Annotated in this window: 57 protein-coding genes (1 of these 57 running past the window's edge); 39 read left to right on the plus strand and 18 right to left on the minus strand. The window is 42.0% G+C overall.

Annotated features, from left to right (window positions below; genetic code table 11):
- Positions 1-68: 68 nt before the first annotated feature.
- The 4 genes from DS2_RS12900 to DS2_RS12915 all read right to left on the minus strand — a co-directional run bounded on the left by DS2_RS12900 (position 69) and on the right by DS2_RS12915 (position 9,691).
- Positions 69-1,484 (minus strand): FAD-dependent oxidoreductase, encoded by a 1,416-nt coding sequence (locus DS2_RS12900; protein ID WP_035015240.1) that lies wholly within the window; start codon positions 1,482-1,484, stop codon positions 69-71.
- Between the two features lie 10 nt (positions 1,485-1,494).
- Entirely contained in the window at positions 1,495-5,961 is a 4,467-nt protein-coding gene (gene gltB / locus DS2_RS12905; RefSeq protein ID WP_035015241.1) for a glutamate synthase large subunit, read from the minus strand.
- 367 nt (positions 5,962-6,328) lie between these two features.
- Complete coding sequence (gene folE2, locus DS2_RS12910) at positions 6,329-7,258, minus strand: GTP cyclohydrolase FolE2 (RefSeq protein ID WP_035015242.1); 930 nt, start codon at positions 7,256-7,258, stop codon at positions 6,329-6,331.
- A 198-nt stretch (positions 7,259-7,456) separates the two neighbouring features.
- Positions 7,457-9,691, minus strand: coding sequence for a GspE/PulE family protein (locus DS2_RS12915; RefSeq protein ID WP_035015243.1), 2,235 nt, complete (start codon positions 9,689-9,691; stop codon positions 7,457-7,459).
- Between the two features lie 381 nt (positions 9,692-10,072).
- On the opposite strand from DS2_RS12915, the gene rpsJ reads away from it, so the two are divergent.
- From rpsJ to rplQ, 28 genes are all read left to right on the plus strand, one after another.
- Positions 10,073-10,384, plus strand: coding sequence for a 30S ribosomal protein S10 (gene rpsJ / locus DS2_RS12920; protein WP_035015244.1), 312 nt, complete (start codon positions 10,073-10,075; stop codon positions 10,382-10,384).
- 30 nt (positions 10,385-10,414) lie between these two features.
- Positions 10,415-11,053: a 50S ribosomal protein L3 gene (gene rplC, locus DS2_RS12925; protein WP_035015245.1), complete on the plus strand. Its 639-nt coding sequence runs from the start codon at positions 10,415-10,417 to the stop codon at positions 11,051-11,053.
- A gap of 17 nt (positions 11,054-11,070) precedes the next feature.
- The gene (gene rplD, locus DS2_RS12930) at positions 11,071-11,676 is read left to right on the plus strand and encodes a 50S ribosomal protein L4 (RefSeq protein ID WP_035015246.1); all 606 of its coding nucleotides are present in this window, start codon (positions 11,071-11,073) and stop codon (positions 11,674-11,676) included.
- Positions 11,673-11,978 (plus strand): 50S ribosomal protein L23, encoded by a 306-nt coding sequence (gene rplW, locus DS2_RS12935; protein ID WP_016955073.1) that lies wholly within the window; start codon positions 11,673-11,675, stop codon positions 11,976-11,978. The genes rplD and rplW overlap by 4 nt, the downstream gene beginning before the upstream one ends.
- Before the next feature lie 16 nt (positions 11,979-11,994).
- Positions 11,995-12,819, plus strand: coding sequence for a 50S ribosomal protein L2 (rplB, locus tag DS2_RS12940; RefSeq protein WP_035015247.1), 825 nt, complete (start codon positions 11,995-11,997; stop codon positions 12,817-12,819).
- A gap of 16 nt (positions 12,820-12,835) precedes the next feature.
- Positions 12,836-13,114 (plus strand): 30S ribosomal protein S19, encoded by a 279-nt coding sequence (gene rpsS / locus DS2_RS12945; protein ID WP_016955071.1) that lies wholly within the window; start codon positions 12,836-12,838, stop codon positions 13,112-13,114.
- A 10-nt stretch (positions 13,115-13,124) separates the two neighbouring features.
- Positions 13,125-13,466 carry a 50S ribosomal protein L22 gene (gene rplV / locus DS2_RS12950; RefSeq protein WP_035015248.1) on the plus strand — a complete coding sequence of 114 codons (342 nt, stop codon included), beginning with the start codon at positions 13,125-13,127 and terminating at the stop codon, positions 13,464-13,466.
- Between the two features lie 2 nt (positions 13,467-13,468).
- Complete coding sequence (gene rpsC, locus DS2_RS12955; RefSeq protein WP_035015249.1) at positions 13,469-14,188, plus strand: 30S ribosomal protein S3; 720 nt, start codon at positions 13,469-13,471, stop codon at positions 14,186-14,188.
- Positions 14,188-14,601 (plus strand): 50S ribosomal protein L16, encoded by a 414-nt coding sequence (gene rplP, locus DS2_RS12960; RefSeq protein ID WP_035015250.1) that lies wholly within the window; start codon positions 14,188-14,190, stop codon positions 14,599-14,601. The genes rpsC and rplP overlap by 1 nt, the downstream gene beginning before the upstream one ends.
- On the plus strand, positions 14,601-14,792 hold the full coding sequence (gene rpmC, locus DS2_RS12965; RefSeq protein WP_035015252.1) for a 50S ribosomal protein L29: 192 nt from the start codon (positions 14,601-14,603) through the stop codon (positions 14,790-14,792). Before rplP ends, rpmC begins: the two co-directional genes overlap by 1 nt.
- A complete protein-coding gene (gene rpsQ, locus DS2_RS12970) occupies positions 14,792-15,052 on the plus strand; it encodes a 30S ribosomal protein S17 (protein ID WP_035015253.1) in 261 nt (86 codons plus the stop codon). Before rpmC ends, rpsQ begins: the two co-directional genes overlap by 1 nt.
- 160 nt (positions 15,053-15,212) lie before the next feature.
- Positions 15,213-15,581, plus strand: coding sequence for a 50S ribosomal protein L14 (gene rplN, locus DS2_RS12975; protein ID WP_035015299.1), 369 nt, complete (start codon positions 15,213-15,215; stop codon positions 15,579-15,581).
- A gap of 9 nt (positions 15,582-15,590) precedes the next feature.
- Complete coding sequence (gene rplX / locus DS2_RS12980) at positions 15,591-15,905, plus strand: 50S ribosomal protein L24 (protein ID WP_035015254.1); 315 nt, start codon at positions 15,591-15,593, stop codon at positions 15,903-15,905.
- 19 nt (positions 15,906-15,924) lie between these two features.
- Positions 15,925-16,461: a 50S ribosomal protein L5 gene (gene rplE / locus DS2_RS12985; protein WP_035015255.1), complete on the plus strand. Its 537-nt coding sequence runs from the start codon at positions 15,925-15,927 to the stop codon at positions 16,459-16,461.
- Positions 16,462-16,471: 10 nt separating this feature from the next.
- Positions 16,472-16,777 (plus strand): 30S ribosomal protein S14, encoded by a 306-nt coding sequence (gene rpsN, locus DS2_RS12990; protein WP_035015256.1) that lies wholly within the window; start codon positions 16,472-16,474, stop codon positions 16,775-16,777.
- 26 nt (positions 16,778-16,803) lie between these two features.
- Positions 16,804-17,196, plus strand: a complete 393-nt coding sequence (gene rpsH / locus DS2_RS12995) for a 30S ribosomal protein S8 (protein WP_035015257.1) — start codon at positions 16,804-16,806, stop codon at positions 17,194-17,196.
- Between the two features lie 11 nt (positions 17,197-17,207).
- Entirely contained in the window at positions 17,208-17,741 is a 534-nt protein-coding gene (gene rplF, locus DS2_RS13000; protein ID WP_035015258.1) for a 50S ribosomal protein L6, read from the plus strand.
- 9 nt (positions 17,742-17,750) lie between these two features.
- On the plus strand, positions 17,751-18,104 hold the full coding sequence (rplR, locus tag DS2_RS13005) for a 50S ribosomal protein L18 (RefSeq protein ID WP_035015260.1): 354 nt from the start codon (positions 17,751-17,753) through the stop codon (positions 18,102-18,104).
- Between the two features lie 9 nt (positions 18,105-18,113).
- Positions 18,114-18,620 carry a 30S ribosomal protein S5 gene (gene rpsE / locus DS2_RS13010; RefSeq protein WP_035015261.1) on the plus strand — a complete coding sequence of 169 codons (507 nt, stop codon included), beginning with the start codon at positions 18,114-18,116 and terminating at the stop codon, positions 18,618-18,620.
- A gap of 5 nt (positions 18,621-18,625) precedes the next feature.
- Positions 18,626-18,808 carry a 50S ribosomal protein L30 gene (gene rpmD / locus DS2_RS13015; RefSeq protein WP_035015262.1) on the plus strand — a complete coding sequence of 61 codons (183 nt, stop codon included), beginning with the start codon at positions 18,626-18,628 and terminating at the stop codon, positions 18,806-18,808.
- 3 nt (positions 18,809-18,811) lie between these two features.
- Positions 18,812-19,246, plus strand: coding sequence for a 50S ribosomal protein L15 (gene rplO / locus DS2_RS13020; protein ID WP_035015263.1), 435 nt, complete (start codon positions 18,812-18,814; stop codon positions 19,244-19,246).
- Between the two features lie 7 nt (positions 19,247-19,253).
- Positions 19,254-20,582: a preprotein translocase subunit SecY gene (gene secY, locus DS2_RS13025; RefSeq protein WP_016955055.1), complete on the plus strand. Its 1,329-nt coding sequence runs from the start codon at positions 19,254-19,256 to the stop codon at positions 20,580-20,582.
- Between the two features lie 26 nt (positions 20,583-20,608).
- Positions 20,609-20,725 (plus strand): 50S ribosomal protein L36, encoded by a 117-nt coding sequence (gene rpmJ / locus DS2_RS20310; RefSeq protein ID WP_016955054.1) that lies wholly within the window; start codon positions 20,609-20,611, stop codon positions 20,723-20,725.
- A gap of 100 nt (positions 20,726-20,825) precedes the next feature.
- The gene (gene rpsM / locus DS2_RS13030) at positions 20,826-21,182 is read left to right on the plus strand and encodes a 30S ribosomal protein S13 (RefSeq protein WP_016955053.1); all 357 of its coding nucleotides are present in this window, start codon (positions 20,826-20,828) and stop codon (positions 21,180-21,182) included.
- 16 nt (positions 21,183-21,198) lie between these two features.
- Positions 21,199-21,591 carry a 30S ribosomal protein S11 gene (rpsK, locus tag DS2_RS13035; protein WP_016955052.1) on the plus strand — a complete coding sequence of 131 codons (393 nt, stop codon included), beginning with the start codon at positions 21,199-21,201 and terminating at the stop codon, positions 21,589-21,591.
- A 29-nt stretch (positions 21,592-21,620) separates the two neighbouring features.
- Positions 21,621-22,241 (plus strand): 30S ribosomal protein S4, encoded by a 621-nt coding sequence (rpsD, locus tag DS2_RS13040; protein ID WP_035015264.1) that lies wholly within the window; start codon positions 21,621-21,623, stop codon positions 22,239-22,241.
- A 24-nt stretch (positions 22,242-22,265) separates the two neighbouring features.
- Positions 22,266-23,255: a DNA-directed RNA polymerase subunit alpha gene (locus DS2_RS13045; RefSeq protein WP_035015265.1), complete on the plus strand. Its 990-nt coding sequence runs from the start codon at positions 22,266-22,268 to the stop codon at positions 23,253-23,255.
- A gap of 37 nt (positions 23,256-23,292) precedes the next feature.
- The gene (rplQ, locus tag DS2_RS13050; protein WP_035015266.1) at positions 23,293-23,691 is read left to right on the plus strand and encodes a 50S ribosomal protein L17; all 399 of its coding nucleotides are present in this window, start codon (positions 23,293-23,295) and stop codon (positions 23,689-23,691) included.
- 81 nt (positions 23,692-23,772) lie between these two features.
- Here rplQ and DS2_RS13055 read toward each other — a convergent pair whose 3' ends face one another.
- The 3 genes from DS2_RS13055 to DS2_RS13065 are packed head-to-tail and all read right to left on the minus strand — an operon-like array spanning position 23,773 to position 25,944.
- Positions 23,773-24,759 carry a glutathione S-transferase family protein gene (locus DS2_RS13055; protein ID WP_035015267.1) on the minus strand — a complete coding sequence of 329 codons (987 nt, stop codon included), beginning with the start codon at positions 24,757-24,759 and terminating at the stop codon, positions 23,773-23,775.
- A 17-nt stretch (positions 24,760-24,776) separates the two neighbouring features.
- Positions 24,777-25,472 (minus strand): pirin family protein, encoded by a 696-nt coding sequence (locus tag DS2_RS13060; protein WP_035015268.1) that lies wholly within the window; start codon positions 25,470-25,472, stop codon positions 24,777-24,779.
- A gap of 28 nt (positions 25,473-25,500) precedes the next feature.
- A complete protein-coding gene (locus tag DS2_RS13065; RefSeq protein WP_035015269.1) occupies positions 25,501-25,944 on the minus strand; it encodes a DoxX family protein in 444 nt (147 codons plus the stop codon).
- 130 nt (positions 25,945-26,074) lie between these two features.
- Here DS2_RS13065 and DS2_RS13070 point away from each other — a divergent pair, with 130 nt between their 5' ends.
- Positions 26,075-26,968, plus strand: coding sequence for a LysR substrate-binding domain-containing protein (locus DS2_RS13070; RefSeq protein WP_035015270.1), 894 nt, complete (start codon positions 26,075-26,077; stop codon positions 26,966-26,968).
- Between the two features lie 82 nt (positions 26,969-27,050).
- On the opposite strand, the gene DS2_RS13075 is transcribed toward DS2_RS13070, so the two are convergent.
- Positions 27,051-27,536, minus strand: coding sequence for a VOC family protein (locus DS2_RS13075; protein WP_035015271.1), 486 nt, complete (start codon positions 27,534-27,536; stop codon positions 27,051-27,053).
- 118 nt (positions 27,537-27,654) lie between these two features.
- On the opposite strand from DS2_RS13075, the gene DS2_RS13080 reads away from it, so the two are divergent.
- Complete coding sequence (locus DS2_RS13080) at positions 27,655-28,548, plus strand: LysR family transcriptional regulator (RefSeq protein ID WP_035015273.1); 894 nt, start codon at positions 27,655-27,657, stop codon at positions 28,546-28,548.
- A gap of 24 nt (positions 28,549-28,572) precedes the next feature.
- Here DS2_RS13080 and DS2_RS13085 read toward each other — a convergent pair whose 3' ends face one another.
- From DS2_RS13085 to DS2_RS13095, 3 genes are all read right to left on the minus strand, one after another.
- Positions 28,573-29,658, minus strand: coding sequence for an HDOD domain-containing protein (locus DS2_RS13085; RefSeq protein WP_035015274.1), 1,086 nt, complete (start codon positions 29,656-29,658; stop codon positions 28,573-28,575).
- A gap of 188 nt (positions 29,659-29,846) precedes the next feature.
- A complete protein-coding gene (locus DS2_RS13090; RefSeq protein WP_035015275.1) occupies positions 29,847-30,905 on the minus strand; it encodes an AraC family transcriptional regulator in 1,059 nt (352 codons plus the stop codon).
- A gap of 5 nt (positions 30,906-30,910) precedes the next feature.
- On the minus strand, positions 30,911-31,792 hold the full coding sequence (locus tag DS2_RS13095; protein ID WP_035015276.1) for a GGDEF domain-containing protein: 882 nt from the start codon (positions 31,790-31,792) through the stop codon (positions 30,911-30,913).
- 352 nt (positions 31,793-32,144) lie between these two features.
- Here DS2_RS13095 and DS2_RS13100 point away from each other — a divergent pair, with 352 nt between their 5' ends.
- The 4 genes from DS2_RS13100 to katG all read left to right on the plus strand — a co-directional run bounded on the left by DS2_RS13100 (position 32,145) and on the right by katG (position 40,290).
- Positions 32,145-34,838, plus strand: a complete 2,694-nt coding sequence (locus tag DS2_RS13100; protein ID WP_035015277.1) for a TonB-dependent receptor — start codon at positions 32,145-32,147, stop codon at positions 34,836-34,838.
- Complete coding sequence (locus DS2_RS13105) at positions 34,838-35,818, plus strand: purple acid phosphatase family protein (RefSeq protein ID WP_035015279.1); 981 nt, start codon at positions 34,838-34,840, stop codon at positions 35,816-35,818. Before DS2_RS13100 ends, DS2_RS13105 begins: the two co-directional genes overlap by 1 nt.
- 67 nt (positions 35,819-35,885) lie before the next feature.
- The gene (locus DS2_RS13110; protein WP_035015280.1) at positions 35,886-37,895 is read left to right on the plus strand and encodes a phytase; all 2,010 of its coding nucleotides are present in this window, start codon (positions 35,886-35,888) and stop codon (positions 37,893-37,895) included.
- 223 nt (positions 37,896-38,118) lie between these two features.
- A complete protein-coding gene (gene katG, locus DS2_RS13115) occupies positions 38,119-40,290 on the plus strand; it encodes a catalase/peroxidase HPI (RefSeq protein WP_035015281.1) in 2,172 nt (723 codons plus the stop codon).
- A 191-nt stretch (positions 40,291-40,481) separates the two neighbouring features.
- Here katG and DS2_RS13120 read toward each other — a convergent pair whose 3' ends face one another.
- Positions 40,482-41,123, minus strand: coding sequence for a response regulator (locus DS2_RS13120; RefSeq protein ID WP_051479861.1), 642 nt, complete (start codon positions 41,121-41,123; stop codon positions 40,482-40,484).
- 97 nt (positions 41,124-41,220) lie between these two features.
- Here DS2_RS13120 and DS2_RS13125 point away from each other — a divergent pair, with 97 nt between their 5' ends.
- Both DS2_RS13125 and DS2_RS13130 read left to right on the plus strand, forming a co-directional pair.
- On the plus strand, positions 41,221-43,389 hold the full coding sequence (locus DS2_RS13125; RefSeq protein WP_235188606.1) for a sensor histidine kinase: 2,169 nt from the start codon (positions 41,221-41,223) through the stop codon (positions 43,387-43,389).
- A gap of 19 nt (positions 43,390-43,408) precedes the next feature.
- Positions 43,409-43,831 carry an MAPEG family protein gene (locus DS2_RS13130; RefSeq protein WP_035015282.1) on the plus strand — a complete coding sequence of 141 codons (423 nt, stop codon included), beginning with the start codon at positions 43,409-43,411 and terminating at the stop codon, positions 43,829-43,831.
- A 30-nt stretch (positions 43,832-43,861) separates the two neighbouring features.
- On the opposite strand, the gene DS2_RS13135 is transcribed toward DS2_RS13130, so the two are convergent.
- From DS2_RS13135 to ilvC, 6 genes are all read right to left on the minus strand, one after another.
- Positions 43,862-46,960: an efflux RND transporter permease subunit gene (locus DS2_RS13135; protein WP_035015283.1), complete on the minus strand. Its 3,099-nt coding sequence runs from the start codon at positions 46,958-46,960 to the stop codon at positions 43,862-43,864.
- A complete protein-coding gene (locus tag DS2_RS19955) occupies positions 46,953-47,543 on the minus strand; it encodes an efflux RND transporter periplasmic adaptor subunit (RefSeq protein ID WP_081754269.1) in 591 nt (196 codons plus the stop codon). The genes DS2_RS13135 and DS2_RS19955 overlap by 8 nt, the downstream gene beginning before the upstream one ends.
- Entirely contained in the window at positions 47,461-48,036 is a 576-nt protein-coding gene (locus tag DS2_RS19960; RefSeq protein ID WP_051479863.1) for an efflux RND transporter periplasmic adaptor subunit, read from the minus strand. Before DS2_RS19960 ends, DS2_RS19955 begins: the two co-directional genes overlap by 83 nt.
- A 122-nt stretch (positions 48,037-48,158) precedes the next feature.
- Complete coding sequence (locus DS2_RS13145) at positions 48,159-49,154, minus strand: response regulator (RefSeq protein WP_035015285.1); 996 nt, start codon at positions 49,152-49,154, stop codon at positions 48,159-48,161.
- On the minus strand, positions 49,155-52,466 hold the full coding sequence (locus DS2_RS13150) for an MHYT domain-containing protein (protein ID WP_035015286.1): 3,312 nt from the start codon (positions 52,464-52,466) through the stop codon (positions 49,155-49,157).
- Between the two features lie 193 nt (positions 52,467-52,659).
- Entirely contained in the window at positions 52,660-54,150 is a 1,491-nt protein-coding gene (gene ilvC, locus DS2_RS13155) for a ketol-acid reductoisomerase (RefSeq protein ID WP_035015287.1), read from the minus strand.
- A gap of 158 nt (positions 54,151-54,308) precedes the next feature.
- On the opposite strand from ilvC, the gene ilvY reads away from it, so the two are divergent.
- The 3 genes from ilvY to DS2_RS13170 form a co-directional block, all read left to right on the plus strand.
- Entirely contained in the window at positions 54,309-55,202 is an 894-nt protein-coding gene (ilvY, locus tag DS2_RS13160) for an HTH-type transcriptional activator IlvY (RefSeq protein ID WP_035015288.1), read from the plus strand.
- A 48-nt stretch (positions 55,203-55,250) separates the two neighbouring features.
- Positions 55,251-55,541 carry a DUF3630 family protein gene (locus tag DS2_RS13165; RefSeq protein WP_035015289.1) on the plus strand — a complete coding sequence of 97 codons (291 nt, stop codon included), beginning with the start codon at positions 55,251-55,253 and terminating at the stop codon, positions 55,539-55,541.
- A gap of 172 nt (positions 55,542-55,713) precedes the next feature.
- Positions 55,714-57,671 carry the 5' portion of an EAL domain-containing protein gene (locus DS2_RS13170; protein WP_051479864.1) on the plus strand. It continues 964 nt past the right edge of the window, so only the first 1,958 of its 2,922 coding nucleotides appear in the window; the start codon lies at positions 55,714-55,716; the stop codon falls past the right edge of the window.

A 57,671-nucleotide genomic window follows, 5' to 3' on the forward strand; every position in this document is an offset into this window, starting at 1 on the left:
CTATTTATTGCTTAACTGATCGGCATTAAGCGCCAGCTGGGTTTTTTAATCGGTTTAAATTATTTAGTTTAAACTTCTAAATAATCCAAAATACCTTCTGCAGCTTTACGGCCTTCGTCAATTGCAGTTACTACTAAGTCTGCACCACGAACCATATCACCACCAGCGAAGATTTTTTCATTGCTGGTTTGATATTTAAATTGACCGTCAGCAGGTGCTTTTACGCGGTCCCACTGGTCAAGCTCTACACCATAGTCAGCTAACCAAGGTGCTGGGTTAGGTTGGAAACCGAATGCAACAACTACTGCATCACATTCCATTACAAACTCTGAACCTTCAACTTTTTCTGCGCGGCGACGGCCGTTTGCATCTGGTGCACCCATTTGTGTGCGTACAAACTCAACACCGGTCGCTTTACCGTTAGCGTCAACTTTAATCGCTAAAGGTTGGACGTTAAATTCAAACTCAACACCTTCTTCACGTGCGTTTTGAACTTCACGACGTGAACCTGGCATGTTTTGCTCGTCACGACGATATGCACAAGTTACTTTTTCAGCGTCTTGACGGATTGATGTACGTACACAGTCCATCGCGGTATCACCACCACCTAGAACAACCACTTTTTTGCCTTTCATATCAATGAAATCTTCAGGTGATTTTTCTAAGCCGATTAAACGGTTGGTGTTTGAAATCAAGAATGGTAATGCGTCAAATACACCATCAGCGTCTTCATTTTCAAAGCCACCTTTCATGTACTTGTAAGTACCCATACCTAAAAATACTGCGTCGTATTGGTCAATCAATTCTTGGAATTGTACGTCTTTACCAACTTCAGTGTTCAAAACAAACTCGATACCCATCTCTTCGAAAATTTGACGACGTAAAGTAATTACGTCTTTTTCTAATTTGAATGCTGGGATACCAAAAGTTAACAAACCACCAATTTCTTCGTATTTATCAAATACAACTGGTTTTACGCCGTTACGTACTAATACATCAGCTGCTGCTAAACCTGCAGGACCAGCACCAACAATGGCGACTTTCTTATCAGTTTTAACAACATTTGACATATCTGGACGCCAGCCTTGTTTGAAAGCTGTGTCGGTAATGTACTTTTCAATTGAACCTATAGTTACCGCACCGAATTCGTCGTTTAAGGTACAAGAACCTTCACATAAACGATCTTGTGGACATACACGGCCACAAACTTCTGGCAAGCTATTGGTTTTGTGCGAAAGCTCTGCAGCTTCCCAAATACGACCTTGATTCGCTAAATCTAACCACTGTGGAATATAGTTATGCACTGGACATTTCCACTCACAGTATGGATTACCACAGTCCAAGCAACGATCTGCTTGGCCTGCTGCTTGTGAATCACTTAAAGGTTCATAAATTTCTACAAACTCAATTTTACGCGTATCAATCGGCTTTTTGGGCGGATCAATACGTTCTACGTCCATAAATTGATATACGTTTTTGCTCATCACAATCTCCTTACTTGATCTCGACTCTTAGCTCATCAGAAGAACGACTGATGTGACCAAGTAAGTTATTAACATCATTTGCTTTAGGTTTAACCAACTTAAACTTAGGTAAGTAAGCGTTGAAGTTTTTCAGGGTATCACCTGCGCGCTCACTGCCTGTTTCTTCAAAGTGTTGGTTAATTAAACCACGTAAGTGTTCTACTAGAATGCTTTTATCTTCGAATGAAGTCGCTTCTACTAACTCTTTGTTTAATTTTTCTGCTAGGTTGTCGTTTTCGTCAAGAATGTAAGCGAAACCGCCTGTCATACCTGCACCAAAGTTAACGCCTACTGAGCCTAAGATAACCATGATACCGCCAGTCATGTACTCACAACCGTTATCACCTGTACCTTCGACCACTGCAGTTGCACCAGAGTTACGTACGCCGAAACGCTCACCCGCACGGCCAGCTGCAAATAATTTACCGCCAGTTGCACCGTATAAACAGGTGTTACCGATAATCGCACTTTCGTGAGATTTATAGCTTACGCCTTTTGGTGAACGTACTACTAGCTTACCGCCAGCCATACCTTTACCAACGTAGTCGTTTGCGTCGCCGGTTAAAATCATGTTTAAGCCGCCAGCATTCCATACACCAAAACTTTGACCGACAGTACCAGTTAAGTTAATTGTGATTGGTGCGCTTTGCATGCCAGTGTTGCCGTGGTGTTTAGCAATTTCACCACTAACCAATGCACCGACAGAGCGGTCAGTATTTTGTACTGAGAAGCGGAATACGCCACCTGATTTGTTTGCAACAGTATCTTTAACTTCAGCTAACATTTTTAAGTTTAACGCGCCTTCATCGTACGGAGGATTTTTCTTCTCTGTACAGTGACGTGCTGTTGCAGCTGTCGGTTCACAGTTGTACAACAAGCCAGATAAATCTAGTTTTTGTTGTTTAACTGTTTGACCTTCAATTACTTCTAACAAGTCTGTGCGACCAATTAAGTCGTTAAACTTACGGATACCTAATTGAGCCATGATTTCACGTACTTCTTGCGCAATAAAGCGGAAGTAGTTTTCACACATGTCTGGTAAACCGTGATAGTTATTTGCACGTAATTTTTCGTCTTGAGTTGCAACACCAGTTGCACAGTTGTTTAAGTGACAAATACGTAAGTATTTACAACCTAATACAACCATAGGGCCAGTGCCAAAACCAAAACTTTCAGCACCTAACAAGGCTGCTTTAACCACGTCTAAACCAGTTTTTAAACCACCATCGGTTTGTAAACGAACTTTATGACGTAAATTATTTTCAACAAGTGCTTGTTGAGTTTCAGCAACACCTAATTCCCAAGGCGAACCTGCATATTTAACGGAAGTTAATGGGCTTGCTGCTGTACCACCGTCGTAACCAGATACAGTGATTAAATCTGCATATGCTTTAGCTACACCAGTTGCGATAGTACCAACACCAGGCTCTGATACTAACTTAACAGAGATAAGTGCAGTTGGATTAACTTGTTTTAAATCGAAAATTAGCTGAGCCAAATCTTCAATTGAATAAATATCATGATGTGGTGGAGGCGAAATAAGGGTTACGCCCGGTACAGAGTAACGTAATGTTGCAATGTAAGGGTTAACTTTATCACCCGGTAACTGACCACCTTCACCAGGTTTAGCACCTTGAGCTACTTTAATTTGGATAATGCTAGCATTAACTAAGTAGTGTGGCGTCACACCGAAACGACCAGAAGCAACCTGTTTGATTTTTGAGTTGCGCTCTGTACCATAACGTTTTGGATCTTCACCACCTTCACCTGAGTTTGAGTTACCGCCTAAACGGTTCATTGCAATCGCTAATGACTCATGTGCTTCAGGGCTTAATGCACCAATTGACATAGCAGCGGTGTCAAAACGAGGGAATAAGTTTTCCGCCGGCTCTACTTCGCTTACATCAATTGCTTGACCTGCTTTAACTTTAAATAAGTCTCGAATCGTTGAAACAGGGCGCTCATTGACAATCTTTGCAAATTCTAAATAGTCTGAATATTCACCACTGCGAACCGCTGTGTGTAGGGTATTGACTACATCAGGGTTGTAAGTGTGGTATTCCTCACCGTGGACAAATTTTAATAAACCACCGTGCGTCATTTTTTTACGCGGTAACCATGCAATGCGTTCTAAGTTGATTAAATCCTGTTGGAAATCACCAAAGTCAGCACCTTGAATTCGACTTGTAATGCCGCGGAAACAGCTTTCCATAACGTCGTCATTGATGCCGATAGCTTCAAATAACTGAGAGCAACGATAACTCGCAATGGTTGAAATACCCATTTTCGACATAATTTTGAACAAGCCTTTACCAATACCTTTACGGTAGTTGGCAATAGCAGTGCGTGCATCTGTTGAGATTGCTTTTTTATCTGCTAGTTGTTCAATTGTTTCGTAAGCAAGGTAAGGATATACAGCAGTCGCACCTAAACCAATTAATACTGCAAAGTGGTGTGGGTCTCTAGCTGATGCGGTTTCAACAACAATGTTGCTGTCACAACGTAATTGATTGTCTAATAAACCCTGTTGCAATGCACCAACAGCCATAGCCGCAGGAACAGGCAATAAACCTTTTTCGATATCACGGTCTGACAAGATTAAGATAACGACGTTACGCTCTTTAACTGCAGTTACTGCTTCAGCAACAATGCGCTTAATGGCACTTTGTAGATCTTCTTTTTGCGGATCATAGTTTAAGCTGAAGGTTTCAGTTGCGTAATGTGTATTGTCAGTCGCTTTTAGTTGAACTAAGTCTGTATACATTAATACAGGCGATTCAAATAAAATACGATTTGCATGGCTTGTGGTTTCGCTAAATACGTTTTGCTCTACACCAATACAGGTTTGTAAACTCATTACATGGTTTTCACGTAATGGGTCGATTGGTGGGTTGGTAACCTGAGCAAACATTTGGCGGAAGTAGTCATACACTGTACGGTGTTTGCGAGACAATACAGCCATAGGGGTGTCATCACCCATAGAGCCAACCGCTTCTTGACCATTAATAGCTAATACTTTTACAACTTGATCGATTTCTTCGTAGCTGTAGTTGAATAACTTATGGTAAACCGCTAATTGTGCGTCATCATAATCACGCTTGCCAGAAAGTGATGGGTCACATTCTGAAGGTGGCGTTAGGTGACGGACGTTTTCTGCTAACCATTCACCGTATGGGTGACGATCTTTTAAATCTTGGTCGATTTCGTTACTACGCCATAACTGGCCTGTTTTGGTATCAACAGCCAACATCTCACCTGGACCAACACGGCCTTTCTCTACAACTTCATCAGGAGAGTATTCCCAAATACCAACTTCTGATGCTAGCGTGATAAAGCGGTTAGTCGTGATTACGTAACGTGCAGGACGCAAACCATTTCTATCTAGGTTACAAGCAACGTGGCGACCGTTAGTTAATACGATACCAGCTGGGCCGTCCCATGGTTCCATATGCATTGAGTTAAACTCGTAAAATGATTTTAACTCTTGGGACATATCTGGGTTATTTTGCCATGCTGGTGGCACAAGCAAACGCATTGCTCGGAATAAGTCTAAACCACCGGCTAATAATAGCTCTAACATGTTGTCTAACGACGATGAGTCAGAACCTTCTGTATTTACATAAGGTGCTGCATCTTTCATGTCAGGTAAAATAGGTGTCGCAAACTTGCTCGTACGCGCAAGCGCCCATTGACGGTTTGCTTTAATTGTGTTGATTTCACCATTGTGCGCTAAGAAACGGAAAGGCTGTGCCAGTTTCCAGCGAGGTAATGTATTTGTCGAAAAGCGTTGGTGGAATACACAAATAGCTGATTGCATACGAAGATCAGCCAAATCTTCATAAAATGCAGGCAAATCAGCAGGCATAACTAAGCCTTTGTAAACTGTTACTAAGCCTGAAAGAGTTGCAATGTAGAAGTCTGCATCGTCAGTGATACGTTTTTCGATACGACGACGTGCAATGTATAAACGACGCTCTAAATCAATGTCTTTCCAACCAGTAGGTGCATTACAGAAAATTTGCTCAAAACGCGGTAGTTGTGAGGCAGCAATTTCACCTAAAGTTTCGTTGTTAGTTGGCATAACACGCCAGCCGACAACAGTCAGAGTTTCGCGCTGAAGCTCCTCTTCAATTACTTTGCGCGCAAATGCAGCTTTTTCTGCATCTTGGCTTAGAAATACTGTACCTACGCCGTAATTAGCAGCGAGCTTCCAGTTATTCTCTTCAGCGATAGCTCTAAAGAAGGTATCTGGCTTTTGCATTAACAAACCACAGCCATCACCCGTTTTACCGTCGGCAGCAATACCACCACGGTGTTTCATTCGATCTAACGCACCAATCGCAGTGCGAACCAATTTATGGCTCGCTTCACCATCCATATGCGCGATTAGGCCAAATCCACAGTTATCTTTTGACTGGCTAGCGTCATATAGTTTCATTCAAAACCTCCGAGGCCCATGGGTTTCTGCGTACGGCTTGCAAAGTTAGTACGTAAAGTTAATTACGACGACATTACGTGCGCATCGCTACCATGTATTTTCATTCAGTTAAATTTTCGACAGAACCTAATACGATAATGTTTTCTCGCATTAAAATCAATCTATTCGATCTTGCAATACTTGTCTCTCAACACGCCATTGTGTCGATATATGTGATTATGTTGCCGAGTTTTTCGGCCAAAATGTAGTTAACTTCTATTAAAATGATGTTTGGCTTAAATGGCTCCACGCAATCATTTTTTTATAGTTGACTAATTTTAATTCAATTTTAATGAATAAACATTCATTAAAATTGAATATGTATATTCTAGTAGGCTCTATACCCGCCCGCTATTCCTTTGGTTGAAACACTCACTGCATCGTGCGCATGCAATGATTCGTAATGGTTAACTCTAATCCAGAAATCTAAATAACCAGGTATTTGGTTTAACGCGTGTTTTAAGCGTCTGCCAGCGTCTTCACAAAACATTAAGTTTTGTCCATTTAACCGTGCAAACTCTTGCTCGTCTTCACGTTTTACCGCTGCTTGTACCGGCGTTTTTAATGCTTGTTCAACAGTGTCGACGATATCGGTAATTGGAAAACCCGTTACTTCATCTGCTAGTTTAACTTTTACTTCGGCAATGCTGCGTTGGCTATGTGGGGTTGCCACAATGCCTTCGGTCGTACCTAACCATTGTCTAACTTCTTTCGCATCCAACGCATTTTCTTCTCCAAACTTTTCACTGAAAGCTTGTTGAATAAGTTGGCGTGCTAAAGCCGCCGAACATGGGCAAGTCGATGAGTATGGTACATCGACCTGCATTTCGGTCGTTATTTGGCCTTCAGCAAAATAGCCAATAATGGTAACAGGGTAGGCTTTCCAACCTTGTTTGCCACTAATGAGTGAACGACGACGCATATGATAGTCAAAAGTAAACTTTACGAAAGCTTTATCACTCAGCTCTTCGTGACTATCAATGAAGTCATTCAGTAGTTGAGTTAAACTTTCTTTGGTTAAACTACCTTCCGTTGAAAGCTGATCCAGCAATAAATACAAGCGAGACATGTGAATACCTTTAGCTTTCGCCTGAGTTAGATTCACAAAAGCTTCAACACGTGCACTGACTGCGCGTTCATGTTCGTCTTTTGCTGCAATCATTATCGGCACTTCAATTTCGCTCATGCCTACCCAATCTAATTCGCCCTCATGTTGGGCTGCGGATTGGTTGGCGATGTCAGGCATAGAAGTTGGCATTCATACTCCAAATTTAGCTGGTTAGATCATTACTCTGTTCAAAAAGGGCGCACTTTATACCATAAAAAGCGCAACTTGGCTGCGGATTTTTTTAATTTAGCAGGAAGTTTAGTTTAACAACGAATTAAATGCGCAAAAACCACTAAAGGTTAAGGTTTTTGCGCTTAACTTAATCGATTTTTTCTATTGGTTATGGCGCTAATCTTCAGCAGCGGTAATTTTTTGAAGCTGAGCAAAATCAGTATCGCCTTGTAATACTTTGATTATGCCATCTTGCACCAATGTGCGCATACCATCTTGAATGCATTGCACTTTCATTTCTGGTACAGATGCTTCTTTATATACAAGTTGTCGCAGCGCCGGCGTCATTCGCAGTAATTCATGTATACCCGTTCGGCCTTTATAACCAGAATGGGCGCAGTGATCGCAGCCTGCTGCTTTATATAACTTCAGTTCGGCAGTGTTTATGCCCAGTTCATCGAAATATTCTTCACCGTATTGGCGGCGCAAAAATTCTAATTCGACAGCGTCTGGTTGATATTGCTGTTTACACGCTTTGCATAGTGTTCGAATAAGGCGTTGAGCCAATATACCTAAACAAGCATCTGAAAAGTTAACTGGGTCTAAACCTAAGTCTAATAAACGAGTTATGGTTTCTGGTGCAGAATTTGTATGCAATGTCGATAACACTAGGTGACCAGTTAGTGATGCTTCAACACCTGCATGCGCGGTTTCTCGGTCACGCATTTCACCAATTAATATAATGTCTGGGTCGGCGCGTAAAAAAGCCCGAAGCGCGGTTTTGAAATCAAACCCTATTTTGTTATTCATTTGCACTTGTTGCAAACCGGGCTGAGTGATCTCTACTGGGTCTTCGGCTGTCCAAATTTTCTTATCTGGTGTATTCAATTTACCCAATACCGCGTGCAATGTAGTGGTTTTACCTGAACCCGTTGGACCGACAACTAATAGAATTCCATGCGGATGTTGAATTAACTGATCCAGCATTTGATAGTTGCGTTGCGATAAATTCAGTGCACTGAAAGGCATTGCACCGCCCGAGGCTAAAATACGCATTACCACACCTTCACCAAATACCGTGGGTATAGTTGCTACACGCACCTCAACCAAATTACCATTTATTTTAACCGCGAATTTGCCATCTTGTGGTAGACGTTTTTCTGCAATATCTAACCGAGCCAATATCTTAATTCTTGCTATGGTCGCTGCATGATGCGAATGTGGAATTTGGATAATTTCTTGGCAGACACCGTCAATACGCATTCTAACTTTAGTCGGTGATTTTCCTTTACCTGGGTCAATATGAATATCAGAAGCGTCTAACCGTTTGCCATCTTGTAATACGCGATTGACCAAACGCACGACTGCGGGCGCCTCTTCATTTGGACTGTCATCATCGGAAATGTCGCCATCGTCAGTGGCGTCTTCGATTTCATCTAAAATTTCACCCAGTTCAGCGGAGTTATCCTCTGTAGCACCAGAGCCACCAATCAACTTTAAGATATCGTCCGGTAGCGCTACACACAACTCATAATTGACCAAGCCAGTAGCACTTTCTACTTCTAACAGTAGCGTTGCATTCGTGGGTTGAGCCATAACTATTATTGGGTGCATTTCAGGGTTGGCTAAAATGACCACCAAATTCTTTCGTTTGTATTGAGTATTTAAGTGGTTATTCGCCGGGTGAGGCTGCAATGTCGTATTGGCATTGATGTATTTAACTTGATAATAAACTTCGAGTGATTTGCCTATATCCGCATTTTGTAGTTTGACATCTTCAAGCAAGCGACGAATTAAATCGGAATAGTCTTTTGCTTGTTCTTCGCAAGCGCTCAGTTGCTTTTGGCTAATAAGCTGTTCGTGAACCAAGTATTCAAATGGCGCTTTAGTACCGCCTAATTCGTATCTAAACTTTTGTCCTAAGAATGATGCGAGTTCATAAGCTTTTTCTTTGTCGGTATCGTCGAAACATGGTTTATTGGTAACATTAATTAGCTGCAATACCCCAAGCAATACATCATTGGCGATTATTGGCACCACCAACATATTGCGCGATTTAAAATTAGTTTGTTTATCAAACCGAGATGCAAATTTAAGCTTAGGGTGAATCATTTGTAGTTCTGCCGAATCGTAGGGATCTTGAATAATCAATGGCTCTTTACTAAATGCGACATACCCAGCAATAGATTGTGGACCAATTGGAACGCGTATTTCCTTTAACTCATTGCCTGATTTGTATCGAGAGACTATGTCGTAACTGTTTTTGTTGCGTTGATAGACTGTCATGCGTTCACAGTTAAACAGCACCAATATTTCCGCTTCAAGTTTGGGTAAAATATCCGCAAAATGGGTGCTTTGGTGGATTTCTCGTAATAAACGGGTGAGGTTTTGGTAAAATTTATTGTCTGTCATATGCTGTACAGGTCCCTAACGCCTTGTTATTTTTGAGTATACCCAAGCCATAAGAAATTGCGAGGATCTCGCTTAGCGCGGTTCAACAAAAATAACTAGCTAGAAATTTAAGATAAAACAATCAACTTTACGTTGCATTCAGGCAGAAAGTTTGTATAATTCGCCACCACCGTTTGTAGTGACTTATTTCTCTACATTTATTGACGGACATTTGCGTACTTTCTGTAGTGGCTGTTTATAGCAGTTAACCAGATAGGCACAGATGTAGAAACAACGAATCCGATATGGATTCAATATTATGCCGAACACTCCCTCACAAATATTGAATGTGTGCTGGGCGGTGTTTATTTTATTTCGTTCTTTATTATTGGAGCTTGGTCAATGCCAAATCAAAGAATTCGCATTCGATTAAAAGCATTTGATCATCGTCTGATTGACCAATCAACGATGGAAATTGTTGAAACAGCTAAACGTACCGGCGCACAAGTGCGTGGTCCGATTCCTTTGCCAACTCGCAAAGAGAAATACACTGTTTTAATCTCACCTCACGTTAACAAAGATGCTCGCGACCAGTACGAATTACGTACTCATAAGCGCATGCTAGACATTGTTGAGCCAACTGATAAAACAGTTGACGCATTGATGAGATTAGATTTGGCTGCTGGTGTTGATGTTCAAATCAGCCTTGGCTAACAGCAATTTGAAAGTTAAGAGGTTTTAAACATGGCTATTGGTTTAGTCGGACGTAAAGTAGGTATGACTCGCATCTTCACTGAAGATGGAGCGTCTGTACCTGTTACGGTCATCGAAGTTGAAGCCAACCGTGTCACTCAGGTTAAAACTGTCGATTCAGACGGTTACCGTGCACTTCAGGTTACCACTGGCGCGAAGAAAGCAAGTCGCGTTAATAAAGCACAAGCAGGTCACTTTGCTAAAGCAAATGTTGAAGCTGGTCGTGGTTTATGGGAATTCCGTCTAGAAGACGGCGAAGGCGAGGGCATCGAAGTTGGTTCAGAGATTAAAGTAGAACTTTTCTCTGAAATTAAAAAAGTAGACGTTACTGGTACTTCTAAAGGTAAAGGTTTCGCGGGTGCAATCAAGCGTTGGAATTTCCACCGTCAAGATATGACTCACGGTAACTCACTTTCTCACCGTGCACCAGGTTCAATTGGTCAAAACCAATCACCAGGTAAAGTATTCAAAGGTAAGAAAATGGCCGGTCACATGGGCGCTGAGCGTGTAACGACTCAAAACCTAGAAGTTGTACGCGTTGACGCAGAACGTAACTTATTGTTAGTAAAAGGTGCAGTACCTGGTGCTACCAATGGTAACGTTATCGTTAAACCAGCGGTTAAAGCTTAGTCTAGAGGAGACAGATGATGGAATTAGCATTAAAAGACGCATCTGGCGCGCTTGAAGTTTCTGACGCTACCTTTGGACGTGAGTTTAACGAAGCTTTAGTGCATCAAGTTGTAGTTGCATACGCAGCAGCAGCTCGCCAAGGTTCGCGCAAGCAAAAAACTCGTGCAGAAGTAACTGGTACAACAGCAAAACCTTTCCGCCAAAAAGGAACAGGTCGCGCTCGTGCTGGTACTGTTAAGAGCCCAATTTGGCGCTCTGGTGGTGTAACTTTCGCTGCTCGTCCTCAGGACCACAGCCAGAAAGTTAACCGTAAAATGTACCGTGGCGCAATCCGCAGCATTTTATCTGAATTAGTTCGTCAAGAGCGTTTAGTTGTTGTTGAACAGTTCAGTGTAGACTCTCCAAAAACTAAAGCATTAGTTGCTAAGTTAAACGAGTTAGAGTTAAGCGACGTATTAATCGTAGCAGAAGAAGTTGAAGAGAACTTATTCTTAGCGGCACGTAACTTAGTTAAAGTTGACGTACGTGATACTCAAGGTATCGACCCTGTTAGCTTAATTGCATTCGAAAAAGTGTTAATCACAGCTGGTGCGGTTAAGAAACTTGAGGAGGCGTTAGCATGATCAGTCAAGAACGTTGTCTAAAAGTCATTTTAGGTCCACACATTTCTGAAAAAGCAACGGTTACAGCTGAAACTCAAAATACTATCGTATTTAAAGTAGTTAAAGATGCAACTAAAGCAGAAGTAAAAGCTGCTGTAGAAGCTTTATTCGAAGACGTAAAAGTTGAAAGCGTAACAACTGTAAACGTGAAAGGTAAAACTAAGCGTTTCGGTGCGCGTTTCGGTCGCCGTAGCGATTGGAAAAAAGCCTACGTTAAACTTGCTGAAGGTAGCGAGTTAGACTTCGTTGGCGGCGCTGAGTAACAGGAGGATATGACAAATGGCTATAGTTAAGTGTAAGCCTACTTCTCCGGGTCGTCGCCATGTAGTTAAAGTGGTTAACCCAGAGTTGCACAAAGGTGCACCATACGCTCCTTTGCTAGAAAAAAATTCAAAGTCTGGTGGTCGTAACAACAATGGTCGTATTACTGTACGTCACATCGGCGGTGGTCATAAAAATCACTACCGTGTTATCGACTTCAAACGTAACAAAGACGGTATCCCAGCTAAAGTTGAGCGTTTGGAATATGATCCAAACCGTAGCGCGAACATCGCGTTAGTACTTTATGCAGATGGTGAGCGTCGTTACATTCTTGCGCCTAAAGGCATAAGTGCTGGTGATGCAATTGCTTCTGGTGTTGATGCACCAATCAAAGCAGGTAACACATTACCAATGCGTAACATTCCTGTTGGTACAACTGTTCACGCAGTTGAATTACAACCAGGTAAAGGTGCGCAAATTGCTCGCTCTGCAGGTGCATACGTACAAATCGTAGCGCGTGAAGGTGCATATGTAACTGTGCGTTTACGTTCAGGTGAAATGCGTAAAGTATTAGCTGACTGCCGTGCAACTATCGGTGAAGTTGGTAATGCTGAACACATGTTACGTCAATTGGGTAAAGCTGGTGCAAAACGCTGGCGTGGTGTGCGACCTACAGTTCGTGGTGTTGCAATGAACCCGGTTGATCACCCACACGGTGGTGGTGAAGGTCGTACTTCTGGTGGCCGTCATCCAGTATCACCTTGGGGTACACCTACTAAAGGTTACAAAACTCGTAAGAACAAGCGTACTGATAAATATATCGTGCGTCGTCGTAATAAATAATTTGTGAGGAAACACCATGCCACGTTCTCTCAAGAAAGGTCCATTTATTGACCTACACTTGTTGAAGAAGGTTGAAACTGCGGTGGAAAGCGGGAACAAGAAACCTATTAAAACTTGGTCTCGTCGCTCAATGATCATACCTGATATGATCGGATTGACCATCGCTGTTCACAATGGCCGTCAACATGTTCCAGTCTTTGTTACTGATGAAATGATCGGTCACAAATTGGGTGAATTTGCACCAACTCGTACTTATCGCGGCCACGCTGCTGATAAAAAAGCGAAGAAGAAGTAAGGGGTGAATGATGCAAGTTTTAGCTAAACACAAATTTGCCCGCCTTTCTCCTCAGAAAGGTCGTTTGGTTGCAGATCAAGTGCGCGGTTTGCCTGTAGCACAAGCATTAGACATTTTGTCTTTCAGCCCGAAAAAAGGCGCTGATTTAATCAAAAAAGTATTAATGTCTGCTATTGCTAACGCTGAGCACAATGAAGGTGCTGATATCGATGAATTGTCTGTGGCAAAAATCTTTGTAGATGAAGGCCCAGTAATGAAGCGTATTAGACCACGTGCTAAAGGCCGTGCTGACCGTATCATCAAGCGTACTAGCCACATCACTGTGGTTGTAGCGGATAGTCAAGGAGAATAATTATGGGTCAGAAAGTACATCCTACCGGTATTCGCCTTGGTATCACTAAACCATGGAGTGCTACTTGGTATGCCGGTTCACAAGAATTTGCTAGCACGTTAAATAGCGATTTCCAAGTACGTAAGTACTTAACTGAAGAATTGAAAAAAGCTTCAGTTTCACGCATCGTTATTGAGCGTCCAGCTAAGAGTATTCGTGTGACTATTCACACAGCTCGTCCTGGTATCGTAATTGGTAAAAAAGGCGAAGACGTTGAAAAACTTCGCGTTAAAGTTGCTCAGTTAGCAGGTGTACCTGCACAGATCAACATTAGTGAAGTTCGTAAGCCTGAGTTAGATGCTAACTTAGTAGCTGAAGGCATCGCTAGCCAATTAGAGCGTCGTGTTATGTTCCGTCGCGCTATGAAGCGTGCTGTTCAAAACGCAATGCGTTTAGGCGCTAAAGGTATCAAAGTTGAAGTTAGCGGCCGTTTAGGTGGTGCTGAAATTGCACGTGCTGAATGGTACCGTGAAGGTCGTGTTCCTCTTCACACTTTACGTGCAGATATCGATTACGCGACTGCAGAAGCTTTAACTACTTACGGTATCATCGGTGTTAAAGTTTGGATCTTCAAAGGTGAAGTATTAGGTGGTTTACCACTTGCTAACGCACCAGTTGAAGAGCCTAAGAAAAACGAGCGCAAGCCTAAAGGCAAGTCTCGTAAGCCGCAAGGAGATCGTTAATGTTACAGCCAAAAAGAACCAAGTTTCGCAAGCAGTTTAAATTGCGTAACCGCGGTGCTGCCACCAGCGGTAACAAAGTAAGCTTCGGTAGCTTTGGCTTAAAAGCAACTGAACGTGGTCGTATGACTGCGCGTCAGATTGAAGCTGCACGTCGTGCGATGACTCGTCACGTTAAGCGTCAAGGTAAAATCTGGATCCGTGTATTCCCAGACAAGCCAATTACTAAAAAGCCGCTTGAAGTACGTATGGGTAAAGGTAAAGGTAGTGTTGAATACTGGGTATGCCAAATTCAGCCAGGTCGTATGTTATACGAAATGGAAGGTGTTCCAGAAGAATTGGCACGTGAAGCTTTTGCTTTAGCAGCAGCAAAGTTGCCATTTAAAACAACCTTTGTAACTCGGACGGTAATGTAATGAACGCGAACGAATTAAAAGACAAATCAGTTGAAGAGTTAAAAGCTGAACTTTTAGAATTGTTACGTGAGCAATTTAACTTGCGTATGCAATTAAGCACAGGTCAACTTTCTCAAACTCATTTATTGAAGCAAGTTCGTCGTAATATTGCACGTGTAAAAACTGTGTTAAATAGCAAGGCAGGTGCGTAATGAGCGAATCTAAAATCCGTACGCTTCAAGGGCGTGTAATTAGTGATAAAATGGACAAGTCTATCGTTGTAGCGATTGAGCGTTTTGTAAAACACCCAATCTACGGTAAATTTATCCGTCGTACGACTAAAATTCACGCTCACGATGAGTCAAACTCTTGTGGCCAAGGTGACGTAGTGACTATTCGCGAATGTCGTCCAATTTCTAAGAACAAATCTTGGACTTTGGTAGATATCGTAGAAAAAGCACAAAAAGCTTAATAATTACCTTAGCTTAAATAAATTTCGAAAATGACCGGTACCTTTTTGGTTCCGGTCATTTTTTTATCTATGATTTTTAAAAACATGTGGTATAATGCCGCGCCCTTAAGGCAGCCAGGCCTAAAAGTGGGTGTTTTTTTTAATAGAAGCGGAGCACGAAATGATCCAAATGCAAACAATGCTAGACGTTGCTGACAATAGCGGCGCTCGTAGCGTTCAATGTATCAAGGTTCTAGGTGGATCGCACCGCCGTTACGCAGGTGTAGGCGACATCATTAAAGTTACCGTTAAGGAAGCAAATCCTCGCGGTAAAGTTAAGAAAGGTGACGTATACAACGCGGTGGTCGTTCGCACCAGAAAAGGCGTTCGTCGTCAAGATGGTTCTTTGATCCGTTTTGATGGTAATGCTGCAGTACTTTTAAATACACAGCATGCGCCAATCGGTACACGTATCTTTGGTCCAGTAACGCGTGAACTACGTACAGAAAAGTTCATGAAAATCGTTTCTCTGGCGCCAGAGGTTCTATAGGAGCTTATTATGGCAGCAAAGATTCGTAGTAATGACCAAGTCATTGTAATCGCCGGTAAAGATAAAGGTAAAACTGGTAAAGTTTTATCTGTTTTAACGAGCGAAGATAAAGTAGTTGTTGAAGGTATCAACATGGTTAAAAAAGCAGTTCGTCCTAACCCAAATACGGGTGAGCAAGGCGGATTGGTTGACCGTGAAGCACCTTTACATGTTTCTAATGTAGCGATCTTCAACCCAGCAACGGGTAAAGCGGATCGTGTAGGTTTTCGTGTGGAAGACGAAAAGAAAGTTCGTTTCTTTAAGTCTAACAACGAATTAATCTAATTTTGTTTGGAGTATAACGATGGCGAAACTGCATGATTTTTATAAAGATACAGTTGTTGCTGAATTGACCAAACAGTTCAGTTACAAAAGTATCATGCAAGTCCCTCGGATCGAAAAGATCACCCTTAATATGGGTGTGGGCGAAGCGATTGCAGACAAAAAAGCTTTAGAATTTGCAGTAGCTGATTTAACAGCTATCGCAGGTCAAAAGCCAGTTGTATGTAAAGCTCGCAAGTCTGTAGCAGGCTTTAAAATCCGTGAAGGATATCCAATTGGTTGTAAAGTAACTCTACGTGGCGAGCGTATGTGGGAATTCTTAGAGCGTTTGATTTCCATTGCCATCCCACGTATCCGTGACTTCCGTGGCTTACCGTCTAAATTAGATGGCCGCGGTAATTATAGCATGGGTGTACGCGAGCAAATTATCTTCCCAGAAATCGACTATGATAAAGTCGACAAAGTACGCGGTATGGATATTACTATCACTACCTCTGCGGGTTCTGACGAGGAAGGTCGTGCGTTGCTGGCTGCCTTTAACTTCCCGTTTAAGAAATAGGTGTAGGGTTATGGCTAAACAATCAATGAAAGCACGTGAAGCAAAACGTGCAAAGTTAGTTGCAAAGTATGCTGACAAACGTGCAGCATTAAAAGCGACAATCAGCGACGTAAATGTTTCTGAAGAAGAGCGTTGGGCAGCAGTTTTAGAATTGCAAGGTCTTCCGCGTGATTCAGCTCGTTCACGTCAGCGTAATCGCTGTAACGTAACTGGTCGTCCGCATGGTTATTTACGTAAATTCGGCTTAAGCCGTATCAAATTACGTGAAGCTTGCATGCGTGGTGAAATCCCTGGACTTAGAAAAGCAAGCTGGTAAGCGGCTACAGACTGGAGTAACGAATTATGAGCATGCAAGATCCTATCGCGGATATGTTCACCCGCATTCGTAATGGTCAAGCTGCACGTAAAGTGGCTGTGACTATGCCTTCATCAAAACTTAAAGTGTCTATCGCTGAAGTTTTAAAAGCTGAAGGTTTTATCGAAAATTATGCGGTAACTGGTGACGTGAAGAAAGAACTTGAAGTCACGTTAAAGTATTTCAATGGCAAAGAAGTAATCGAGTCTATTTCTCGAGTTAGCCGTCCTGGTCTTCGTATTTATAAGAAGGCTAACGAATTACCTAAAGTTATGGGTGGTTTGGGCGTAGCTATCGTTTCTACTTCTAAAGGCATCATGTCAGATCGTGCAGCGCGTAAAGCGGGCATGGGTGGCGAAGTCATCGGTTACGTAGCGTAAGGAGAAATATTATGTCTCGAGTAGGTAAGTCTCCTATCGCTATCCCTGCAGGCGTTGAAGTAAAGATTGCAGGTCAAGACGTAACAGTTAAGGGTGCTAACGGTCAATTAAGTTTGAGCGTCAACCCAGCTGTTGAAGTTGTTTTTGAAGAGAATGTTTTACGCACTGTGCCTCGCGAAGGCTTTGACGGTGCACAAGCACAAACTGGTACTGCACGTGCTTTGCTTAATAACATCGTAACTGGTGTGAGCAAAGGTTTTGAGCGTAAGTTACAGTTAATCGGTGTTGGTTACCGTGCTGCTGCAAAAGGTAAAACATTAAACTTAACTCTAGGTTTCTCTCACCCAGTTGATTATGCGGTGCCAGAAGGCATCACAATTGAAACCCCTAGCCAAACTGAAATTTTGGTTAAAGGTGCTGACAAGCAATTGGTTGGTCAAGTAGCGGCAAACATCCGCGCTTATCGTCCACCAGAGCCTTATAAAGGTAAAGGTGTACGCTACGCAGATGAAGTTGTTCTACGTAAAGAAGCTAAGAAAAAGTAGGGTAATACGATGGATAAGAAAGCATCTCGTTTACGTCGTGCAACTCGTGCACGCGCAAAAATTAGAGAATTGGGTGCCAACAGATTGGTCGTTCACCGTACACCACGCCACATCTACGCGCAATTAATCGCGCCAGCTGGTGGTGAGGTATTGGCTTCTGCTTCTACAGTAGAAAAGACCATTCGCGAAAGCATCAAATATACTGGCAATGTTGAAGCTGCTAAATTAATCGGTAAAACAATTGCAGAACGTGCAATTGAAAAAGGTGTAACTAAAGTTGCATTTGACCGTAGCGGTTTCCAATATCACGGTCGCATTCAAGCATTAGCTGATGCAGCTCGTGAAGCTGGCTTACAATTCTAGGGGTAAACAATGGCTAATAATGCAGAAGTTAAAAACAACCCAGAGTTGTCTGAAAAACTAATCGCTGTTAACCGCGTTTCTAAAGTGGTTAAAGGTGGTCGTATCTTCAGCTTCACAGCTTTGACTGTGGTAGGTGATGGTAACGGTCGCGTTGGCTTTGGTTACGGTAAAGCTCGTGAAGTTCCTGCTGCTATTCAAAAAGCAATGGAACAAGCGCGTCGTAACATGGTTACTGTACAGTTGAAAGGTCAGACGTTACAACACCCAATCAAGGGTCGTCACTCTGGTTCGAAAGTATACATGCAGCCAGCATCAGAAGGTACAGGTATCATCGCTGGTGGTGCTATGCGTGCAGTTTTAGAAGTTGCAGGCGTACAAAACGTACTTTCTAAGTGCTATGGCTCAACCAATCCAATTAACGTAGTTCGCGCTACAATCAACGCTTTGGCTGATATGAAGTCTCCAGCTCAAGTAGCTGCTAAGCGTGGTTTGAGCGTTGAAGAGATTCTGGGGTAAACATCATGGCTGGTAAAACTGTAAAAGTGACTCAAGTCAAAAGTTCTATCGGACGTTTACCTAAGCATAAAGCAACGTTACGTGGTTTAGGTTTACGTAAGATTAATCACACTGTTGAATTAGAAGATACTCCTTCAGTTCGCGGCATGATTAATCAGGTATATTATATGGTAAAGGTGGAGGATTAATACATGTATTTAAATACTCTTAGTCCTGCTCCTGGTGCAAAAACCAATAAAAAACGTGTTGGTCGTGGTATCGGTTCTGGTTTAGGTAAAACAGGTGGCCGTGGTCACAAAGGTCAGAAGTCACGTTCAGGTGGTTCTGTTAAGCCAGGATTTGAAGGCGGTCAAATGCCAATTCAGCGTCGTTTGCCGAAGTTTGGTTTCACATCACGCAAATCTTTAGTTTCAGATCAAGTAACTTTGACTGAAATCGCTAAAGTTGAGGGTGATGTAGTAGACTTAGCTTCTTTAAAAGCGGCTGGTTTGGTGAAGAAGCATATTGAGGCAGTTAAGGTTTTAAAATCTGGTGCTGTAGCTCGCGCTCTAACTGTAAAAGGTTTAGGCGTGACTAAAGGTGCACGTGAAGCGATTGAAGCTGCCGGTGGTAAAATCGAGGAATAATTGATCCATGGCTAAACCAGGACTGGAATTTAACAGCACGCAAGGCGGACTTTCGGAATTAAAACGTCGCTTATGGTTCTTATTTGGAGCTTTAGTGATTTTCCGAGCTGGTTCATATGTACCTATCCCAGGTATTGACCCAACCGTACTTGCACAGTTGTTCGAGCAACAAAAAGACACCGTGTTAGCAATGTTTAACATGTTCTCAGGTGGTGCACTTGAGCGCGCGTCAGTGTTAGCATTGGGTATTATGCCGTACATTACTGCATCTATTATTATGCAGCTGATGACCCATATTCACCCTACTTTTCAAGAGTTGAAAAAGGAAGGCGAGGCAGGTCGCAAAAAAATCAGTCAGTACACTCGATACGGAACGCTGTTGTTAGCGATTGCCCAGTCCACCACAATAGCCAATAGCCTGCCGAACATGGTTCCAGGCTTAGTGATTGATCCTGGCTTTACTTTTTACTTCACAGCTGTTGTGAGTTTGGTTACCGGTACCATGTTCTTAATGTGGTTGGGTGAGCAAATTACTGAACGCGGTATAGGCAATGGTATCTCTATGATTATCTTTGCTGGTATCGTTGCCGGTCTTCCAACAGCTATCGGCCAGACTGCTGAACAGGCACGTCAGGGCGAGTTACCTCTGATTCTATTGTTAATCATAGGTATTATTGTTTGTGCGGTAACTTATTTTGTTGTGTTTGTTGAGCGTGGTCAGCGTCGTATCGTTGTAAACTATGCAAAACAGCAACGTGGTCGTAAAGTTTTTGCGGCTCAAAGTACCCATTTACCACTAAAAGTAAATATGGCGGGTGTAATTCCACCAATTTTTGCTTCTAGTATTATGTTGTTTCCAGGTACAATAGCGACTTGGTTTGGCCAAAGTGACAGTGCATTTGCAGAAGCAATTGCTCAAATAGCCATAGTGCTATCACCAGGACAACCTTTGTATATGATGTTGTACGCTGCTGCGATTATATTCTTCTGCTTCTTTTATACAGCATTGGTATTTAATCCAAGAGAAACTGCAGACAACTTGAAAAAGTCTGGTGCATTCATTCCGGGTATTCGCCCAGGTGAACAAACATCACGATATATTGATAAAGTTATGACCCGCTTAACGTTAGCTGGCGCACTTTACATCACCTTCGTATGTTTAGTTCCAGAGTTTATGATGGTATTTTGGAATGTTCAGTTCTATTTTGGCGGAACATCCTTATTAATCATAGTTGTTGTAATAATGGACTTTATGGCACAAGTGCAAACACACCTGATGTCTAGTCAGTACGAATCTGTGCTGAAGAAGGCTAACTTAAAGGGTTATGGCCGATAGGCCAAACCCATTAACGGAGTTGGAAAATGAAAGTTCGTGCATCTGTTAAAACCATTTGTCGTAACTGTAAAGTTATCAAAAGACATGGGGTTGTTCGTGTGATTTGTTCATCAGATCCTAAGCACAAACAACGTCAAGGTTAAAAAATCGGACGAAATTCGTCTTTTTATTTGAAATCTAGTCTCGGCTTGAGTATCCTTACGGGCTTTTCGGCTGAGGCTAATAAAATTAGGAGTGCGTTAAATGGCCCGTATAGCTGGCATTAACATTCCTCTACACAAGCACACGGTAATTGGTTTAACATCAATTTACGGTGTTGGTAAAACCCGTGCAAAAGCAATTTGTGCTGCATCTGGTATTGCTGAGAACACTAAGATTAAAGACTTAGATGAAGCTCAGTTAGACCTGCTTCGTGAAGAGGTAGCAAAGTTCACCGTTGAGGGTGATTTGCGTCGTGAAGTTTCAATGAATATCAAGCGCTTGATGGACTTAGGTTGTTTCCGTGGTCTACGTCATCGTCGTAGCTTGCCTGTTCGCGGTCAAAGAACGAAGACTAACGCTCGTACGCGTAAAGGTCCTCGTAAACCTATTAAGAAATAAGTAGGAGAAGTGAATAATGGCTAAAGCTCCAGCACGTAGCACGCGTAAGCGCGCAAAACGTCAAGTTGCAGACGGTATGGCTCATATCCATGCGTCTTTCAACAATACAATCGTAACTATTACTGATCGCCAAGGTAACGCTTTATCTTGGGCTACTTCAGGTGGTTCAGGTTTCCGTGGTTCACGTAAATCTACTCCATTTGCTGCACAGGTTGCTGCTGAAAGAGCAGGTGTTGCTGCTCAAGAGTATGGTTTAAAGAATTTGGAAGTATTTGTAAATGGTCCAGGTCCAGGCCGTGAGTCTGCGATCCGTGCATTAAATGCAACTGGATACAAAATTACAAATATTACTGACGTAACGCCGATTCCTCATAACGGCTGTCGTCCACCTAAGAAACGTCGCGTTTAATTGTGTTCCTCTGATAACGGAGAAGAAAGATGGCAAGATATATAGGGCCAAAACTGAAGCTCAGTCGTCGTGAAGGAACAGACTTGTTCTTAAAAAGCGGCGTTCGAGCAATCGATTCAAAATGTAATATCGAAACAGCACCTGGTCAACATGGTGCACGTCGTGGTCGTTTATCTGACTACGGTTTACAGTTACGTGAAAAGCAAAAAGTACGTCGTATCTACGGTGTATTAGAAAAGCAATTCCGTAACTATTATAAAGAAGCTGCACGTTTAAAAGGTAACACAGGTGAAAACTTGTTAGCCCTATTAGAAAAACGTCTAGATAACGTTGTTTATCGTATGGGTTATGCTTCAACTCGTGCAGAAGCTCGTCAATTGGTTAGTCACAAAGCAATTACTGTTAACGGCCAAGTTGTTAACATTCCGTCTTTTTCTGTTAAACCAGAAGACGTGGTTGCAGTTCGTGAGAAAGCTAAGAAACAAGCACGTATTCAATCTGCATTAGAGTTGGCTGGTCAACGTGAAAAGCCAACTTGGTTAGAAGTGGATGCAGAGAAGAAAGAAGGTGTCTTCAAGCGTTTACCTGAGCGTAGCGACTTGTCAGCAGACATCAACGAACAGCTAATTGTTGAACTTTACTCTAAGTAAAGTTAATAAAATAGAGAGGAAACGATGCAGGGTTCTGTTACTGAGTTCCTTAAACCGAGATTGGTAGATATCGAGAGTCTTGGTCCTTTTCGTGCAAAAGTGACCTTGGAGCCGATGGAACGCGGTTTTGGTCATACATTGGGAAATGCGTTAAGACGTATATTATTGTCTTCAATGCCTGGTGCTGCGGTTACCGAAGTGGAAATCGACGGTGTATTACACGAATACAGTACCAAAGAAGGTGTGATAGAAGACGTAATTGAAATATTGCTTAATTTAAAAGGTTTAGCCGTCCGAATCGAAGAGAAAGACGAAGCGACACTTACTTTAAGTAAAAAAGGTGCGGGCCCTGTTACTGCAGCTGATATCACTCACGATGGTGATGTGGAGATCAAAAACCCGGATCATGTCATTTGTAACTTAACTGGTGACGCAGAATTAAACATGCGCATCAAAGTTCAGAAAGGACGTGGCTATGTTCCGGCTTCTGCTCGTCGTTCCTCTGAAGAAGATGATCGTCCAATTGGCCGTTTGTTGGTTGATGCGTCGTTCAGCCCAGTAGAGCGTATCGCTTATGCGGTAGAGTCTGCACGTGTTGAACAGCGTACTGACCTTGACAAGTTGGTCATTGATATGGAGACGAATGGTACGATTGAGCCTGAAGAAGCAATTCGCAGGGCTGCAACCATCTTAGCTGAGCAGCTAGATGCGTTCGTAGAATTACGTGATGTATCTGAGCCTGAGCGCAAAGAAGAAAAACCTGAATTCGATCCAATTCTGTTAAGACCAGTTGACGATCTTGAATTAACTGTACGTTCTGCTAACTGCTTAAAAGCAGAGCAGATCCAATACATTGGTGATCTTGTTCAGCGTACTGAGGTTGAGTTGTTAAAAACTCCTAACCTTGGTAAGAAGTCGCTTACTGAAATTAAAGACGTTTTGGCCTCTCGTGGCTTGTCTTTAGGTATGCGTCTTGAAAACTGGCCTCCAGCCAGTATCGCTGAAAAAGACTAACCCTGTTCTACATAGTTATTGGTAGAAGGATAGCATTATGCGTCATCGTAAAAGTGGCCGTCAGCTCAACCGAAACAGCAGTCATCGCAGTGCAATGTTTAGCAACATGGCGGGCTCTTTAGTTCGTCACGAAGTAATTAAAACAACATTGCCAAAAGCGAAAGAATTGCGTCGTGTAATTGAGCCGCTAATTACTTTAGCAAAAAAAGACAGTGTAGCGAATCGTCGTTTAGCTTTCGCACGAACTCGTGATAAAGAAGTTGTTGGTAAATTGTTTAGCGAAATTGGTCCTCGTTACCAAGAGCGCCCAGGTGGATACACTCGCATTTTAAAATGTGGTTTCCGCGCTGGTGACAACGCACCTATGGCTTACATCGAGTTAGTAGACCGCCCAGCGGTTGAAGAAGCTGAAGAAGCTACAGAAGCAGCTGAATAAGATATTATATCCAGATGCAACACAAAAGGGCGCTTAGGCGCCCTTTTTGTATTTTCAATCCAACTATTTCTAATAGTTTACTTAATTACCCTGAACTACTGTACGGTCGTGTTCGCGGGTATAGTCAATCTCCGGCCCGGCTGGCACAATTTGTGTTGGATTAATCTGCCTGTGGCTAAAATAATAATGGCGTTTAATATGGTTAAAGTTAACCGTCTCAGCGATACCCGGATGCTGATATAAGGCTCGAATATAGTTCGAAATGTTTGGGTACAGCTCTAACGGCTTTTTATTACATTTAAAGTGGCCGAAGTAAACACTGTCGAAACGAATGAGCGTGGTAAATAAACGCCAGTCAGCCTCAGTTAAATTATCGCCAACTAAATAGGCTTGTCGTGCTAGTAGCGCTTCAACCTCGTCCAATGCATTAAACAGGTTGTTATAAGCTTGCTCATATGCCACCTGGGTGGTTGCAAAACCAGCTTTATATACACCGTTATTGATGTTGTGATAAACCAAATCATTGATCTGGTTTATTTGTTTACTTAGCTCAGCTGGATAGTAGTCATTAGTATTTCCTGTTAAGTGGTTAAAAGCACTGTTGAACATGCGAATAATTTCTGACGATTCGTTACTGACAATACACTGTTGTTTTTTGTCCCATAACACTGGTACTGTGACTCGGCCTGTGTAATTAGGATCATGACGTGTATATATTTGGTGCATATATTCTGAATTAAACAAATGATCACCACTACTCATGGCTGCTTGATCAAATGACCAGCCGTTGTCGAGCATGTCAGGGCTAACAACAGAAATTGAGATGTGGTTTTCTAGCTGCTTTAGTTTCCTGAAAATTAACGTTCTATGCGCCCAAGGACAGGCTAATGACACATAGAGGTGGTATCGATTCGATTCAGCCTTAAAGCCAGATTTGCCTGTGGGACCGGCTGAACCATCAGCCGTTACCCAATTGCGTAACGGCGCCTCCTCTCGTTTAAATTTACCTTGATTGCTTTTGGTGTCATACCATTTGTTATGCCAGACACCATCCACCAACAAACCCATACTGTCCTCCTCGTCTATTATGGCAACTCAAAAATTAACGCAGTTGCATTAGCATTGTGGTGGTTGGTGAAGTCTAATTTACTTTCACCAGTTACCTTGCCACCGTCACCTTGACTTAAGGTTATACCCGCTAAACCAAGTTTTCCGTTCACTATATGTACATAAATTTTTCTAGCTAAAGTCGATTGAAACTGAAAGTTTTGGTCTGGCTGTAGTATTAATTGATGTAATTTAGCATCTTGTTTAATCTTTAAACTCCCATCTTGCCCATCGGGCGTCACAATGGTGGTTAAACCAAGTTGCTGGCCAAAATCTTTTTGCTGATAATCTGGCTCCCCACCAAAAGTATTCGGCTCAATCCAAATTTGTAAAAAGCGCAAATCTTCGGTAGCAGACGCATTGTATTCGCTATGCAAAATACCTTTACCCGCAGACATAAGTTGAAATTCACCCGCAGGTAAAGTTTGCACATTGCCAGCACTGTCTTTGTGTTGAATGCTGCCTTGTAAAACATAACTGATGATTTCCATATCTTTATGACCATGTGTGTCAAAACCTGCCGCGGGCTTAACCACGTCATCATTAATAACTCTAAGTGCTGAAAAGCCCATATGCTTTGGGTCGTAATAGTGGCCAAATGAAAAAGTATGGCGGCTATCTAACCAACCAAATGACGCTTTGCCGCGCTCGCTAGACTTACGAACTGAAATCATAATCGTTTCTCCTAAATCAAGCTGGCGATTAAGCCAGCTTTTTCGCTAAAATTTGGTCAACTGCAGCTTTACCTGAGCCTGAAAGTACTAACGAAACACTTGCAGCTAATAACGCTAACCCAAACTCATAACCATTGTTGGCCATAAACAAGCCGTTGGCAAAGTGCACTGAAAATATTGCAATAACCATAGTAAAGGCGAGAGCAGCGGCCGCAGGACGAGTTAACAATCCCAGTAAAATAAATAAACCACCAAAAAACTCAGCACTACCTGCCAATAACGCCATTAAAAAGCCAGGTGCTAAACCAATAGATTCCATCCAACCGCCTGTGCCATCTAGACCATAACCGCCAAACCAGCCAAATAATTTTTGAGCGCCATGAGCGATAAAAATAATACCGACTGGTACACGTAGAGCTAAAGTTGAATAACCTGCAGTAGATGTTGATAATTTTTGAATTAAAGCTTTCATTGTTATATACCTCTTAATATTAACTTTAAAGTGACAATCACTCGTTGAAATTAAGTATAGGTATGCTAACTTCAATAGAAAATCGGAACATTTTGAAGGGTTAGTTCAAATATTTTGAATAAATGAAGATATGTACCAAGCAATCACTTTAGATGCACTTAAAGCGCTTGACGCGATAGACAAAAAAGGTAGTTTTGCTGCGGCAGCTGAGTCTTTATACAAAGTACCATCGACGTTAACTTATACCATTAAAAAGCTTGAAGAGGATATTGGTGCACCTTTGTTTGATAGATCTAAACAAAGAGCCATACTAACCCCCGCAGGTAAATTGGTGCTGGAACACGGCCGGCAAATACTGCATGCTGCAAATAAAATGGTCGATGCCGTTGCACAATTAGAGTCGGGTTGGGAAAAACAATTGCGCATAGCGCGCGACACTGTGGTACCTCAAGATAAGCTGTTTCAACTACTTGGTGAATTTACTCAACTACCACAAAATGTTGATGTTTCTATTAGTGTGGAGTCGTTAGGCGGCGGTTGGGATGCGTTACATAGTAAACGCGCTGATATTGTGATTGGTGCATCCGGCGATTTACCCAAAGGGTTATTTCACACCTATAAAATGGCTGAAATAACATTTGTATTTGCCGTACCACCGTCGCACCCGTTAGCGGTAATCGAAGAGACCATTGATGCTGAACATTTACGCCAATACCCATCTATTGTTGTCGCTGACACATCACAGCTGTTACCGAGCAGAGACAGCGGGTTATTTAGCAGCAAACAAGTCATTCGGGTCAATAACATGGATGCCAAACTGCAAGCGCAGCTGCAGGGCATTGGCATTGGTTTCTTACCACTGCATTATGCTAGACCCTACTTAGACAGTGGTGAATTAGTCCAAAAGCCTTGCGCCATTCCTAGAGGAAAGCATGCGCTATATATAGCCTGGAACAAAGGGCAGGACGGCAAGGCTTTTGAATGGTTTATCGATAAGTTGTGTAAGTTGGATTGGGAAATATGATTATGCTGCGATGCAAGCGCAAAGGTGTGGAAGTTTTATTGTTAGTTGCGCAGCCCAAATCTATTTGAGCTGCGGTATTACTTTATTCATAATCCGTTGCATAAGTTTCTTCATAACTATGCGAATAAAGTTCAAATAAATTACCAAATGGGTCTTCTAAATACACCATTTTGGCTGGTTTATTGTCATCGTCTGGGTGGTAGCGCATGACATCCATACGTACTTTGCCACCGTATTCTTCGGTTTTGCGCATCACAGTTTCAAAATCACCTGTTTGTAAGCAGAAATGAAAAATACCAAGTCGAGAAAAGTCTAAGTCGTGGCGTTCAGCACGATGTTTCATTTCAAATAATTCAACACCTATACCATCTGTTGTCACCATATGGGCGATATTAAAACTATCGAAACCTTCACCAAAAACGGCGATGCACATACGGCCGATAGCGGTTTTGCGCTCTTCAATTATTTTTGTATTGTTCATAATCAGCCGAAGGCCAAGCACTTGTGTATAAAACTCAACTGCTTGGTCCATATCACCAACCATAATGCCAACATGATTCATTTTCATAAAATACTCCTGAGTTTTGGTTACATATTCAAACTAGAAGGTAATGTTATGGTATTAGGTTTATTAATTTAAATTATCATTTATAATTGAATTGATAATAAAAAATTATGGTTTTTGTATGCTCAATCCTGTTTGGTTAAATACATTTAAAACTCTGGTGGATACTGGCCACTTTACTAAAGCAGCCGAAAAATTATTTATGACCCAGCCGGGTGTTAGTCAGCATATACGTAAACTTGAAGAGGCTTGTGGTGCGCAGTTAATTAGACGAGAGAAAAAACGTTTTGATGTAACTGAACAAGGCAAGTTGTTGTATAAGTATGCTGAAGAATTGGTCAAAAACGAGCAGGCTTTTCTTGAACAACTCCTTGGTGATAGCCCGGTTCGAGGCCAATGTTCGTTAGCATGCTCTGGCTCTGTCGCGCTTCTGCTGTACCCCAAATTGCTCGATTTGCAGTTACAGTACCCTGAGCTAACCATTAAATTAAAAGCCGCGCCTAATCAGCAGGTCTTGGCTGAAATAAAACAAGGTGACATCGATATTGGAATTGTTACCCATGTACCTGACTCAGCTTGGTTTAGCGTGGAAAAAATAGCGCAAGATGAGCTCTGCTTAGTTTTGCCAGCACAACAAGAAATTGTGCAGTTAGAGCAAGCCCATTTGTTGCAGCTAGGATTGGTTGCACATCCTGATGCTGAACATTATTTAGCCTTGTACTTAGCCCAATGCCATGAAGAAAATTTCGCAAATTTAGACTTTAATCAATTGCCTATTGCAACCTATATCAACCAAATTAGCCAAATTCTCTTGCCTGTGTCTAAAGGGCTTGGGTTTACTGTGTTGCCAAAAAGTGCGGTAGATAGTTTTGCCGACAAACATTTATTACAAGTCTACAAACCAAAAAGGCCAGTAGTTGAAAACTTGTATAAAGTTAAAAAGAAAAATCACCAATTGCCAGCAAGGTATAATACGCTTGATTCTGCCATAGTGGATTTATGGCAGAACAGTTAACCTAAAGCTCTGGTTATGTAGGGGTTATTCGTCGCTCTGTTTATTCTTTTCAATTTCACCTAATACGTCATATAACAAAGTAGATGCTTCGGGTGAAATTAACTTTTGGTTGGCGTATCTAATACATATATCTGATGACAGTAATTCAGCTTGGCAGATACATTCAAGCTGGCTAATGGTTGAACCTTGGCTAACAAACGCGGCAATAGAATCGTAACTCATATACACACGCTTGGGGTCTTCTAACGCATCAACTAAAGCCTTAGGCAAATTCCAGTGTTTTGCTATTGATAAAATCAATTCGCTGCCACGTTGACGCATAATCGCTTTGATATAAAACGAGTTAGGTTGAACACCTGCATTAACAACTTTGTACGCATCTATCACCAGCTGGAAAATTATCATTTTTCCCAATTGATTAATTAAACCCGCTAAAAAGGCAAGATTGCCCGCTTGTGGGTTTAATTCTTCAGTCGCGAGTTGTTTTGCAAATAAAGCTGATTGTTGTGCATGCTCCCATAAGTTTTCACCAAACGACTGAAAGTAACTGGCCTCGGCTGGATTAAAGCGTTTAATAAAGCTCATTAACACACATTCTTTTATGCCGTTAGCACCAAGTTGAACAAATGCGCTTTTTAAGCCCGCGACAGGTTTTTCAGAACGGCGAAACATTGGTGAATTAGCTAAGGCTAGAATTGCCGCTGAAACAGCTGGCTCTTGTTTGATGAGATTTAGCAATGTTTGAGTATTGAAGTCGTCACTATTCATCATAGAGATCATAGTGGCGACAGAATGTGGCATTGCTGGCAGCTCATTAAGAATGCTATCAGGCTGGGCGAGTAATTTATCCACTTGGTTGTAGATGGTTTGTTCCATCTCAGTCATTTGCGATTGTGGTTCACTCGCACCCAATAAATAATCGTAAAACGCAGTGTCGACTGCATGTTGCAGTTTACTATCGACTAACTGGCTATTGTGGTCTTTAGTTAAATCAAGCTGTGCAGAGAAGCGAAAATTATCGCTCACAGCGGATTGCCCAGTTGCCATCTCAGTCGATCGCGACTGACTAGCTTTGTTGGTAAAAATGTTTTTCAGTAAGCGAATAAACATGGTGGCCTTAATTTATACGGAATTGTCAACTCACTAGAATAATTACATAACCTGAATTCTGGATACATCTAGTACATTAAGCATGGCAGGCTTTCATGACATTTCAAATCAATTTGAAGGGTACTTGTTTCCATGCTGGCTGTCGGCCATACAATGGGGCGATTATTGTAGGTATTACTGACACTTAGTCAATATTCACTCAATTGATTGAGATTATTCAGATAAGTACTTTTATAACCACTTGGTGTCATATTAAACCAGCGTTTAAACGCCCGTCGAAAGTTAGCTAAGTCGTTGAACCCAAGTTTGTTGGCGAGTTGTTCGTTGGTATAGCTTTGGTATCTCAACCAATGAATAACTTTTTCTTTTTGCTGTTGGTCTTGTATGGCTAAAAAGCGTGTTTTATGTTGTTTTAATTTTCGCTTCAAACTCGCAGGGCTCATATCTAACCTTAATGCAAGTTCCTCGAGCGTTAGGCTGCGGTTTTTGCGGATCATGTTACGAATCTGCTGTAAAAAAGGCTGAGCGACGGATGTTTGTGCAAGTTGCTGCATCGCCAGTTGCTGTTTTATCGGGCTAGTAAATCTAAAATTTTGCTTTAATTTGGTTTTATCTATACTAACCACATCAGCGAGTTGATCAAATGCTAGGTTAAAGCCCAAGTTTTCTTCGTATTCTTGAATATACCTTGGTCGATTATGCTTAAATTGATAGTGCATTTTTATTTTACTATTGGTTAAGTACTTAATACAGCTAGTAAGTGCGGTTAACACTACTTCGAGCAGATATATATACTGTTCTTCGGTTAAGCCTATCGCATCGTAAAAATATAAGTGCAGCTGTTGCTGGCTTGTGCGTAATTCACAGCCAATAAATGGATTGATTAAACTCTGGTAATGGGCAAACACCTTCAATAATTCAGCCAAATTTGTGGCGTGCTGTAGCGCTTGAGAAAATGCGCCATATTGCCCAGGTAACAGGCGCTGCCCGAGTAGAAAGCTTGAATCATAACCCGTGATATATTGTTTGGTTTTGTCTAACAATTTTATGACTTGTTCTGGGCTCGTGAGTTGCTTTCCCGCTGCTCCTTCTGCGGTTAAATCTTGTAAAAATATACCACTGCCACGCAATATTTTTTCAGGGTAGACTCCGCGTGATAGCGCTAAATCGATAATGCTAGTTGGCAAATGTTGCAACGGTAAACATTTGCTATCGGCATATATAACTGGCGTGGCAAATTTGCTCATTCAGCTTATTTTTCCAAAGCTAAATTAACTTGGCGAATGACTTGTTCAAACTGTTGCGCTGGTTCAGACAGCACCACAGCTGTGGCAATTTTGTGGTAAACGGCTTTGTTATTGCCGTTGGGTTTAAATGCTAGAGATTTAACCGCTTGTTGAATTTGTTCGCAAACTTCCTGTGCTTCGGCTAGTTCGGTATTGGGCATAACAATTATAAAACGATCACCTGCATAACGGCAGGCTAAGTCTGCCGTGCGCAAATTCATCACAATCAAATCGGCTACTTCACGCAGCAGTCTGTCACCGTCTTGTGTAGAATACCTGCGGTTAAACTCAGCAAAATTGCGAATATCTAACATCGCCAGTGCATAATTTTGTTGCTCGGCGATTAACTGACTTAAATGGTCACGCATATAGTCAGCACTATACAATTGGGTAATATAGTCTATTTGGCTATGCTCGCGGTAAAAGGCTTCGCGGCGGCTCAGTTGTTGGTGTAGTTTAAGTTGTTCGTGGTGCCATTGGTATAAACCCCAAGTCATTAATACCATACCAACTAGCGCGGGGAGTGACTCTATCCAATACAACCAAAACTCTTTGCTTGGATAGCTGACAAATTCGTCGGTTAAATCGAGCAAACTTGAGCATAAAAAGCAGGTTAGCCCGATAGACAATAAATAGGTCACTTTACCAGCTGGGCGACTGGCAAGCAGAAAAAACAACCACACAGCTGTCATAACAAATATGCCACCTTCACCTAATACATCTAACCAGTCGGTCGTTTGCCCACTTTTCAATTGACCTTGAGTAAATACGGCTGCTAGTAATGCCCCGACAGTTATAAAAATAGCGGCAACAATTTTGTAGTGCCGTTTTAAAAATAAAAAATCCATAACGAATGTTTGATTTTGCTGAGCTTAAGTTATTTGCTGCAGAAACTAACTTAAACTGCGGTGAGTTAAAAGGGTCAATTTGGCTCAGCCAATTTAGTCCAAAGCCTGTTGTTTTTGCTTGATTAGAACTGTTTTTATCAAAGATTTATTTTAATTTGTTGATTTTTATGATTTTTGTTTGGGGTGGTATCAGGTCAAATTCACTGGCAATGGCCATTGTAATGGGCGATTAACTCGGCTAAATGACCTGTTGTCATAAAACTTTCACAGCAAAGTTTGCCGAACACTTTTTAAATGCGCACAAATTGATTGTTTGATTCACTGTTTAATACATTTATGGAACGCGCTAAAAATGAGCAAAAAATATTGTAATAAACTCGCGCTAACAACTGCAATTGCTGCTGCATTAACTTCGGTTTCAGCAACTGCAGGTGGGTTAGTTGGTAAAGTAACTGATGCAAATGGTTCACAGTTATACAAGGGAGCTAAAGTCAGCATAGCTGAGCTAGATTTGGTTACTACAACAGACCAATCAGGTGTTTATCGTTTCGCCAATTTGCCCGCAGGCGAATACAAAGTGGTTGTTGAATATATAGGTGCAGGCAGCAGCGAAACAACTGTAACTGTTAACCAAACCGGGACGGTTGAACAAAACCTGATGTTTGCAGACCAAGCGCAATTAGAAGACATAGTAGTTTACGCACAGCGTGCTGGCCAAGCGGGGGCAATTAACGCGCAGAAAAACGCTGATAGCATTAAGTCGATAGTCTCGGCTGATGCCATTGGCCAATTTCCAGACCAAAATGTTTCTGAAGCTTTGCAACGTTTACCAGGTATGTTTATTGAGCGTGACCAAGGTGAAGGGCGTTTTGTTGGTATTCGTGGTATCGATCCTAACTTAAATAATGTGACTATTAATGGTTTAAATGTGCCGTCTCCTGAGTCGGGTGTGCGCTCGGTTGCATTAGATGTGATCCCATCAAACTTAGTGGGTGGCTTAGAAGTTTCCAAATCGGTAACACCGGATATGGACGCTGACGCAATTGGTGGTTCAATTGAAGTTAAAAGCCTAAGTGGTTTTGACCGCGCGCAACAAAGCATAACTTTTTCTGCTGAAATGGCGCAAAATCAATTGCGCGATAGCAACAGCCCAAAAGTATCGGCAAGTTACACTGATATTTTTGATGATACTTTTGCCGTAGCTGCAGCACTTTCATATTCAGACCGTGAATTTGGTTCAGACAATATTGAGAGTAATGGTGATGATGAAATTGAACAAAGATTTTATGCAATTACTCGCGAACGTATTGGTGCTGCAGTGAACTTAGATTATCGCCCAGATTTTAATAACCAATATTTTGTGCGCACATTATTCAGTGAATTTAGTGATGACGAATATCGCTTAAGCAATACCTTTGTATTTGACGACGAAGGTGAAATTGAGCGTGCGACCAAAGACAGAAAAGAAACTCAGCAAATTATCAGCTTAACTGCAGGTGGCGAACACCAAGTAGATAGCCTCACGGTTAACTACCAACTGGGTTATTCAAAAGCGGAAGAAGAAAATCCTAACGCTTTGTATTATACCCTTAAAGGTGAAGGACTAACCTTTGATTCTAACATGCAAGGACAAATTCCTCAGATCACCCAAGGTGCAAATGTCGCTGATTTTACCAATTATGAATTAGACGAAGTATCAGACGAAAGTGAATTTGCTCAAGACGAAGAGAGTAGCTTTAAACTAGACCTAACGAAAAAACTATTGGCCGCGGGTACAGCTTATGAATTTAAAAGCGGTATAAAGCTGCGCCAACGTGAAAAAACTGCACGCGCAATCATAGATATATATGATGATGGTTTTGATGCGTTTACCCCAACAGATTTTGCAACCGCAACACCTGATTGGTCGTTAGGCGATTTTGGCCCAGGTTTAAATAGACAAGCATTGCGTAACTTCACCAAACAAAATAAAGCTGGTTTTGAAAAAGTTGAGTTAGATTCAGATTTAGAATCACAAGGTGCTAGTTACACTATTAACGAAGATATCTTTGCCACTTATGCCATGGTTAGCGCTGATTTTGGCAAACTCAATGTGGTTGCTGGTGTTCGTTACGAACAAACAGATTTTTCGACTCAGGGCGCCAAAGTTGAGTTGGTAGAAGATGAGCAAAATGATGTTGAAGAAGTACAAAACACCCCTTGGTCAACAGAAGAGAGTTACAGCAAATTGTTGCCAAGCATCAACTTGCGTTATGAGCTATCTGACAAATTAATTGCCCGTGCTGCTTACACTCAAACTTTAGCTCGTCCTAAATTTGAAGATGTTGGTGCTTATCAAATTATTGAAAGTTCAACTGAAGAAAACGACGACGGTGAGTTTGAAACAGAGCGCGAAGCCGAAGCCGGTAACCCAAGCTTAAAACCATATTTTGCTGACAACTTCGACTTGTCACTTGAATATTACCCAGGCCATATTGGGGTATTGTCGGCGGGTTACTTCCATAAATCAATCGACAACTTTGTTATTGTGGTTGATGTCGCAGGCACTAGCGAATGGCAAGGTTACGATGAAGTATTCCAACCAATTAATGGTCAAAGTGCTAAATTACACGGTGTTGAACTTGCTTGGGTTAAAAGCTTTGATTCAGGTTTGTTGTTGGCTGCCAATGCCACTTTGACAGATTCAGAAGCAACCACAATTGTTGATGGTGAGGTATTTGAAACTCAGCTACCTAACCAGTCAGATACTATTGCTAACTTCACACTCGGTTTTGAAAACGATACGGTAAGTTTGCGTTTAACCAGCGTATACAAAAGCAAAAATCTAGAAGAAATTGATGACGGTATGCTGCGTTATGAAGATGCACACACCCAACTTGATTTCAGTGGTAAGTACTACATTAACCAACAAACGCATATTTACTTTAATGCGGTCAATATTAACGACGAGCCAATGTACCACTATTTTGATAATCGCAATCAAAATGCGCAGTACGAGACATACGGCCGTACCTTCCAACTTGGTTTTAGCTGGGCGTCGTTCTAATGATTAAGTGGTTATTAATTGCAGTAACTTGTTTGACAGCGCCAGTGGCGCTGTCGAATCAAGTGTTTAAAGATGAAACTTGGTATCAACAAAATTTAATTGCTGATCTTAAAGTTGACGAACAGGCGTTAAACTTTTTGGTTGTGGGTGATTGGGGTCGCAATGGCCACTTTCAACAAAAAGCCGTAGCTGAACAAATGGATAATTTAATGTATTGGCTGGATGGCGAGTTTATTTTGTCGACTGGCGATAATTTCTATCCAGATGGCGTGGCGAGCGTAAATGATCCGTATTTGCAGTCGTCGTACGAAGATATTTATTCCGGCCCTCATTTATTTGAGCCTTGGTATTTAGTGTTAGGCAACCACGATTACCGCGGCAATGTGCAAGCGCAAATAGACTACACCCAAGTCAGTCAGCGCTGGAATATGCCTGCTCGTTATTACAGCAAGCGTATGCAGCTAAATGATTCGAACGATACTTTGTTGTTGATATTTTTAGATACCAGTCCGTTTGAAGATAAATATTACGTTGAAGACAAATACTTGCCAGTGCGTTCGCAAAACAGTCAGCAACAACTTAACTGGTTTGAACAGCAACTGAAAGGCGCAGATGACAGATGGATTATTGTAATTGGTCATCATCCTATGTATTCCAGTGGTAAACGTTATGGCAAAACCGACTCGGTTAGACACAAATTAGAGCCGTTAATGGAAAAGTATCAGGTAAATGCGTATTTCGCAGGCCATGAGCATGATTTGCAACACAACCAACCGCAAGGCACAACCGTCCACCATTTTATCTCGGGTGCAGGCTCTGCCGTGCGTCATGTTAAACCACGCGAATTCACTCAATTTGCTAAAGCAACCGCTGGGGTTACCGCAGTGTCGCTTAAGCAAAACTCAATGTTAATTCAAATGGTTAGTGCCGAAGGACAAATCTTGTATAGCAAAGATATACCACATCCGGCGACCAAGTAATTCACACCCTGCAATTAGCCATATGTTTGGCTAATTGCCCGCAAGAATTTAGTAAGAGTAATAAAACATGCAATATTTCCATCAGCTTACCCACAACAAATTAGCTAAGGTTTCGGTTGTTATCACAGCTGCCGTTTTCGCGTTAGCTGCTTGTCAATCGAGCATAGAAACAACAGCCCATTCTGCTGTTCAAGCATTAGCAAAAGCGCCACAGCAAATTTTTCAGCACGATAAATTAAATGGGCAGAAGGTTATTCAGCTTAACCAAGATACTTGGGTAGCCAACAGCGAAAATTTCGGATTAATGTTAATTAATCAACAAGGCAAAATGGTACAAAACTATGCGGGTAACTTTGAGTCGTTAGATATTCGTCAATTAGACAACAAAACTTGGTTTGTCAGCAGTGTTGATAAAGAAGCAGGGCAGTTTTTGTTGTTTAAAGTCGTGCTAGCTGCTAACGCGCAAACGCATAAGATCACTTTGTTAAATACCATTAAACCTGAAGCGAGCGTGATTGATAACCAATGTTTAGCCTATCAAAATGGCCAGCTAAGCAGCTTTTGGTTAACTGCTCAGCAGCAAGTTGAACAACGTATTGTTTATCTTAATCAGCCAAATGCGCAACCAAGCAATGTTCTAGTGCGCAGTTTTTCAGCTCCTCCAGGCGCTAGTGCTTGTGTAGTCGACGATGTTAAACAACAAGTATATGTAGCTGAAGAAAGCGCTGGCGTATGGGCGTATCCGACCAATCCCGAAAAAGAGTTGTCGCGCACACCGATTGCCTTAGTTGCACCGTTTGGTCAAATTGACGGTGAAATTAAAGACATCAGTTTATTAATTGATGGAAGCTTGTTAGTTGCATTACCAGAAGCTGAGCAAATTCAACATTACCAGACTGATAATAGTAGCCACTTAGCGCAAGTGTATTCAGTTGCCGGTTTTACAATTGAAAGTATAGATGCGCAACAAACTGCGGATAATAAATGGCTAGCCAATTTTTATGATGATGAATCGGGCGCTTATTATTCGATAGAATTGCCACTTATGGTCGCAGATAAAAGCATTGCTAAACAAGGCGCATCACAACTAACTGCTGATATGCAAACTGCACCTGTTGCACGTTTTGGTGATGCAGCGGACGACCCGGAAGTTTGGTTAAACCCAAACAATGGCGCTGACAGCTTAATTTTAACCACGGATAAAAGGTATGGTTTAAACGTTTACAACTTAGCCGGTGAATTGGTTGAGACAATAGCATCAGGCCGTATTAACAATATTGATATTAGCTACGGCGCTGAGTTTAACGGCGACAAATTTGATTTTGCCACAGCCAGTAACCGTACGTATAACAGCATTACCATGTATAAAATCTCTCACACTGGCGTCATTTCTGAGTTAGCGAATTTGCCAACTAGCCTGCCGGATGTATATGGTTTGTGCCAATATCAGTCACCGATAACTGGAGATTATTTTGTTTTTATTAATGATGAAAGTGGTATTTATCATCAATACCAGTTGGACTTTTCTACTAATCAAGTAACAGGCAAGTTAGTACGTGAGTTTAAAGTGGCGAGCCAACCTGAAGGATGCGTGGCTGATGCACAAACACAAACTTTGTATCTAGGTGAAGAAGATTGGGGCATTTGGACTATAGGTGCTGAGCCTGATGCTGGCACAAGATTAGCGCCATTTTATCAAGTAGATGGTGATGTATTGGTCGATGATGTTGAGGGTTTGTCTTTGTATTTACCTAACAAGAGCGCAGCAAAAAATCGCTCTGAAAAATACTTGGTTGCATCTAGCCAAGGTGATGATAGTTATGTTGTATTTGATTTAGCTAAAAATGCCAGTCGAGGCCATGTTGTGGCTAAATTTAATATTGTCGCTGATGTGCAAAAGGGCATTGACGGTGCGTCGGAAACTGATGGTTTAGCTGTTATTGCTGCGCCATTAGGCGATTTGTATCCATTAGGTGCTTTGGTTGTGCAAGATGGTCGCAATATTATGCCGGTGCAGCCGCAGAACTTTAAGTTGGTTGATTGGCGTAAAATTAGTGGTTTGATTATAAAGCAGTAGGATGATCCCTAGCCAAGGATGGCACAACACCTTCTGTACCTAGTCCCCAATTTCCAAACACCCAATCTGATATTTTGAGCGCTGAAAACACTCAGCAATTTCAAATTTTCGATTGCAGCAACCGTTTTTATCAATTGGCTGTAACCTGATCTTTTTACTATAACTATACGTAACACTCTGGCATGCACAGTGCCTTTTTTAACAACAATACGGAGAGTTAAATATGTCAGCAAGTAAATGTCCATTTCACCAAGCTGCAGGTGGCGGTACAACGAATCAAGACTGGTGGCCAAACCGATTAAAGTTAGAAATTCTTCACCAACAATCCGCTAAATCCAACCCAATGGAAAGCGATTTTAATTACGCACAAGCATTTAACGCCATTAACTACGAAGCACTAAAAAAAGACTTAACTGATTTAATGACCGACTCGCAAGACTGGTGGCCTGCAGACTTTGGTCATTATGGTGGTTTATTTATTCGTATGGCGTGGCACAGTGCTGGGACCTACCGAATTGGTGATGGGCGCGGTGGTTCAGGTACGGGTAGTCAGAGATTTGCACCATTAAACAGTTGGCCAGACAATGGCAATTTGGATAAAGCTCGCCGTTTATTGTGGCCGATTAAACAAAAATATGGTGATGCGATTTCTTGGGCTGATTTAATGATCTTAGCTGGCAACGTCGCGCTTGAATCTATGGGCTTTAAGACCTTTGGTTTTGCTGGTGGTCGCGAAGACATATGGGAGCCTGAGTTAGATATATATTGGGGTAACGAAACCGACTGGTTAACCGACAAACGTTATACTGGTGATCGTGACTTAGAAAACCCTTTAGCAGCAGTGTTAATGGGCTTGATTTATGTAAATCCTGAAGGGCCAGATGGTAACCCAGACCCAGTTTTAGCCGCCAAAGACATCCGTGAAACCTTTGCGCGTATGGCAATGGATGATGAAGAAACGGTTGCGTTAATAGCCGGTGGACATACCTTTGGTAAAACGCATGGTGCAGGTGACGCTGCCAACGTAGGTGTTGAGCCTGAAGGTGCAAATATCGAAGAGCAAGGCTTTGGTTGGATGAGTACTCACAAATCAGGTAAAGGTGCAGATGCCATTACCAGTGGTTTGGAAGTGACTTGGACAGAAACGCCAACCCAGTGGAGCAATAATTTTTTTGAAAATTTGTTTAAATACGACTGGGAGTTAACGAAAAGCCCAGCTGGTGCTCATCAGTGGGTCGCTAAAGATGCTGATGACGTGATTCCAGATGCATTCGATGCAAATAAAAAGCAAAAGCCGACTATGTTAACGACTGACTTGTCGTTGCGATTCGACCCTGCGTACGAAAAAATATCGCGTCGTTTTTTACAAAAACCAGACGAGTTTGCCGATGCATTTGCCCGTGCTTGGTTTAAATTAACCCACAGAGATATGGGGCCAAAAGCTCGCTATTTAGGCCCAGAAGTACCTGCTGAAGATTTGTTATGGCAAGACCCATTGCCTGCAGCAAAATATGCACCGTTATCTGAACAGGCTATCATCGAATTAAAAAATAAAATCGGTGCAAGCGGTTTGTCTGTCGGTGAGTTGGTTGCAACAGCATGGTCGAGCGCTGCAACTTTCCGTGGTTCAGATATGCGAGGTGGTGCTAATGGTGCTCGTGTTCGCTTAGCTCCACAAAAAGACTGGCAAGCAAATAACCCGCAACGTTTGGCTAAAGTTTTAGCTGTGTTAGAGGCCATTCAAACTGAATTTAACCAAGCGCAAACGGGTGATAATGGTGTGTCATTAGCTGATTTGATTGTGCTCGCAGGTAATGTTGGTATTGAGCAAGCCGCCAGTAAAGCAGGGCACTCAGTTTCAGTTCCCTTTACACCGGGTCGAGTTGACGCAGAACAATCGCAAACTGATATTGACTCATTCGAGCCCTTAGAGCCAAAAGCAGATGGTTTCGTTAACTACTTGAAAAAGCAGTATGCAGTACCAGCTGAGCACATTTTAGTTGACCGAGCGCAGCTCTTAACGCTAACTGCACCTGAAATGACTGCGTTAGTCGGTGGTTTGCGTGTATTGGGGACAAACAGTGATGGCAGCAACCACGGTGTGTTTACCAATAATGTTGGCAGTTTAACTAACGACTTTTTTGTCAATTTGTTGGATATGAGCACACAGTGGAAACCAACCTCTAACGATGCACAAACTTTTGAAGGCAAAGACCGCAAAACAGGAGCCGTCAAATGGACCGGCACTCGGGTTGATTTAGTTTTTGGTTCAAACTCACAATTGCGGGCAATTGCTGAGGTATATGCGTCAGCTGGCAATCAAACTAAGTTTGTAAATGACTTTGTTAAAGCTTGGACTAAAGTGATGAATGCCGATAGATTTGATGTCGCATAATCAAACTTTTGTTTGAAACGTTCGATTTAAAACAGCGCCAATGGCGCTGTTTTGTGCAACTTATTACTCTATTGTAGCGTTGGCAGTTCGAATAGTTCAGGTAGCTGAGCAAATGTTTTGTACAGGCGTAGTAGTATCTTAGTTAAGGGTTAATAGGTTTGTTTGCCCCAAGGATCCCCCATGAACGAGGGTTACTTGGCGTTTATCAAACCTAGATTAATCGCTTTAATTGTTGCTTCAGCGCGCGTGTTAACCTGCAACTTGCGGTAAACCTCTTTGAGGTAGCCAGCTGCCGTATTGTAACTAATACCAAGCAACTCAGCTGCGTGCTTTACACTGAGTCCCTTTGCGGCAAGTGTTAACATGTCGGTTTCTCGTTGAGTTAAGACAATTTGTTCTTCTTTGTTTGGATGAAACTGTTCCAATAGAAAACGAGCAATGGAGGCAGAAAGTGGTGGGCGCCCATCCAGAATCCCCGCTAGCTGATTGATAAAATCACTTTCAGTGTCATCTTTAAGCAAATACCCATCGGCTCCAGCACGCAAAGCTTCGATAAGGTGTTCGGCATCGTCAAATATGGTTGTAACAACGCAAAGTGCATTTGGTTGTGTTGTTTTATATGCTTTAATAAAGCTACTACCGTTTCCGTCAGGTAATCCTAGATCAACCAAAACAAGATCGTAAGTTTGCAACGATGCAGCTTTGTTGGCCATTGCCAAAGTATCGGCATGATCTATTGGTCTTTCTGGTAATAAAGCACTCACTTGCGCATGTAACCAGAACGAAACTTCTGGAATGTCTTCAATAATTAATATTTTTTGAATCTCGTTCATTGACACATTCCTAGATATTTACAGACGTTAATTTTAAGAGTAATAATAAAATAGCTGCCTTACAACTATTCGTTCAACCCCCAAAATAGGGGGGAGAATGCAACAACAGGAACATTATATGCTGTCACTCAAAACGCGTATTTCAGCAGGACTTATATTGGTACTTATGTATGGAATGTTGGCAATCGGATTGTCTGTTTCTTTACCCAGTAGCAACTACACTTTTTCCACAACTGCGACATCCATTTTAGCGCAGCTTCCAAATCAAAATGCATTTGAAGTTGCGGCGTTTATTACGCCAACCGGGGAAATTGAAGCCGAACCTACTCTAGGTTATGAAGAGCCGGACATCTTGCCTGATTACGCTAGCTTAAACCAGTTTTTTCAGCATCATCAAGCACTGCATGATGCGTTGGTTGCAGGACGCTTGCAAATTAGAGATACACATAACAATATCACTGAGGTTTTGCTGGACACTCGATCTATATTTGACTTGCCTGGGTTGTTTTGGTTGCAGCTGATTTGTGGTTTGGCAGGTATGGTTATGTGTCTGATGGTTTGGGTACCTGCCAAGCGAAGTACCGCGATAAATGCTTTTACCTTAACTGGGTTAAGCTACGTTATGTTTTCTTCTGCGGCTGCAGTATATAGCACAAGGGAATTGTTCATTTCGTCTGATTTATTTGTATGGCTGTCTGGGTTAAATCATTTTGGCGCTTTATTGTTCTCTGCTTCGCTCAGTGTTTTTATTTGGAACTATCCAGTTAAATCCCCTTCTCCTTGGTTAACTCGGGTATTCTATGCCGCTTTTTTCTGTTCATTTTGCATCGACCAAGCCCAGTTGGTGACATCACCTGTCGAAGGATTTCACTTGTGGGTAATGGGGATCTTTTTAACTGGGTTATTGGGCTCATTGTGGCAGTGGTGGCAAACTCGTGGGCAGCCTATTCCTCGTGCCGCTTCGCGTTGGATTGTTGTTTCTATATTGGCAGGTACAGCTTTTTTTGCTGGTGGGATGATATTACCAGCCATTTTACAAACGGCAACGCCAGCTTCCCAAGGGTTGTTATTTACGACGTTTTTACTAATGTACGCAGGCATGGCGACAGGGGTGGTTCGTTATCAACTTTTTGACTTAGACCGATGGTGGTTTGCCTTGTGGGGGTGGTTGCTGGGCGGACTAGCGATTATGTTGGCAGATATGTTATTGGTCTCATTGTTAAGCTTATCTGGCCCTGTCACTTTAACGCTTTCCGTTGCGCTGGTCGGTTGGTTGTATTTCCCGTTACGACAGTATGCGTGGAAAAAATGGTTTATGCATAATCAACGCGAGCTAGATAAATGGTTGGCAAATGCTTTGCCTGCAATGTTGGTTGCGCAGCAATCACAGAACCGTTCTGGCCTAGAGGATGCGCTCAATGCGGTATTTCACCCATTGTCGATTGAAGAGCATGATGCACTCGAAAATGATAACAGTGTTAGTTTATTAAGTAATGGGCAAGCGCTGAAGGTGATTGACACCTCAACTGAAAAATTTTGGTTGTTACAACATGCGCAACAAGGCTCTCGACTGTTTAATGCACAAGATGTCAATATCGCTAAACTCGTACTGGCATTGTATAAATTGGTTGCTCAAGCGCAAGTGGCATTCGTTGAAGGTGCAAAAGAAGAAAGGTATCGAATTCGCCGAGATATGCATGATGATTTAGGTGCGAAGCTATTACACTTGTTACATAAATCAGACCCAGATAGTAAGCCATTGGTTCGAGATGCTATTCGAGACTTGCGTAACTTATTAAAAGATATGGAGGGTGAATCTTTATCTTTTGACGCCGCATGTATACAGTGGCGCGAAGAAACCACTCGCCGTTGTAACGACCATGGAGCAAAATTGGCGTGGCAAGCTCAGCAGATAAACTTAATTTTAGGTGTAGGGCAGTATGCCGAACTAACTCGAATTGTGCGCGAGGCCGTGACAAATGCGCTCAAACATGCGGATTGTTCTAACTTAACTGTTACTTTTGCTCAAGACGCGGAAGTCTTGCGATTGGTTGTCGATAATGATGGTGTTGCACCAAACGCTATTGCGGGTGAAAAGCGGGGACTCGCAATAATGTCTAGCCGGGCGCAAAAATTAGGCGGGAAGTGTTCATATCATTGCCGTGCTGGTCATTGGCAAGCTTGCATCGAACTTTCATTAGCGAGCTTATCAATAGGCGCAAATGCCCCCGCGTTTGAATTTGATTATTCGTCTGGAACTGCATGATATTGGCTCAGGAAATATTATGAATTTTGTGGATTTGTATTTAGTCGCTTTTTGGGGCTTGTTTACTATCATTCTCACTTGGTTGATTCAGTGGTTTGTAGCAAGCGGAAGTAAAGGTGCTCAAGCTGGGGCGATCCCTGGAAAAATTGACCAGAATTTAAGTCATTCGTCATTCGTGTTTAGGTCACATCGTACTTTTATGAATTCGATAGAAAATGTGCCTGCAATGCTAGGCACTTCTTTTTTAGCAATTCTTGTTGGTGCGGATATTTTTTGGACGGGGTTGCTGGTTTGGATTTTTGCAGTGTCGCGCATAATACATATGCTACTGTATTACGTAATTGCCACTGAAGCTAATCCTAGCCCAAGATCATATTTCTTTTTGATCGGCCTAGCGTCGAATGTAGGTTTACTCGGTTGTTGTGCCGCAGCCCTTGCATAACGCATTTAACCTGCGCATAGGATAAAAAGATCAATGCACTTGTTCAACCTGTTGTAGCTCTTGTTCTAGGGCGGCTTGTTCATGGCCTCTCGGTTTGTGAAATTTAGCTGTGGCTAAATACACAACAGGGGTTAAATACAAGGTAAATAACGCAGCTAAACCTAAACCACCAAACATTACCCAACCAATGGCGCTGCGTGCTTCTGCACCTGCTCCCGCGCTTAAAATAAGTGGTAAGCCACCGAGAATGGTTGAAACCATGGTCAGCGCTATGGGTCGTAAACGTACATTAGCGGCTTGCTCAATTGCTTTGCGTATATCAAAACCTTTATCACGTAGCTGGTCGGCAAATTCAACAATCAAAATACCGTTTTTAGCCATTAAGCCAATTAACATCACTAAGCCAATTTGCGAATAAATATTCACGCTAGTGTCGGTTAACCATAACGCGTAAATGGCTGCGGCTAAACCAAACGGCACCACAGTCATAACATTGATTGCGCTGGCGATACCTTCAAATTGTGCACATAACACTAAAAATACGACTAACAAAGCAATTGCATAAGTAAAGGCAACTTCGTTGGAGGTTTCTTCAAGGGTTTGCGCTTCACCTAAAAATATCATGTGCACATCATCGGGTAACACTTGTTTGGCAATATTTTGCATTTCTTGCATGGCATCAGCTAAGGGGTAACCTTCAGCTACATTAGCTTTTATTTCTATAGCTCGGCGTTGTGCGTGGCGGTCTAATTCAGCCGCAACACTATTTTCTTTCATTGTTACCACACTCGAAAGCGGCAATTGCCGCCCCGATGCGCTAGATACATATAAGTTGGCTAAATCTTGTGGAGACGACACTCGTGTCGACGAGGTTTCTAACATAATTGGAATCGATTCATCAGCAATGCTTAAGTCAACTAGATCCCAACCATCTACGACTGCGCGTAAAGTATTGGCAATTTCATTCAGTGATATACCTAAATCGGCAGCGCGGCGTCGGTCAATTTCTAGTGACAATTGTGGCTGAGTAGGTCGGTAAGAAATATCAGGTTGGCTAATGTGGCTACTTTGTTGATTAATGGCATCCACCATAGCCAATGACGCTGCATAAATGTCGTTGTAATCATTGCCTAATAAAGCTACTTCAATGCCACCAACATTGCCACGTATCGATAAACTGTTTGGACTGCCAACTCGTACTCGAGCACCTGGTATTTGGCTCACTTGTTGTTTAATTTCAGCCATGACACTTTGTTGACTCACTGTCCTTTGTTCCCAAGGGACAAACGGCAACATGACTTGTGCTCGATTTGGATCGTATCGGCCCACTGTTGTGAACATATCGGTTATGATGCCCTGCTGAATATAAGGTTGAGCAATCGCCTCAATTTGTTCTGCTTGGCGGGCAATATAATTTAACCCAACACCATCAGGACCGGTTGCGTCAATGTATAGGACACCTCGGTCTTCACTGGGTAACAGCTCGTTCGCCAGTTTTGGATAAACCCAACCAGCGGCAATTGCCGAGGCCAACGCGAGTAAGAAAAACCAAGTAGCGTGATTCAATACAAAATGTATTGAGCGAGCATATAAATTTGCCAATGCTAGGCCACAACGCGCAAGAATATTGGGTTGCGCCGATTTTTTCGCTTTAACCAATGGGAAACGTGCCGCCATTGCAGGCACTATCGATAAAGCAACAAATGACGAAATAATCACAGCGCAAGCTAAAACAAAACCAAACTCACGGAACATTTTACCGGCAGAGCCTGGAATGAGCGCTATCGGCACAAATACACTGACTAACACAGCTGTGGTTGCGATAACGGCGAATATCACTTGGCGCGTACCTAACACCGCCGCGGCTCTTGGTTTTAACCCTTGTAAACTTAAACGCTGAATGTTTTCTAGTACAACTATTGCATCATCTACCACTAAACCTGTGGCTAAAACAATGGCTAATAAAGTTGTGATATTGATAGAAAAGCCCATTAACCAGATACCCGCTAAGGTGCCAATTAGTGCCAATGGAATGGCAGTACTGGGAATAAGTGTTGCACGTAAGCTGCCTAGAAATAACCATAATGACGCAACTACTATGGCGATTGTCATTGCTAAACTGGTTAAAACCTCACGAACTGAGCTTTTAATAAATACAGCGTTATCAGAGGTGATGGTTAGTTGAATGTTGTCATATTTGTCATTGAGACGAGCGATGGCTTGGTTAACTTTGTCAGATATTTCTATGGTATTTGAGTGCGCTTGGCGAATGACCCCTAAGCCGATGACGGGTTTTTTGTTTAGATACACCAGCGAGTCGACGTCTTCTGGGCCAAAATAGACTTGTGCAACATCACCGATACGTGTCGTACCATTGATAATGATATTTTTAACTTGTTGCTCAGTGACTGTGGTTGCATTGGCTCGCACGAGTAACTCTTGGTCTTGTGCACGAAAACTACCCGTTGGCACATCTAGTGGTGCATCGCGCAAAACATCAGCTAAATCATTTACCGTTAAGCCAAAACTGGCTAAACGAAGTGGGTTTAGCACCACATGTAATACACGTTTTCTATCGCCAAATAGTGGCACATCGGCAACACCGTTAATGCCAATAATTTCAGGCACAATATCTTTTTCAATAATACGCGTGAGTTCTTCTTGTTGTAAATTTTGGCTGGTAATGGCGATATTAATAATTGGCCGCGCATCGTCTTGTGCTTTTACCACACTAATACGCTCAACATTGTCGGGTAATTCTCGCTGCACTTGATTAACCGCTTCACGGACATCTGACGCTGCAGTCATTAAATCGGTTTCGGCGGTGAACTCAGCATGAATACGAAAGTTGTTTTCTTCACTGGATGAACGAATGTTTTTTATGCCAGATACACGCGCCATTGCCCCTTCGATTATCGCCGTCACTTCAGCATCCATGGTTTCAGGTGTAGCCCCTGGCAATACACCTCTAACAGATACAACAGGGCGATCAACGTCAGGTAACTCGCGTACTTCAACGTAAGTAAGTGCTGCTAAACCTGCCAACGCGATTAATAAATTAATTACTAAAATTAGAAACGGGCGACGTACGCTTAACGAGGCCAAGTCGTCTTTAATAAATTCACTCATTGCCTAATAACCTTTGCTGAACTTGCGCGGTTACATCTGCTACTTTTTTGCCTTCACGCATACCCTGTATGCCTTCTTTAACTACGATACTGCCGCTGGGTAAATCACCTTCAACTAAAATTTCACCTTTAAGCCTTTGCACAACTACAACTGGCAAACGTGTCGCGTGCTGATCAACAATTTGCCAAATATAAGCGCCATCGCCTCCCCACTGTAGCGCAGTTTCTGGCACCACTGGGTACTCGCCGCCAATCAAACTCAGCATAACTTTAAAACTCATGCCGGGGCGGTATTTATCTAGCGGGTTGTCTAACTTAGCTTGTACAGTAAAGGTCCGACTTTGTGGGTCTACGCGGCTGTCGATATCAACCACTTTAGCTTGCTCTAGCGCACTGGCGTTTTGCCATGGCGCTACCGCTATATTTTGGCCCATTGCTATTTGGTTGTAATAGGCTTCGGCAACTTCAAACATAATTAGCAAAGCACTTCTGTCGTCTAAGCTAACTATGGGCGTTTGTGTGTCTACATATGCGCCAGGGTCGAGTTGAGTAATGCCTAAATGGCCGGTAAACGGGGCTTTTATTTGATGATAATAAAACTTTGGCGCGGTTTTGGGCTACTTGTGCGCTGGCAAGCTCGGTATTTGCTTCATCTAAAATAGATTGAGTAACACCACCACTGCTAATGGCTGAGTGGTATCTATCGTAAGTTCGTTTTGCGTCATCTAAGGTGATTTGTGCTTGTTTTAACAGCAATATTTGTTCGCTTGCATCTAGCTCAACTAGTGTCGTACCGGCGCTGACTTTACGACCTGCTTGAATGTTTATTTTGTCGATAATGCCTGTGATTCTAGGATATAAAACAACTGACTTAAGCGCTCTTGAGGTGCCCACCGCGGTGATATCAATGGATTGTTGGTACATTTTTACTGCTTGAGTTAATACCGGCTCTGCGCTGATGCTGTTTTTGGCTGTTGAAACTTGCGAGTTGTCGTCAGATTGGCAGGCACTCAATAACAAAATAAGGCAAGACAACCAATACAAGGGATTGGTGATGCGAGTGGAGAAAGTAGACATAAAACCGACCTAAATATACAAATAGAATCAACGAGTTTGCCTACCACTATATGCGATTCAAATACGAACTTTAATACCTTGTAGTGTAAATATCCTGTAAAGCTAGTTGCTTTTATTGGCTGTTAGGTTTCTTGCCACTTTTCTTTTATCGCTAAAAACTCAGGTAAATGCTGCAACAGTGCAGTAACTAATTTAGGATCAAAGTGAACGCCACTTTGTGATTGAACAAAATCGAGTGTTTTTTCAATCGACCAAGCTTTTTTATATGGGCGCTCGCTCGTTAGTGCATCAAACACATCGGCTAATGCAACAATCCGACCTTCTAATGGTATATTTTCACCAGCCAAACCGCGCGGGTAGCCTGAACCATCCCATTTTTCATGGTGGGTTAATGCAATTGAGCGGGCCAATCTTAATAGTGGTGAGTCACATTCACCTAGTATTTCAGCGCCAATTTCCGGGTGTTTACGCATTTCATCCATTTCTTCGTCGGTTAGCCGTCCTGGCTTTTGCAAAATATTATCTGCAATGCCAATTTTGCCAATATCATGCATAGGTGCTGCGTTCATAATTTTTTCCGCATGAACATCTGACAAGCCAATCGCTTTAGCAAGTATTTTCGCATAATGACTCATACGAATAACATGCATCCCCGTTTCATTGTCTTTGTACTCAGCCGCTCGACCCAGCACTTGTATCACTTGCATGCGGGTACGTTTTAACTCGTCGGCTTGCACTAAGGATAAATGGTTCTTGACGCGGGCTTTAACTAAAGCTGGCGAAACGGGCTTAGTGATATAGTCAACAGCGCCTAACTCAAAACCTAACGCTTCATCTAATTCATCATTAAGTGCTGAAACAAAAATGACAGGAACGGATGCCGTGCTGTCATCAGCTTTGAGTTTGCGGCACACATCATAGCCAGACATATTGGGCATCATAATGTCGAGCAGAATAAGGTTGGGTTTATTGTCAGCAACAATTTTCAAGGCATCTTCACCAGACTTAGCAAAGGTCAACTGGTAATCCTGCTGTAATATCCCTTTGAGTACCCTAAGGTTTGTCGGCTCGTCGTCGACAATTAATATAGATGGGGTTGCGTCTGGTATGTAATTCATTTACTGGCCTCCAACGGCATCTCGTTGAATCGTTTGAATTAATGCAATTGCTTTTTTAAATTCAAAATCATTCAATAGGTCAATTGCTTGGTCAAGCTGCTCTTTAAACTGAGCCGGGGTCAATTTAACTAGCTCAGCGTTAAGCTGGTCGTCTACTTGGCTGGCTAATGCTAATTGACTAATATGCTCTAGTCGTTTTACAAATTCATTATTCGCTTGTTTTATGACTGGTGCATTAACTGAGTCAGTTATTTTTTCCTGCTTGCATTTGTTCTGTAGTTTAGCCTGATGTTGGGCAATTTGCGATATCAGTGCTGGTAACGCTTTTATGTCACGTCGTCTAAGTGTTTTTTCCAACTGACTAAATAAACTTGTCAGTTTGGGCAAAGATAAGTTACCAGCCGTGCCTTTTATTTTATGTGCATAATGCTGTAGCTCGCTCCAGTTTTGTTGCTCAACGAGCTTTGACAGCTGTCCATCTATATCTGGGTTGTCTTGCATAAACCTTTGTATTTCAGCAAAAAATGTTTCTTTATCCCCCCAAAGGTTTATTCCTCTTTCCATATCGATACAGCTAACTTGGCTATCGTTGTGCGCTGCGGGTGCCTCAGGGGTTATTGCAATATTTAAAACTCGGGCCATTTCTTGTTTGATTTGCAATGGGTCAATTGGTTTATTGGCAAAACCATTCATACCCGCTTGTTGAGCACGTAGTTTGTCATTCGGCATTACACTCGCGGTTAAGGCAATAATTGGAATGCTAGTTAAGTCGTGTTCATTTTCATAAGCACGCCATTTTTTGCTTGCATCTAGCCCATCCATTACTGGCATTTGAATATCCATAATTACTAAGTCGTAATCATGTTTGTTGCGCAGTTTAGTTAGGGCTTGTTCGCCGTTAAAACAACTATCTACAATATGGTCGTCTCGTTCTAAAATAACGGTAAGCAAGTCGATATTCTGTTGAATATCATCAACTAACAACACTCGTAGCTGTGGCAAAGTGACTTGATTGCTAACTTTAACTTTTTGTGCAGGTTTAACCCCAGGTTTGAGTGGTAACAGAATTTCAAATGTACTGCCTTTGCCTTGCTCACTGGATACATTGATGGAGCCATTCATCAGTTTGGCTAATTTAAAGCTAATGGTTGTACCAAGACCTGTGCCGCCAAACTGACGGCTAATTGAGGCATCAGCTTGAGTGTATGGCTCAAATATTTGTTGCATTTGTTCTGGTGACATACCAATACCAGTGTCAACAACCTTAATTGACACGCAATCGTTTTGTGCAACTTCGATTTTAACTGTGCCCGCCATGGTAAACTTGATGGCGTTACCAATAATATTGGTTAAAATTTGTCGGATTCTGTTTGGATCGCCTAGGTAGTAGGGCAGTACACTGTCATCCATTGTGCTATACAACTGCAACCCTTTGTTTTGTGCTTCGAGGTATAGGGTTGATATCACAGTGTCAACTTCTTCAACTAAGCTGAAATTTGTTTGCTCTAGCTCTAATTTTCCTTTGTCGAGTTTTGCACTGTCCAACACGTCATTGAGCAGATATAACAGAGACCTTGCTGAGTGATTAATGGTTTTAATATGCTTTAGCTGCTCAACGGGTAGTTTGGAATCTAATAAGATGTCACTAAAACCAATAATCGCATTCATCGGAGTGCGTATTTCATGGCTCATATTGGCGGTAAATGCTGCACGCGCAGCCGCTGCTTGTTCAGCTTCTTCTTTCGCAATACGTAATTCATCTTCCATGTATTTGCGTTCGCTAATGTCCATAATAAAACCGTCTAAACAGTTTTCACCTGTTGCGGGGTCAATAGTTAAGCTACCTTGCTCCAGCAGCCAATGTTGTGCACCGTGTTTGTCGAGAATACGGTATTCAAAAGCATAACGGCCTGTTTCGTTGTAATAATCAGAAACGCGCTCTAAGTCGTCAGGGTGGATCAAATCAGAAAAGTAGCGTGTTTGATTAGGGTAAATGAAATCACTTGCAGGGTAGCCAGTAATTTGCTCTACCGCATTACTGATGTAGAGCATTGGCCAGCCTTCTTTGTCTAAACAGCGAAACGCAATGCCAGGAATATTAGTGATCAGCGAACGAAACTTACTTTCATTTTCTCTGAGCGCTTTTTCCATTTTGGCTCTTTCGGTTAAGTCAGAGACAATAGCGACATATAAAGTCTCGTTGTCCAATTTCACTGTGCCAACCGACACTCGAACATTGACTAAGTGTCCTTGCTTGTGAATAACTTGCACTTCTCGGCTGCGGCCAACAAATGCATTAATCCCTGAGGTTAGCTGCTTTTCAAATTCAACTCTAAAGGTATCTGGTAAATAGTCAGCAATATGTTTGCCTTGCATATCTTGCTGGCTCCAGCCTAACAAAGCTTCACATGCTTGGCTGATTTCAACAATAGTTCCTTTATTGTCTAGGGTAAATATCGCGTCTATGGCTGTATTCATTATTGCGCGCATACGGCGCTCGCTGTAAGACGACTGTCTAGATAAATCTCGTATTTTAAATAAGTAGTGCGTGGCTAGTACCGCGCCAATCATCAGCAATGTAAAAAAACCAATGCCATAACCAAGGTAGAGTGAAATTTCGCCAGTTTGATTTGATAATTCTAACCCCGGCGGCAATACAAAACGCGCTGCTGCCATGCCTGTGTAGTGCATACCTGCGATTGCAAGCCCCATCACAACGGCTGCAACAATACTTTTAGAGGTAGGGTTAGTAAGGTGTATCGGCAGCTTACCGAGGGCAAATTTAATTGACAGCGCCAGAATGGATAAACTAACCGCAACTACAATTGATAATAAAAATAACCAAAGGTCATATCTCAGTAACGGAGCCATATCCATCGCGGCCATCCCGGTATAATGCATGGTTCCAATGCCTGAACCAACCAACATGCCTCCTATGAGCAAGGTTTTACCCTTAATATTAGTATTGCTGGTAATCCTTAAAGCAACCCAACTGGCCAGCAGTGAAGGGATAACCGATAAAATAGTTATCGGAATATTATAGTCGACCGTGGTACACAGCCTAAACGCGGTCATGCCAATAAAGTGCATTGACCATACACCACCACCCAATGCCAAAGCGCCTGTTGCTAGTGCTAAGTTTCTGCGGGGGCGACTTTTGTTCGAGGCAGCATAGTCAGCAATTTGTAATCCCATAAACGAAGACAGTATGGCAACCAAAATGGACAGCGCCACTAGCCAAGGATTGTAGTCGCCATCAGTCAATAAACTGTTGGCTGGGATTGCAAATAAAGTGATGATTTCATTGAGCATGTTAAACGTTATACCTGAGTTACTTTAAATGGTTGTTTTAACCACTAGGCTATTAAACTGTTTAAGTGGCTTTAGGTCAATCAATTGGGGTCGGGATTGTGAACTATTTGCTATATTTTAACTGTGATAAACAAGGGATATAAAAAATGCAGCCGAAGCTGCATTTTTTTAGCGATAAATAGAAAATCTAAAATTAGATTTCGTTTTTATCAACAATTGCTTTCATATCGGTCATGTAGCCACGTAACTCTTGGCCAACCCATTCAACAGGGTGGTTGCGAATTTCGTCGTTTACACGTACTAACAATGCGTTGTCTACAGAGTTAGACGCAGGTGCTTTGTATTGACCGATAAACGCACTGTCTAAGTTGTTGACGAAGTCTTTTAATAATGGCACAGCAGCATGCGCGAATAAGTAACAACCGTATTCAGCTGTGTCAGAAATAACTACGTTCATTTCGTATAATTTCTTACGCGCGATAGTGTTTGCGATTAACGGAGTTTCATGCAAAGACTCGTAGTATGCTGACTCTTCGATAATACCAACTTCAGTCATAGCTTCGAACGCTAATTCAACACCAGCTTTAACCATAGCAACAAATAAGATGTTGTTATCGAAGTATTCTTGCTCGTCAATTGGCGCGTCTTGAGAAGTTGATTTCTCAAAAGCAGTTTCAGCTGTTTCTGCACGCCATTTTAATAGGTTTGCATCATCATTTGCCCAGTCTTCCATCATTGTTTTAGAGAAGTGACCAGTGATGATGTCATCCATGTGCTTGCGGAACAATGGACGTAAAGTGTCTTTTAACTCACCTGCTAAAGCGAAACATTCGATTTTAGCTGGGTTAGACAAACGATCCATCATACCAGTGATGCCGCCGTATTTAAGCGCTTCAGTGATGGTTTCCCAACCGTATTGGATTAATTTAGAAGCGTAACCAGGCTCAACACCGTCAGCTATCATTTTTTCGTAACCTAAGATAGCGCCAGTTTGCAACATACCACAAAGGATAGTTTGCTCACCCATTAAGTCAGATTTTACTTCAGCAACAAATGAAGACTCAAGTACACCTGCACGGTCACCACCAGTTGCAGAAGCATATGCTTTAGCCCACTCTAAACCGTGACCTTGAGGATCGTTTGCAGGATGAACAGCGATAAGTGTAGGAACACCGAAACCACGCTTGTATTCTTCACGTACTTCAGAACCTGGGCACTTAGGCGCACACATGATTACAGTGATGTCATCACGAATTTGCATGCCTTCTTCAACAATGTTGAAGCCGTGAGAGTAAGCTAAAGTTGCGCCTTGTTTCATTAAAGGCATAACTGCGCTAACTACAGCAGTGTGTTGTTTATCAGGGGTTAAGTTACAAACTAAATCTGCAGTTGGAATTAACTCTTCGTATGTACCAACAGTGAAGCCGTTTTCAGTTGCGTTTTTCCAAGATTGACGCTTAGCTTCAATTGCAGATTCACGTAAAGCATATGAAATGTCTAAACCAGAATCGCGCATGTTTAAACCTTGGTTTAAACCTTGAGCACCACAACCAACGATAACAACTTTTTTGCCTTTCAATGCTTCACAACCGTTTGCGAATTCGCTACGGTCCATAAAACGACATTTACCCAACTGCTCTAACTTTTCAGCCATAGTTAGGGTATTAAAATAATTTTGACCCATTTTGATTATCCTATCGAATTTACATGATAAAAATTTGCGCACACTTTACCTAATTACAAACGTTGCTTAAAGTGATATATTTAAAAAACTGTATTTCATTTTTTGAAATAAAATGTCAAAGATAAATAACCCATGGTCAATCAAAAGGTAAGGTGTTGATGGAACTGAAGTCTTTGCGCTGCTTTATTCATTTGGCTGAAAGTTTGCATTTTGCGAAAACTGCAGAAGCAATGCACACCAGTGCGCCAACTTTAAGCCGTATGATCAAAAAGCTCGAAGAAGAAGCGGGGTGCGTGCTTTTAGAACGAGATAATCGCAGTGTCGCACTAACCGAAGCGGGCAATCAGTTTTTATCTTTTGCGCGGCAGACTTTAGATAACTGGCAAAAGTTTCAGCAGCATACGCAAGTGAATAGCCATGAACTACGTGGTCAACTTAAAGTTTTTTGTTCGGTCACGGCATGTTACTCGCATATTCCACCCATTTTAGCGCGCTTAAGTCAGCAACACCCGAAAATTGAAATTCAATTAGAGACTGGTGCAGCTTCACTTGCGATGGCCAAAATTTCCAGTGGTGAAGTGGATATTGCTTTATCAGCCAAACCCGACTCAATGCCGAACAATTTAGCTTTTCATCCAATTGACCGTATTTCAATGTCATTAATCGGTCCGGTAATGAATTGTGATGTGAAAGAGAAATTAAATGTGGATAAACCAGATTGGCAATCAATTCCGTTTATAATAGCGGACTCTGGATTTACCCGTACGCGCAGTGATAAATGGTTTAGGTCGCATCATATCAAACCGAATATATATGCCACGGTTGCAGGGCATGAAGCCATTGTTTCTATGGTGGCATTGGGTTGTGGGGTCGGTCTGGCGCCAGATATTGTAATTGAAAACAGCCCAGTAAGAGAGAAAGTTACTCGAATCGAAGCGGCTGGTGATATTGAGCCATTTGAGCTGGGTGTATGTTGTATGCAAAAACATTTGGTTGAGCCATTGGTTGCCGCTTTCTGGCATGAAGCCTGTGCAACACAAAATTTGTCGTAGGCTTGAGTTTAACTGTAAATCAATCTTTTTAAGGGGTTAATTAATTATATGCAATCATTAGATTTAACCAGTATTGAACAGGTAGATGACGGCATAATCTGCAATTTTGGCCAAACGTTGAGTTACGATACAATTCAACCGTTAATGTCGTCTTGGTTAAAACAAAATGGCTTTATTAGTCGAGAATGCACGGTTGGTGCCGATAGAATGAGTTGGCGGTTAGATGTTGAACAAGCAATTGTGTGGGTGCATTTTGATGAATTATCAAAAAGTTGCTGGTTTGACCAAGCAAGTGACGATTTACTGGCTAAACTTAAACAAATCGTAGAAAATAATTGAGTTTAACTCGATTAGCCTAATTAGATAGATTGCGAAGCAGTAGCGCGGTTTGCGCATTTGTAAAATATCTTTCAATTGATTGAAAATTTTGGTCAATTTCGCTTAAGGAAAGCTGTTATTGAGAATTTACAGACAACACAACAATAAGAAAAACAGATAAGTGACTCTTCAAATGAGATTTTTACCAAAGTTATTTTTTGCCATCATTGTCCTGACATTCTTTTCATGGCAAAACGTTGCGACCGCTCAGCCGTTGTCAGTTGAGCAAGTGAAACAAAATAAAAAAGTTACACTCGGGCAGTATTTGAGATATCGAACACTTGAATCTCAGGTGGATATACAAACTGTAATAGAGCGTTTTGAGCTGATTGATTGGCAATCATTTGATAAACCCTTGCCCGTATTGCCTCACACCGACCAAGCTTATTGGTTTTATTTTGATATAAAAAATAATGCTTCGTTGCAACAGGCATTATATTTGGATTATCAATTTCCTTTGGTTGAACATATTACAATCTATCAGCAAGACTCTATAAATGGGGTTGTTGAAATTTTAGATGTAAATTTAGACCAAGCCATTGAAGAGCGAATGTTTCCATCAGCTGACTTTATAGCGCCACTCACCTTAAGTGCCAATAGCCATACGCGTGTTTTGGTCAGAGTGGAAAATGACGGTTTAGTGCAAGTCCCTATGTATTTAGTTGATCAACTTTGGTTGACCAATGACAAATCAACCAATAGTTTCTGGTTAGGGGCTGGCTTGGCGCTATTAGTGGTATTGTCATTATTTTCTATTTTAGTATTTATCCTCAATAAGGATGTGAGCTTTTTATATTATGCGATCTTTTCATGCTTTTTCTTTGTTTATTATAGTGCGGCCACAGGTTATCCCATAGAGTTTTTATGGCCAGACTTTCCGGCGATATCACAAAACTTATCTATGTTTGCTTTAGGCATTGCGCTAGCGAGTGTATGCCTGTTTGCCTCTGAATTTTTGCACCTACGAGAAAAAGTCCGCTGGTTATATAAAATTGCTTTAACTTTGTGTGTGTTGTTTGTATTGGCGTCATTTATGGGCCTGTTTGTCAGCCATTATCAACAAATTATGTTACAAGTGGTGATGTTTGCACTGTGCTCGGTGTTCTTGCTGACCAGTGGGGTGTATGTTGCAACTAGGAAATATCGTGATGCTGGCCGTTTTGTTGTGTGTTTCTCGTTAATTACCCTATCGTGTGCTTTGTTTGCTGCGAATCGCTTTGGGTTGGTACCACGCAATTTGTTTACTGAATATAGTTTATTGGTGTCTCAATTTTTTGCGTTTATTGTTATTTTTGAAGCTTTGTCGAGCCGCATTAAAAAAGAGCGTAGCCAACGGCTTAAGGCTCAACTTGAGGCTCTGCACCACTATGAACAATTCTATGATATTTATGAAAATGCGGTGGAGGGGCACTTTACCACCACGGTAGACGGTCGATTGCTCCGAGCGAACAAAGCTTTTTGTGACCTAATTGGTTATATGAATTTTGAAGAGCTGGCGCATAGTATTGAAAATATCCTAGAGTTGTATGTATCACCAGACGAACGCGAAAAGCTAGTGAATCGAGCGAAAGAGTTTGGCCGAGTTTACGGCTTTGAAGCACAATGGCGGCGCACCAATGGTAAAAAAATCTGGGTGTCCATCAACCTCAGGTTTGAACCAAAAACACCTGATGGTGCAGTGTTGATTGGCTCACTTATCGATATTAGTCAAAAGAAACGTTCTGATAAGCAACTGCAATTCTTAGCTGCACACGACTCATTAACAGGTTTATTAAATCGCCGTGAATTTGAACGTATTTTGAACGAAGCGCTGATTGAATGTAGCCAATCAAAAGTGAAACACACCCTGCTGTACATGGATTTAGACCAATTTAAAGTGGTTAATGACACATGTGGCCACAAAGCGGGTGATATTTTACTTCGACAACTGACAGACGAGCTAAAAGATGTATTAAACAAACAAGGTATTATTGCCCGTTTGGGTGGTGATGAGTTTGGTGTGCTGGTCAAAAACAAAGTCGGTGATGAAGCGTTTGTGATCGCATTTCAGTTGAAACAAGCTGTCCAAGACTTCCGATTCGTGTGGGAAGG

It is taken from the genome of Catenovulum agarivorans DS-2, from assembly GCF_000568405.1.
In the GTDB taxonomy this organism is placed as follows: domain Bacteria; phylum Pseudomonadota; class Gammaproteobacteria; order Enterobacterales; family Alteromonadaceae; genus Catenovulum; species Catenovulum agarivorans_A.

What these genes read in the sequence shown, in the direction of transcription:
- DS2_RS13110 (WP_035015280.1), top strand. Translation starts at nt 35,886, where the DNA reads ATGCAATATTTCCATCAGCTTACCCACAACAAATTAGCTAAGGTTTCG.
- rplE (WP_035015255.1), top strand. Translation starts at nt 15,925, where the DNA reads ATGGCGAAACTGCATGATTTTTATAAAGATACAGTTGTTGCTGAATTG.
- DS2_RS13070 (WP_035015270.1), top strand. Translation starts at nt 26,075, where the DNA reads ATGTACCAAGCAATCACTTTAGATGCACTTAAAGCGCTTGACGCGATA.
- DS2_RS13105 (WP_035015279.1), top strand. Translation starts at nt 34,838, where the DNA reads ATGATTAAGTGGTTATTAATTGCAGTAACTTGTTTGACAGCGCCAGTG.
- rpmJ (WP_016955054.1), top strand. Translation starts at nt 20,609, where the DNA reads ATGAAAGTTCGTGCATCTGTTAAAACCATTTGTCGTAACTGTAAAGTT.
- DS2_RS13075 (WP_035015271.1), bottom strand. Translation starts at nt 27,536, where the DNA reads ATGAAAATGAATCATGTTGGCATTATGGTTGGTGATATGGACCAAGCA.
- DS2_RS13085 (WP_035015274.1), bottom strand. Translation starts at nt 29,658, where the DNA reads ATGTTTATTCGCTTACTGAAAAACATTTTTACCAACAAAGCTAGTCAG.
- rpsE (WP_035015261.1), top strand. Translation starts at nt 18,114, where the DNA reads ATGGCTAATAATGCAGAAGTTAAAAACAACCCAGAGTTGTCTGAAAAA.
- rplD (WP_035015246.1), top strand. Translation starts at nt 11,071, where the DNA reads ATGGAATTAGCATTAAAAGACGCATCTGGCGCGCTTGAAGTTTCTGAC.
- rpsH (WP_035015257.1), top strand. Translation starts at nt 16,804, where the DNA reads ATGAGCATGCAAGATCCTATCGCGGATATGTTCACCCGCATTCGTAAT.
- DS2_RS13145 (WP_035015285.1), bottom strand. Translation starts at nt 49,154, where the DNA reads ATGAATTACATACCAGACGCAACCCCATCTATATTAATTGTCGACGAC.
- rpsQ (WP_035015253.1), top strand. Translation starts at nt 14,792, where the DNA reads ATGAGCGAATCTAAAATCCGTACGCTTCAAGGGCGTGTAATTAGTGAT.
- DS2_RS13095 (WP_035015276.1), bottom strand. Translation starts at nt 31,792, where the DNA reads ATGGATTTTTTATTTTTAAAACGGCACTACAAAATTGTTGCCGCTATT.
- DS2_RS13065 (WP_035015269.1), bottom strand. Translation starts at nt 25,944, where the DNA reads ATGAAAGCTTTAATTCAAAAATTATCAACATCTACTGCAGGTTATTCA.
- rpmD (WP_035015262.1), top strand. Translation starts at nt 18,626, where the DNA reads ATGGCTGGTAAAACTGTAAAAGTGACTCAAGTCAAAAGTTCTATCGGA.
- rpsK (WP_016955052.1), top strand. Translation starts at nt 21,199, where the DNA reads ATGGCTAAAGCTCCAGCACGTAGCACGCGTAAGCGCGCAAAACGTCAA.
- secY (WP_016955055.1), top strand. Translation starts at nt 19,254, where the DNA reads ATGGCTAAACCAGGACTGGAATTTAACAGCACGCAAGGCGGACTTTCG.
- rplR (WP_035015260.1), top strand. Translation starts at nt 17,751, where the DNA reads ATGGATAAGAAAGCATCTCGTTTACGTCGTGCAACTCGTGCACGCGCA.
- rplX (WP_035015254.1), top strand. Translation starts at nt 15,591, where the DNA reads ATGGCAGCAAAGATTCGTAGTAATGACCAAGTCATTGTAATCGCCGGT.
- rplN (WP_035015299.1), top strand. Translation starts at nt 15,213, where the DNA reads ATGATCCAAATGCAAACAATGCTAGACGTTGCTGACAATAGCGGCGCT.
- DS2_RS13080 (WP_035015273.1), top strand. Translation starts at nt 27,655, where the DNA reads ATGCTCAATCCTGTTTGGTTAAATACATTTAAAACTCTGGTGGATACT.
- folE2 (WP_035015242.1), bottom strand. Translation starts at nt 7,258, where the DNA reads ATGCCAACTTCTATGCCTGACATCGCCAACCAATCCGCAGCCCAACAT.
- rplO (WP_035015263.1), top strand. Translation starts at nt 18,812, where the DNA reads ATGTATTTAAATACTCTTAGTCCTGCTCCTGGTGCAAAAACCAATAAA.
- DS2_RS13060 (WP_035015268.1), bottom strand. Translation starts at nt 25,472, where the DNA reads ATGATTTCAGTTCGTAAGTCTAGCGAGCGCGGCAAAGCGTCATTTGGT.
- rpmC (WP_035015252.1), top strand. Translation starts at nt 14,601, where the DNA reads ATGAACGCGAACGAATTAAAAGACAAATCAGTTGAAGAGTTAAAAGCT.
- DS2_RS19960 (WP_051479863.1), bottom strand. Translation starts at nt 48,036, where the DNA reads ATGTCTACTTTCTCCACTCGCATCACCAATCCCTTGTATTGGTTGTCT.
- DS2_RS12915 (WP_035015243.1), bottom strand. Translation starts at nt 9,691, where the DNA reads ATGACAGACAATAAATTTTACCAAAACCTCACCCGTTTATTACGAGAA.
- DS2_RS13150 (WP_035015286.1), bottom strand. Translation starts at nt 52,466, where the DNA reads ATGCTCAATGAAATCATCACTTTATTTGCAATCCCAGCCAACAGTTTA.
- ilvY (WP_035015288.1), top strand. Translation starts at nt 54,309, where the DNA reads ATGGAACTGAAGTCTTTGCGCTGCTTTATTCATTTGGCTGAAAGTTTG.
- DS2_RS12900 (WP_035015240.1), bottom strand. Translation starts at nt 1,484, where the DNA reads ATGAGCAAAAACGTATATCAATTTATGGACGTAGAACGTATTGATCCG.
- DS2_RS13135 (WP_035015283.1), bottom strand. Translation starts at nt 46,960, where the DNA reads ATGAGTGAATTTATTAAAGACGACTTGGCCTCGTTAAGCGTACGTCGC.
- DS2_RS13045 (WP_035015265.1), top strand. Translation starts at nt 22,266, where the DNA reads ATGCAGGGTTCTGTTACTGAGTTCCTTAAACCGAGATTGGTAGATATC.
- rplC (WP_035015245.1), top strand. Translation starts at nt 10,415, where the DNA reads ATGGCTATTGGTTTAGTCGGACGTAAAGTAGGTATGACTCGCATCTTC.
- DS2_RS13090 (WP_035015275.1), bottom strand. Translation starts at nt 30,905, where the DNA reads ATGAGCAAATTTGCCACGCCAGTTATATATGCCGATAGCAAATGTTTA.
- DS2_RS13130 (WP_035015282.1), top strand. Translation starts at nt 43,409, where the DNA reads ATGAATTTTGTGGATTTGTATTTAGTCGCTTTTTGGGGCTTGTTTACT.
- rpsC (WP_035015249.1), top strand. Translation starts at nt 13,469, where the DNA reads ATGGGTCAGAAAGTACATCCTACCGGTATTCGCCTTGGTATCACTAAA.
- rplQ (WP_035015266.1), top strand. Translation starts at nt 23,293, where the DNA reads ATGCGTCATCGTAAAAGTGGCCGTCAGCTCAACCGAAACAGCAGTCAT.
- gltB (WP_035015241.1), bottom strand. Translation starts at nt 5,961, where the DNA reads ATGAAACTATATGACGCTAGCCAGTCAAAAGATAACTGTGGATTTGGC.
- rplV (WP_035015248.1), top strand. Translation starts at nt 13,125, where the DNA reads ATGCAAGTTTTAGCTAAACACAAATTTGCCCGCCTTTCTCCTCAGAAA.
- rpsJ (WP_035015244.1), top strand. Translation starts at nt 10,073, where the DNA reads ATGCCAAATCAAAGAATTCGCATTCGATTAAAAGCATTTGATCATCGT.
- rpsS (WP_016955071.1), top strand. Translation starts at nt 12,836, where the DNA reads ATGCCACGTTCTCTCAAGAAAGGTCCATTTATTGACCTACACTTGTTG.
- rplB (WP_035015247.1), top strand. Translation starts at nt 11,995, where the DNA reads ATGGCTATAGTTAAGTGTAAGCCTACTTCTCCGGGTCGTCGCCATGTA.
- rpsN (WP_035015256.1), top strand. Translation starts at nt 16,472, where the DNA reads ATGGCTAAACAATCAATGAAAGCACGTGAAGCAAAACGTGCAAAGTTA.
- katG (WP_035015281.1), top strand. Translation starts at nt 38,119, where the DNA reads ATGTCAGCAAGTAAATGTCCATTTCACCAAGCTGCAGGTGGCGGTACA.
- rplP (WP_035015250.1), top strand. Translation starts at nt 14,188, where the DNA reads ATGTTACAGCCAAAAAGAACCAAGTTTCGCAAGCAGTTTAAATTGCGT.
- DS2_RS13120 (WP_051479861.1), bottom strand. Translation starts at nt 41,123, where the DNA reads ATGAACGAGATTCAAAAAATATTAATTATTGAAGACATTCCAGAAGTT.
- DS2_RS13165 (WP_035015289.1), top strand. Translation starts at nt 55,251, where the DNA reads ATGCAATCATTAGATTTAACCAGTATTGAACAGGTAGATGACGGCATA.
- rpsM (WP_016955053.1), top strand. Translation starts at nt 20,826, where the DNA reads ATGGCCCGTATAGCTGGCATTAACATTCCTCTACACAAGCACACGGTA.
- rpsD (WP_035015264.1), top strand. Translation starts at nt 21,621, where the DNA reads ATGGCAAGATATATAGGGCCAAAACTGAAGCTCAGTCGTCGTGAAGGA.
- DS2_RS13055 (WP_035015267.1), bottom strand. Translation starts at nt 24,759, where the DNA reads ATGGGTTTGTTGGTGGATGGTGTCTGGCATAACAAATGGTATGACACC.
- DS2_RS13125 (WP_235188606.1), top strand. Translation starts at nt 41,221, where the DNA reads ATGCAACAACAGGAACATTATATGCTGTCACTCAAAACGCGTATTTCA.
- rplF (WP_035015258.1), top strand. Translation starts at nt 17,208, where the DNA reads ATGTCTCGAGTAGGTAAGTCTCCTATCGCTATCCCTGCAGGCGTTGAA.
- rplW (WP_016955073.1), top strand. Translation starts at nt 11,673, where the DNA reads ATGATCAGTCAAGAACGTTGTCTAAAAGTCATTTTAGGTCCACACATT.
- DS2_RS13100 (WP_035015277.1), top strand. Translation starts at nt 32,145, where the DNA reads ATGAGCAAAAAATATTGTAATAAACTCGCGCTAACAACTGCAATTGCT.
- ilvC (WP_035015287.1), bottom strand. Translation starts at nt 54,150, where the DNA reads ATGGGTCAAAATTATTTTAATACCCTAACTATGGCTGAAAAGTTAGAG.